The 55,174-nt window shown below is 72.6% G+C and carries 55 protein-coding genes and 1 pseudogene (2 of these 56 only partly in view); 30 read left to right on the forward strand and 26 right to left on the reverse strand.

Annotated elements, in window-relative coordinates:
• Positions 1-165, forward strand: partial view of a hypothetical protein gene (locus tag ACFV4P_RS21865; protein WP_380473445.1) — the 3' portion only. It extends 66 nt beyond the left edge of the window; 165 of the gene's 231 nt are visible here — the last part of the coding sequence; its start codon lies off the left edge, out of view; it ends in the stop codon at positions 163-165.
• A 278-nt stretch (positions 166-443) separates the two neighbouring features.
• Positions 444-1,190, forward strand: a complete 747-nt coding sequence (locus ACFV4P_RS21870; RefSeq protein WP_380473447.1) for a hypothetical protein — start codon at positions 444-446, stop codon at positions 1,188-1,190.
• Between the two features lie 102 nt (positions 1,191-1,292).
• Here ACFV4P_RS21870 and ACFV4P_RS21875 read toward each other — a convergent pair whose 3' ends face one another.
• The 4 genes from ACFV4P_RS21875 to ACFV4P_RS21890 all read right to left on the reverse strand — a co-directional run bounded on the left by ACFV4P_RS21875 (position 1,293) and on the right by ACFV4P_RS21890 (position 4,463).
• A complete protein-coding gene (locus tag ACFV4P_RS21875) occupies positions 1,293-1,820 on the reverse strand; it encodes a VanZ family protein (protein ID WP_380473449.1) in 528 nt (175 codons plus the stop codon).
• Between the two features lie 114 nt (positions 1,821-1,934).
• Positions 1,935-2,252, reverse strand: coding sequence for a hypothetical protein (locus tag ACFV4P_RS21880; protein ID WP_380473451.1), 318 nt, complete (start codon positions 2,250-2,252; stop codon positions 1,935-1,937).
• Complete coding sequence (locus ACFV4P_RS21885; protein WP_380473453.1) at positions 2,249-3,739, reverse strand: ATP-binding protein; 1,491 nt, start codon at positions 3,737-3,739, stop codon at positions 2,249-2,251. Before ACFV4P_RS21885 ends, ACFV4P_RS21880 begins: the two co-directional genes overlap by 4 nt.
• Positions 3,740-3,785: 46 nt before the next feature.
• Positions 3,786-4,463 (reverse strand): response regulator transcription factor, encoded by a 678-nt coding sequence (locus ACFV4P_RS21890; protein WP_143200035.1) that lies wholly within the window; start codon positions 4,461-4,463, stop codon positions 3,786-3,788.
• Between the two features lie 273 nt (positions 4,464-4,736).
• Here ACFV4P_RS21890 and ACFV4P_RS21895 point away from each other — a divergent pair, with 273 nt between their 5' ends.
• Together ACFV4P_RS21895 and ACFV4P_RS21900 are read left to right on the forward strand one after the other, a co-directional pair.
• Complete coding sequence (locus ACFV4P_RS21895) at positions 4,737-5,555, forward strand: SigE family RNA polymerase sigma factor (RefSeq protein WP_380473455.1); 819 nt, start codon at positions 4,737-4,739, stop codon at positions 5,553-5,555.
• A 191-nt stretch (positions 5,556-5,746) separates the two neighbouring features.
• Entirely contained in the window at positions 5,747-6,220 is a 474-nt protein-coding gene (locus ACFV4P_RS21900) for a DUF6328 family protein (protein ID WP_380473457.1), read from the forward strand.
• A gap of 9 nt (positions 6,221-6,229) precedes the next feature.
• Here ACFV4P_RS21900 and pth read toward each other — a convergent pair whose 3' ends face one another.
• The 9 genes from pth to ACFV4P_RS21945 all read right to left on the reverse strand — a co-directional run bounded on the left by pth (position 6,230) and on the right by ACFV4P_RS21945 (position 15,179).
• Complete coding sequence (pth, locus tag ACFV4P_RS21905) at positions 6,230-6,805, reverse strand: aminoacyl-tRNA hydrolase (RefSeq protein ID WP_380473459.1); 576 nt, start codon at positions 6,803-6,805, stop codon at positions 6,230-6,232.
• 20 nt (positions 6,806-6,825) lie between these two features.
• Positions 6,826-7,461: an ATP-binding protein gene (locus tag ACFV4P_RS21910; protein WP_380473461.1), complete on the reverse strand. Its 636-nt coding sequence runs from the start codon at positions 7,459-7,461 to the stop codon at positions 6,826-6,828.
• Positions 7,462-7,653: 192 nt separating this feature from the next.
• Entirely contained in the window at positions 7,654-8,556 is a 903-nt protein-coding gene (locus tag ACFV4P_RS21915; RefSeq protein ID WP_380473463.1) for an aldehyde dehydrogenase family protein, read from the reverse strand.
• Positions 8,549-10,051: an aldehyde dehydrogenase family protein gene (locus ACFV4P_RS21920; protein WP_380473465.1), complete on the reverse strand. Its 1,503-nt coding sequence runs from the start codon at positions 10,049-10,051 to the stop codon at positions 8,549-8,551. Before ACFV4P_RS21920 ends, ACFV4P_RS21915 begins: the two co-directional genes overlap by 8 nt.
• Positions 10,052-10,056: 5 nt before the next feature.
• Complete coding sequence (gene deoC / locus ACFV4P_RS21925; RefSeq protein ID WP_380473467.1) at positions 10,057-11,043, reverse strand: deoxyribose-phosphate aldolase; 987 nt, start codon at positions 11,041-11,043, stop codon at positions 10,057-10,059.
• Between the two features lie 112 nt (positions 11,044-11,155).
• Positions 11,156-12,865: a methionine--tRNA ligase gene (gene metG, locus ACFV4P_RS21930; RefSeq protein ID WP_380473469.1), complete on the reverse strand. Its 1,710-nt coding sequence runs from the start codon at positions 12,863-12,865 to the stop codon at positions 11,156-11,158.
• Positions 12,866-13,048: 183 nt separating this feature from the next.
• Complete coding sequence (locus ACFV4P_RS21935; RefSeq protein WP_380473471.1) at positions 13,049-14,290, reverse strand: mannosyltransferase family protein; 1,242 nt, start codon at positions 14,288-14,290, stop codon at positions 13,049-13,051.
• Positions 14,291-14,313: 23 nt separating this feature from the next.
• On the reverse strand, positions 14,314-14,685 hold the full coding sequence (locus ACFV4P_RS21940; protein ID WP_380473472.1) for a hypothetical protein: 372 nt from the start codon (positions 14,683-14,685) through the stop codon (positions 14,314-14,316).
• Positions 14,682-15,179 carry a SigE family RNA polymerase sigma factor gene (locus ACFV4P_RS21945; protein WP_073808126.1) on the reverse strand — a complete coding sequence of 166 codons (498 nt, stop codon included), beginning with the start codon at positions 15,177-15,179 and terminating at the stop codon, positions 14,682-14,684. Before ACFV4P_RS21945 ends, ACFV4P_RS21940 begins: the two co-directional genes overlap by 4 nt.
• A gap of 204 nt (positions 15,180-15,383) precedes the next feature.
• On the opposite strand from ACFV4P_RS21945, the gene ACFV4P_RS21950 reads away from it, so the two are divergent.
• The 4 genes and pseudogenes from ACFV4P_RS21950 to ACFV4P_RS21965 all read left to right on the forward strand — a co-directional run.
• Positions 15,384-16,049: a PH domain-containing protein gene (locus ACFV4P_RS21950; protein ID WP_380473474.1), complete on the forward strand. Its 666-nt coding sequence runs from the start codon at positions 15,384-15,386 to the stop codon at positions 16,047-16,049.
• A gap of 156 nt (positions 16,050-16,205) precedes the next feature.
• On the forward strand, positions 16,206-17,159 hold the full coding sequence (locus tag ACFV4P_RS21955; protein WP_380473476.1) for a hypothetical protein: 954 nt from the start codon (positions 16,206-16,208) through the stop codon (positions 17,157-17,159).
• On the forward strand, positions 17,156-17,350 hold the full coding sequence (locus tag ACFV4P_RS21960; RefSeq protein ID WP_380473478.1) for a hypothetical protein: 195 nt from the start codon (positions 17,156-17,158) through the stop codon (positions 17,348-17,350). Before ACFV4P_RS21955 ends, ACFV4P_RS21960 begins: the two co-directional genes overlap by 4 nt.
• Before the next feature lie 81 nt (positions 17,351-17,431).
• Positions 17,432-17,704, forward strand: a pseudogene (locus tag ACFV4P_RS21965) (transposase); the annotation flags it as partial.
• A gap of 242 nt (positions 17,705-17,946) precedes the next feature.
• Here the strand turns inward: ACFV4P_RS21965 and ACFV4P_RS21970 are convergent.
• The 3 genes from ACFV4P_RS21970 to ACFV4P_RS21980 form a co-directional block, all read right to left on the reverse strand.
• Complete coding sequence (locus ACFV4P_RS21970; protein WP_380473480.1) at positions 17,947-19,644, reverse strand: phospho-sugar mutase; 1,698 nt, start codon at positions 19,642-19,644, stop codon at positions 17,947-17,949.
• Positions 19,645-19,791: 147 nt separating this feature from the next.
• Positions 19,792-20,622, reverse strand: a complete 831-nt coding sequence (locus tag ACFV4P_RS21975; protein WP_380473482.1) for a purine-nucleoside phosphorylase — start codon at positions 20,620-20,622, stop codon at positions 19,792-19,794.
• Positions 20,623-20,811: 189 nt separating this feature from the next.
• Entirely contained in the window at positions 20,812-21,249 is a 438-nt protein-coding gene (locus tag ACFV4P_RS21980; protein ID WP_380473484.1) for a gamma-glutamylcyclotransferase, read from the reverse strand.
• Between the two features lie 132 nt (positions 21,250-21,381).
• Here ACFV4P_RS21980 and ACFV4P_RS21985 point away from each other — a divergent pair, with 132 nt between their 5' ends.
• The 3 genes from ACFV4P_RS21985 (at position 21,382) to ACFV4P_RS21995 (ending at position 25,417) form a co-directional block, all read left to right on the forward strand.
• On the forward strand, positions 21,382-22,836 hold the full coding sequence (locus ACFV4P_RS21985; RefSeq protein WP_380473486.1) for an NAD(P)H-quinone dehydrogenase: 1,455 nt from the start codon (positions 21,382-21,384) through the stop codon (positions 22,834-22,836).
• A gap of 186 nt (positions 22,837-23,022) precedes the next feature.
• Complete coding sequence (locus ACFV4P_RS21990; RefSeq protein ID WP_380473599.1) at positions 23,023-23,937, forward strand: DeoR/GlpR family DNA-binding transcription regulator; 915 nt, start codon at positions 23,023-23,025, stop codon at positions 23,935-23,937.
• A gap of 67 nt (positions 23,938-24,004) precedes the next feature.
• Complete coding sequence (locus tag ACFV4P_RS21995; protein ID WP_380473488.1) at positions 24,005-25,417, forward strand: condensation domain-containing protein; 1,413 nt, start codon at positions 24,005-24,007, stop codon at positions 25,415-25,417.
• 16 nt (positions 25,418-25,433) lie between these two features.
• On the opposite strand, the gene ACFV4P_RS22000 is transcribed toward ACFV4P_RS21995, so the two are convergent.
• Positions 25,434-27,209 (reverse strand): acetyl/propionyl/methylcrotonyl-CoA carboxylase subunit alpha, encoded by a 1,776-nt coding sequence (locus ACFV4P_RS22000; protein ID WP_380473489.1) that lies wholly within the window; start codon positions 27,207-27,209, stop codon positions 25,434-25,436.
• A gap of 219 nt (positions 27,210-27,428) precedes the next feature.
• Positions 27,429-28,181, reverse strand: a complete 753-nt coding sequence (locus ACFV4P_RS22005; RefSeq protein WP_380473491.1) for a hypothetical protein — start codon at positions 28,179-28,181, stop codon at positions 27,429-27,431.
• A gap of 245 nt (positions 28,182-28,426) precedes the next feature.
• On the opposite strand from ACFV4P_RS22005, the gene ACFV4P_RS22010 reads away from it, so the two are divergent.
• Positions 28,427-29,188, forward strand: coding sequence for a dienelactone hydrolase family protein (locus ACFV4P_RS22010; RefSeq protein WP_380473493.1), 762 nt, complete (start codon positions 28,427-28,429; stop codon positions 29,186-29,188).
• Between the two features lie 8 nt (positions 29,189-29,196).
• Here the strand turns inward: ACFV4P_RS22010 and ACFV4P_RS22015 are convergent, their stop codons facing one another.
• Entirely contained in the window at positions 29,197-29,808 is a 612-nt protein-coding gene (locus ACFV4P_RS22015; RefSeq protein WP_073808143.1) for a nucleoside triphosphate pyrophosphatase, read from the reverse strand.
• A 74-nt stretch (positions 29,809-29,882) separates the two neighbouring features.
• On the reverse strand, positions 29,883-30,008 hold the full coding sequence (mmpB, locus tag ACFV4P_RS22020; protein ID WP_380473495.1) for a morphogenic membrane protein MmpB: 126 nt from the start codon (positions 30,006-30,008) through the stop codon (positions 29,883-29,885).
• Between the two features lie 241 nt (positions 30,009-30,249).
• Between mmpB and ACFV4P_RS22025 the strand changes: the two genes are divergently transcribed.
• Entirely contained in the window at positions 30,250-30,669 is a 420-nt protein-coding gene (locus tag ACFV4P_RS22025) for a DoxX family protein (protein ID WP_380473497.1), read from the forward strand.
• A gap of 76 nt (positions 30,670-30,745) precedes the next feature.
• On the opposite strand, the gene ACFV4P_RS22030 is transcribed toward ACFV4P_RS22025, so the two are convergent.
• From ACFV4P_RS22030 to ACFV4P_RS22040, 3 genes are all read right to left on the reverse strand, one after another.
• Entirely contained in the window at positions 30,746-32,506 is a 1,761-nt protein-coding gene (locus ACFV4P_RS22030; protein WP_380473499.1) for a diguanylate cyclase domain-containing protein, read from the reverse strand.
• A gap of 215 nt (positions 32,507-32,721) precedes the next feature.
• Positions 32,722-33,813 (reverse strand): adenylate/guanylate cyclase domain-containing protein, encoded by a 1,092-nt coding sequence (locus tag ACFV4P_RS22035; protein WP_380473501.1) that lies wholly within the window; start codon positions 33,811-33,813, stop codon positions 32,722-32,724.
• Positions 33,814-33,997: 184 nt separating this feature from the next.
• A complete protein-coding gene (locus tag ACFV4P_RS22040; RefSeq protein ID WP_380473503.1) occupies positions 33,998-34,894 on the reverse strand; it encodes a biotin--[acetyl-CoA-carboxylase] ligase in 897 nt (298 codons plus the stop codon).
• A 203-nt stretch (positions 34,895-35,097) separates the two neighbouring features.
• Between ACFV4P_RS22040 and ACFV4P_RS22045 the strand changes: the two genes are divergently transcribed.
• Entirely contained in the window at positions 35,098-36,687 is a 1,590-nt protein-coding gene (locus ACFV4P_RS22045; protein WP_380473505.1) for an acyl-CoA carboxylase subunit beta, read from the forward strand.
• An 18-nt stretch (positions 36,688-36,705) separates the two neighbouring features.
• Entirely contained in the window at positions 36,706-36,906 is a 201-nt protein-coding gene (locus ACFV4P_RS22050) for an acyl-CoA carboxylase subunit epsilon (protein ID WP_380473507.1), read from the forward strand.
• Between the two features lie 5 nt (positions 36,907-36,911).
• Here the strand turns inward: ACFV4P_RS22050 and fdhD are convergent, their stop codons facing one another.
• On the reverse strand, positions 36,912-37,742 hold the full coding sequence (gene fdhD, locus ACFV4P_RS22055; protein ID WP_380473509.1) for a formate dehydrogenase accessory sulfurtransferase FdhD: 831 nt from the start codon (positions 37,740-37,742) through the stop codon (positions 36,912-36,914).
• Between the two features lie 130 nt (positions 37,743-37,872).
• On the opposite strand from fdhD, the gene hutH reads away from it, so the two are divergent.
• From hutH to hutI, 9 genes are all read left to right on the forward strand, one after another.
• Positions 37,873-39,441 carry a histidine ammonia-lyase gene (gene hutH / locus ACFV4P_RS22060; RefSeq protein ID WP_380473511.1) on the forward strand — a complete coding sequence of 523 codons (1,569 nt, stop codon included), beginning with the start codon at positions 37,873-37,875 and terminating at the stop codon, positions 39,439-39,441.
• A 160-nt stretch (positions 39,442-39,601) separates the two neighbouring features.
• Positions 39,602-40,474 (forward strand): MurR/RpiR family transcriptional regulator, encoded by an 873-nt coding sequence (locus ACFV4P_RS22065; RefSeq protein ID WP_380473513.1) that lies wholly within the window; start codon positions 39,602-39,604, stop codon positions 40,472-40,474.
• 105 nt (positions 40,475-40,579) lie between these two features.
• Entirely contained in the window at positions 40,580-40,921 is a 342-nt protein-coding gene (locus tag ACFV4P_RS22070; RefSeq protein WP_380473515.1) for a hypothetical protein, read from the forward strand.
• Between the two features lie 63 nt (positions 40,922-40,984).
• Complete coding sequence (locus tag ACFV4P_RS22075; RefSeq protein WP_380473517.1) at positions 40,985-41,554, forward strand: hypothetical protein; 570 nt, start codon at positions 40,985-40,987, stop codon at positions 41,552-41,554.
• 98 nt (positions 41,555-41,652) lie between these two features.
• Entirely contained in the window at positions 41,653-41,997 is a 345-nt protein-coding gene (locus tag ACFV4P_RS22080) for an SHOCT domain-containing protein (RefSeq protein WP_380473519.1), read from the forward strand.
• 107 nt (positions 41,998-42,104) lie between these two features.
• A complete protein-coding gene (gene hutU / locus ACFV4P_RS22085; RefSeq protein ID WP_380473521.1) occupies positions 42,105-43,772 on the forward strand; it encodes a urocanate hydratase in 1,668 nt (555 codons plus the stop codon).
• Positions 43,773-43,789: 17 nt separating this feature from the next.
• Entirely contained in the window at positions 43,790-44,977 is a 1,188-nt protein-coding gene (locus tag ACFV4P_RS22090) for an allantoate amidohydrolase (protein ID WP_380473601.1), read from the forward strand.
• Positions 44,962-46,314: a formimidoylglutamate deiminase gene (locus tag ACFV4P_RS22095; protein ID WP_380473523.1), complete on the forward strand. Its 1,353-nt coding sequence runs from the start codon at positions 44,962-44,964 to the stop codon at positions 46,312-46,314. The genes ACFV4P_RS22090 and ACFV4P_RS22095 overlap by 16 nt, the downstream gene beginning before the upstream one ends.
• Positions 46,315-46,384: 70 nt before the next feature.
• Complete coding sequence (gene hutI / locus ACFV4P_RS22100; RefSeq protein WP_380473525.1) at positions 46,385-47,551, forward strand: imidazolonepropionase; 1,167 nt, start codon at positions 46,385-46,387, stop codon at positions 47,549-47,551.
• A 25-nt stretch (positions 47,552-47,576) separates the two neighbouring features.
• Here the strand turns inward: hutI and ACFV4P_RS22105 are convergent, their stop codons facing one another.
• Complete coding sequence (locus tag ACFV4P_RS22105; protein WP_380473527.1) at positions 47,577-49,085, reverse strand: peptide MFS transporter; 1,509 nt, start codon at positions 49,083-49,085, stop codon at positions 47,577-47,579.
• 317 nt (positions 49,086-49,402) lie between these two features.
• On the opposite strand from ACFV4P_RS22105, the gene ACFV4P_RS22110 reads away from it, so the two are divergent.
• The gene (locus tag ACFV4P_RS22110; RefSeq protein WP_014136090.1) at positions 49,403-50,077 is read left to right on the forward strand and encodes a response regulator transcription factor; all 675 of its coding nucleotides are present in this window, start codon (positions 49,403-49,405) and stop codon (positions 50,075-50,077) included.
• Between the two features lie 13 nt (positions 50,078-50,090).
• Positions 50,091-51,329 carry an ATP-binding protein gene (locus ACFV4P_RS22115; protein WP_380473529.1) on the forward strand — a complete coding sequence of 413 codons (1,239 nt, stop codon included), beginning with the start codon at positions 50,091-50,093 and terminating at the stop codon, positions 51,327-51,329.
• 13 nt (positions 51,330-51,342) lie between these two features.
• Here the strand turns inward: ACFV4P_RS22115 and ACFV4P_RS22120 are convergent, their stop codons facing one another.
• Positions 51,343-51,864: a GtrA family protein gene (locus tag ACFV4P_RS22120; protein ID WP_380473531.1), complete on the reverse strand. Its 522-nt coding sequence runs from the start codon at positions 51,862-51,864 to the stop codon at positions 51,343-51,345.
• Between the two features lie 164 nt (positions 51,865-52,028).
• Between ACFV4P_RS22120 and ACFV4P_RS22125 the strand changes: the two genes are divergently transcribed.
• The 4 genes in view from ACFV4P_RS22125 to ACFV4P_RS22140 are tightly spaced (at most 38 nt apart) and all read left to right on the forward strand, a layout consistent with a single transcriptional unit that may run on beyond the window.
• Positions 52,029-53,186 carry a 5-(carboxyamino)imidazole ribonucleotide synthase gene (locus tag ACFV4P_RS22125; protein WP_380473533.1) on the forward strand — a complete coding sequence of 386 codons (1,158 nt, stop codon included), beginning with the start codon at positions 52,029-52,031 and terminating at the stop codon, positions 53,184-53,186.
• Positions 53,183-53,710 carry a 5-(carboxyamino)imidazole ribonucleotide mutase gene (purE, locus tag ACFV4P_RS22130; protein ID WP_073808168.1) on the forward strand — a complete coding sequence of 176 codons (528 nt, stop codon included), beginning with the start codon at positions 53,183-53,185 and terminating at the stop codon, positions 53,708-53,710. The genes ACFV4P_RS22125 and purE overlap by 4 nt, the downstream gene beginning before the upstream one ends.
• A gap of 22 nt (positions 53,711-53,732) precedes the next feature.
• Positions 53,733-54,926, forward strand: a complete 1,194-nt coding sequence (locus ACFV4P_RS22135) for a dipeptidase (protein ID WP_380473535.1) — start codon at positions 53,733-53,735, stop codon at positions 54,924-54,926.
• A 38-nt stretch (positions 54,927-54,964) separates the two neighbouring features.
• Positions 54,965-55,174, forward strand: partial view of a MerR family transcriptional regulator gene (locus ACFV4P_RS22140; protein WP_380473603.1) — the beginning only. Its footprint extends 624 nt past the window's final position; 210 of the gene's 834 nt are visible here — the first part of the coding sequence; it begins with the start codon at positions 54,965-54,967; the stop codon falls past the right edge of the window.

Below are 55,174 nucleotides of genomic sequence, written 5' to 3' on the forward strand. Positions count from 1 at the left end.
GGCCGGCCGTACCTGCTGTCGATGTCGGCCACCAGGCCGGCCCGCGTCGAGGTGAGGTTCGGCGACTTCGACCGCCCGTTCCAGGTCGTCGTGCCGCCGCCCTCCGAAGTCGTCGACGGCGGCCCGCTGTTCGGAGGGCCCAAGCCGCTGATGAAGGGGCGGTGACAGGGGCGAAGGCGAGGCGTGCTCGTGGAATTGACTGGTGGTCAGGGTTGGTAAAATGAAACAATCATGTGATTGATTGTTCGGGGGAGCAGGGGGATTTCTCGTACCCGCGCACCGGCGGCTCTCGGGGGAGGGGAGCCGTGCCGCAGCGTGACGACGACCGAGGGTCGTGCCCGAAACTGATGCCCCGATAATGACATGGTCATTTCGAATATATTCTCCGCAGGCCGCGCATTCGCGCGACCGACGGTGAGCACATGGATAGGTACAGGGACTTGATGAACAACGGACGGCGGGCGGCCGCTGCGGCCGCACTGTCGGTGCTGCTGGGCTCCGGCATGGTGGCCTGCGGGCCGAAGGACGACGCGAAGGACAAGGCGGCCGGGTCCGCCCCCGCTGCCCCCGCCTCGGCCTCCACCTCTTCGTCGCCGACGCCGGAGCCGAAGGAGCTGCTGAAGCAGTCCCGCGAGGCCGCGACCAAGGTCAAGTCGGTCCGGGTCACCTTCACGGTGGACGTCGACGGCAAGCCGATGACCGGCGAGGCGTTCGAGGACCGGGACGGCAACTGCATCGGGTGGATACACCCCGGCGACCAGGACCGGATCGAGTTCGTCCGCAAGGGCGGCACGACCTGGCTGACGCCGGACGGCGAGTTCGGCAAGAGCGTGCAGAAGCTCGGCGGCAAGACGATGAAGATCGCGGCCGACAACACGACGGCCAAGCAGCTCACCGGCTTCTGCGAGACCGGCCTCCAGATCCTGGCCACCGGCGGCCTGTCCAACGCCGGCGCGGAGGTGACCGCCACCCCGGGCGGCGCCAAGGACGTCAAGGGCGTGAAGGGCCAGGCGTTCAAGACGGCCGACGGCACCGAGTTCGTCGTCGCCTCCGAGGGCCCGGCCTACCTGCTGTCGACCACGAGCAGCACGCCGACCAAGGTCGACATGACCTACAGCGACTTCGACCGCCCGGTGGAGCCGGTGCCGCCGACGTCGGGGGTCATCGACGGCGCCCCGATCCTCAAGTGATCCCGGAGTAGCGGCGCACAGCAGTGGAACGGCGGCGGTGCGGGGGAAGGTGACCCGCGCCGCCGTACGCGTGCCGCTGGGCGCGCGGGACGGCGACAGCGCCTACCGGAAGGGCTGGACCCGGCCGCTGCCCAGGATGGGCGCCGGAGCCGGCCGCGCGGGCGCCTGGGTCCGCTCCTTGGGGTTCTCCTGGCGCGGCGGCGTCACGGCACGCGGCGCCCCGGCCGGCCGGCGGGTCGCGAGGGCGCGCAGCGGGGGCATCAGCAGCAGGTGGGTGGCGGTCGCGCCGACGGTGCCGAGCAGGATGTCGTCCACGTTGAGGACGTTGCCCGGCGCCCAGCCCTCCAGGAACTCCAGGGCGGTGGCGAGCAGCGCGACCGCGCCGGTGGTGCGCAGGAAGGACAGCCACCACGCCCGGCGCGGAGTGCCGACGGCGAGCGGGAGCAGGATGCCGACGGGGGCCAGCGGGAGCAGGCCCGCGGCGAGCCGGCGGGCGGCGGTGAGACCGCCGACGGCCAGGTCCTGGTGCACGGTGGCGAACGGGGTGAGGTTGGGCGGCCCGGTCCAGGGGGCGCTGACCGGGCGGAGCGCCAGCCAGCCGAGGGCCAGCAGGTGGAGGGTCAGCAGCACCCGGGCTGTCGTCCGTTGCCGGTACGGCGCCGTCGGGTCGTCGGTTCGCGCAGTGATGTGCACATTCCGAGGGACGCGCGCCGTACCGGGGGCGGTTCCGCCGGGCGGGTGGGATCAGGGGCAGTGGCTCGCCGACGGCGCGCCGAACACCCCGGGCGCCGAGGCCGCCTCGGACGGCGCGGCCGACGGCGACGGACTCGGCGAGGCCGGGACCTTGGCCTTCCCGGACGCCGTCGGCGCGGCCGGCGGAGTGGGGGCGACCGACGCGGTGGCCGGGGCCACCGGCATCAGCACCGGCGTCGGGCAGGCGGTACGGCTGGCGGGCGCACCGGCGTCGACCGGCACCGCGGTGGGGCGGATGCCGCAGCCGGTGAGCAGGGCCGTCGAGCCGGCCAGCAGGGCGACGGCGCGGAGGCGGCGGCGGGAGGTCATCGTGCTTCTTCCGGGCCGGGGGCGGGCGGTTGGACGAGCGGCAGGGTGAGGGTGAACACGGCGCCGCCCTCCGGGTGGTTGGCGGCGGCGATGGTGCCGCCGTGGATCAGGGCGTTGGCCTCGGCGATGGACAGGCCCAGGCCGCTGCCCTCGGACCGGGCCCGGCCCTTGTCGGCCTTGTAGAAGCGGTCGAAGACGTGCGGCAGCACGTCCTCCGGGATGCCCGGGCCGCCGTCGGAGACCTGCACCACCACGGTGCCGGCGTCGTCGTCCTGGCGGACCTTGACCTTCACCGGGGAGCCGCCGTGCTTCAGCGCGTTGCCGATCAGGTTGGCGAACACCACGTCCAGTCGGCGCGGGTCGACGACGGCCAGGATGCCGCGCGGGGCGTCCAGTTCGACCGCGTCGTACCAGGCCCGGCCGTCGATGCAGGACATGATCAGGTCGGCCATGTCGACCTCGTCGGCGACCAGCCTGGCGGTGCCCGCGTCGAACCGGGTCACCTCCATCAGGTTCTCCACCAGGTCGGACAGCCGCCGGGTCTCCGAGACCACGATCCGCACCGCCGGCTCGATCATCGGGTCGAGCGAGTCGGCCTCGTCCTCCAGGATGTCGGTCACGGCGGTCATCGCGGTCAGCGGGGTGCGCAGCTCGTGCGACATGTCGGCGACGAACCGCCGGGACTGCGCCTCGCGCGCGCTCAACTCCGCGACCTGCTCCGACAGCGACTCCGCGGTGCGGTTGAACGTCCGTGCCAGATCGGCGAGTTCGTCATTGCCCTCGACGTCCAGCCGGGTGTCGAGCTTGCCCTCGCCGAGCCGCCGCGCGGCGTCGCCGAGCCGGCGCACCGGCTTCAGCACCGTCGCCGAGGCGCCCTGCGCGAGCAGCGCCGAGCCGACCAGCGCCAGCAGCGTCGCGATCGCCAGCGACCAGCCGAGGGTGTTCAGGTCGGCGCGCTCGTTCTGCAACGACTTGAACATGTACGCCGTCGGCCCGTCCGGCGCCACCTTCGTCCCGCCGACCACGTACGGCCCGGCCAGGTTCACCCGCTGCCAGTACAGGTGGTACGCGTACGGGTTGCCCGGGCCGGTCTCGCGCGGCTTGTTGACCGCCGCGACCAGCGCCGGCGGCACCTGCTTGACGGTGAACGCGATCGGATCGGAGGACGCGACGCAGTCCGGCAGCGACTCGTCGACCACCACCACGTCGTACGCCAGACCCGAACTCGCCACCTGCACCGCCAGCGCCGACAGGTCCTGGCAGGTCGGATGCAGCGGCAGCTGCGACACGGTGCGGGTCAGCGCACCCCGGAAGTCGTTCAGCGAGGCGTTCTGGGCGCGCTTCAGCACCGCGTCCCGGTTCAACCAGTAGGCGATCCCGGACGCGGACACGGCGGTGACCAGAGCGACCGCGGCGAACACCGCGATCAGCCGGACCCGCAACGAACTGAGCCGACGCCAGGACACCGAACGGGCACGGCGCGGCACGGACTGATGCTCGGTCAAAAAAGGCTCACCAGACAGAAGGAGGACGTCACGCGGGCGGGTCCAGACGGTAGCCGACGCCGCGGACGGTACGGATCAGGGTCGGCGCGGACGGCACGTCCTCGACCTTCGCCCGCAGCCGCTGCACGCACGCGTCCACCAGGCGGGAGTCGCCCAGGTAGTCGTGCTCCCACACCAGCCGCAGCAGCTGCTGGCGGGACAGCGCCTGCCCCGGGCGGCGGCTCAGCTCCAGCAGCAGCCGCAACTCGGTCGGGGTCAGCTGGAGGTCCTGGCCGTCCTTGGTCACGGTCATCGCCGAACGGTCGATCACCAGACCGCCGTACGCCGCCGAGTCCGAACTCTCCCGCTCGCCGCGCCGCAGCACGGCCCGGATCCGGGCGTCCAGCACCCGCGGCTGCACCGGCTTCACCACGTAGTCGTCGGCCCCGGACTCCAGGCCGACCACGACGTCGATGTCGTCCGAGCGCGCTGTCAACAGGATGATCGGCAGCTGGTCGGTGCGCCGGATCCGCCGGCACACCTCGAAACCGTCGATACCGGGCAGCATCACGTCGAGCACGATCAGATCCGGACGCTGCTCCTTGAACAGGCGCAGACCGTCCTCGCCGGACGCGGCGGAGGCGACCCGGTGACCCTGGCGGGTGAGGGCGAGTTCGAGGCCGGTGCGGATGGCGTCGTCGTCCTCGATCAGAAGCAGGTAAGACACGGAGGTCATTGTGTCCCACCCCGACGCGGGAAGCACCCACCCGGGTGATCCTCGTGCACGGGGGAACCGGACCGGGCCGCTCCGGCGTCAGCCATCTCGGAGCCGACGACTGCTTCCGAACGGGCGCGCTTGTGACAGCCCTGTGACAGTCGCCGGACACCCCCATGACGAGCGACCGGCAGGATTTTCCATGTCGCCGCGAGGAAGACCCGGGCCCCGGCCCGGGTGCGGCGACAAGCAAGGAACCGCTCGTACCGACCATGGGGGTGCCCGATGACCGCAACGCTGACGACCCGAAACGCCGGGCCGCGTGCAGCCGTGCTGGGCACCAACCGGCCGCGCCACGAGGAGGAGAACGCCGGCGCCGTACTCGTACGGGGGTGCGCACACAGCGCCGGAACCCGCCGCCCGGTTGTGGGGACCAGGGGCGGCGACACCACCCGCGGCCGGGCCACCGGCCCGGCCGGGGGGCGGATGCTGCGGCTCGCGCCGCAGACGTTCCGGGGGGAACAGGCCGACCAGGGAAGCGCGCAGGGGGAGCACCCGGCCGCGGAGAAGGACGAGGCACGCGACATCGCCGAGTTCACCGCGTACGTGCGCGAGCGCCGCGCCTCCCTGTACGCCACCGCCTACCACCTGACCGGCGACCGCTTCGAGGCCGAGGACCTGCTGCAGTCCGCACTGTTCTCCACCTACCGCGCGTGGGGCCGGATCACCGACAAGGCCGCGGTCGGCGGCTACCTCCGCCGCACCATGACCAACCTGCACATCTCTGCCTGGCGCCGCCGCAAGGTCAACGAGTACCCGACCGAGGAACTCCCCGAGCACGCCGGCGACACCGACGCCATGGGCGGCACCGAACTGCGCACCGTCCTCTGGCAGGCGCTGGCCAAGCTGCCCGAGAACCAGCGCACCATGCTGGTCCTGCGCTACTACGAGGGCCGCACCGACCCGGAGATCGCCGACATCCTCGGCATCTCGGTCGGCACCGTGAAGAGCTCCATCTGGCGCGCGCTGCGCCGGATGCGCGACGACGAGCAGCTCAACCGCTCCGGCGACACCGTGCACGCCTTCGGCGAGCTGGTCGCCTGAGCCGACTGGAATCCCGTCGGGGGGACGGGTGGTGGGGAAAAGGTGCCGGACGTCGGCGGACCGCTCAGGGGGAGCGCCCGCCGGGGGCCGTCCGGCACCGCAGACGAAGGCGGGACCCCGGTGCGGGGGAGACACGGCACCGGGGCCCCGCCTCCGCCGTTTCCCACCCCGCCGCCCGCGACAATGACCGGATGAACGACCCCCACGAGGAATCCTCGCAGGCCCGCGCCGACCGGCGGCTGGTGGAGATGCTCCAGGAACTGCGGGTGCTGCAGACCGGCGTGCAGATCGTCTTCGCGTTCCTGCTCGGCGTCGCCTTCACCCCGCGCTTCACCACCCTCGGCCACGTGCGGCAGGACCTGTACGTCGTGGTGCTGCTGCTGTCGGTGGTCGCCGCCGGCGTGTTCGCCACCCCCGTCGCCCTGCACCGCGGCCTCTACCACCACCCCGACCGGGCCCGGATCGTGAAGGCCTCCCGCCGGATCGCCCAACTCGGCCTGATCCTGCTGGCGATGGCCCTCACCGGCGCCGTCCTGCTGGTCCTCTCCGTGGTCCTCGGGTTCCCCGCCGCGGTGCCGATCGCCGCCGTGATCGCGCTGCTGTTCACCGTCCTCTGGTTCGTCCTCCCGTGGGCCGTCCGCCGCCGCCTCCCGGACCAGGACTGACCGGCGCGGTCAGTGCGGGTCGGCGGTGTGCAGCACGTCCTGGGCACGGTTCAGGCCACGCAGGACGAACGCCTCCACGGCGTCCGCGCAGCGGTCCAGCAGCTCGGGCATCAGGTCCTGCTCGTCGGACGAGAAGCGGTCCACCACCCACTGATCGACCCGGGTGCCCTTCGGCGGCCGGCCCACGCCCACCCGCAGCCGCGCGTAGTCGGCGGTGCCCAGCGCCTTGTGCACCGAGCGGGCGCCGTTGTGGCCGCCCGGGCCGCCGCCGCGCTTCAGCCGGGCCGCGCCGAACCGGAAGTCCAGGTCGTCCTGGACCACCAACAGCCGTTCCAGCGGCACCTGTTGGCGGCGCAACAGGGCCGCGACCGGGCGGCCCGACAGGTTGATCGACCACTGCGGCTCGGCCAGCAGCACGGTGCGGCCGTCCAGTGCGAACGAGGCGGTGCGGGTGGTCAGCCCGCGCCAGCGGGCGCCGTGGCGCTCGGCCAGCCGGTCCGCCACCAGGAAGCCCGCGTTGTGCCGCGTCCCCGCGTACCGGCGGGTCGGATTGCCCAGCCCCGCCACCAGCCAGCGCTCGTCCACGGTCGAATCCCCGTCGTCCCTCAGACCAGCTCGGCGGGCAGTTGGCGGGCCACCGCGGCGATCCGGCGGCCGGCTTCGACGCCCGAGCAGGCGTAGGAGCCGAGTTCGACCTGGCGGGCGACGATGCCGCGTTCGGAGCGCATCAGGCGCCAGCCGCGGCGGAGCAGGTAGGGGATGGACTTGCGGCCCTCGCGGACGTCGCGGCGGAAGCGCCGCCAGGCCGTGGTGGAGGGCTTGTTGCGCAGGCAGAGGGCGTCGCCGAGCAGGCCCTCGGACTGGCAGCGGCGGACGAGTTCGGCGGCGAAGATGCCCTCGGCGACGAAGGCCGCCGCGCCGTCCAGGACGAGGGTGTGGCTGCCGGAGCGGCCGTTGGCGGGGATCGAGTACACCGGAACCTCGGCCTGCCCGTCGAAGGCCAGCGCCCGGATCGCCGCGAGGGCCTGCTCGCCGTGCCAGGCGTCCGGGGAGTCCCAGTCCGGGCCGCCGCCGTCCGGGAGTTGGGGCAGCGTCGGGTCGTCGCCGTCCTTGTAGAAGTCGTCGAGTTGCAGCACCGGCAGGCCGCTGCGCTCGGCCAGCGAGGACTTCCCCGACCCCGAGGGGCCCGACAGCAGGATGACGCGGGATATCGGTCGGCGGTTCAGCGGGGAGTCACTCACGAGATACCAGTCTGACGCATCCGACGGGCTGGTCGTAACCCGCCGGTCGGCCCGGATTCGGGCGGGAGGGCATGAGGACGGGCCCGCACCAGGGGGGGGAGAAGTGCGGGCCCGTCGCGGCCGCCCGGGCCCCCGGGGGGGTAGGGGCGCTGAGGGCGGCCGGTCTGTGTGGAGTTGGCCGGTCGGGCCGGGCTAGATGCCCATCGGGTGCCAGACCGTCTTGGTCTCCAGGAAGGAGAGCAGTCGCCCGGTGCCGGGGGAGGCCGTCCAGTCCGCGGCGGACGGGTCGGCGGCCGGTCGGACCACTCGCTTCAATGTATCCGCCGCCGCCGCCTCCAGGGCGGCCGCCGCGCCGGGGCCCTCCGGGTCGATCGCGCCCGCCAGGTCGAGGGCGTTGACGTCCTGGTGGGAGGCCAGCGTGGGGGCGATGTCCGCGGTCCGGCCGGAGATCAGGTTGACCACGCCGCCCGGCACGTCGGAGGTGGCGAGCACCTCGCCCAGCGACAGGGCCGGCAGCGGAGCCTGCTCGGCGGCCGCCACCACCACGGTGTTGCCGGTGGCGATCGCCGGGGCGATCACCGACACCAGGCCGAGCAGCGAGAAGCCGTGGCCCGCCCGCGGCGCGACCACGCCGACCACGCCGGTCGGCTCCGGGGTGGACAGGTTGAAGAACGGACCGGCCACCGGGTTGGCGCCGCCCGCGATCTGCGCGACCTTGTCGGTCCAGCCCGCGTACCAGACCCAGCGGTCGATCGCCGCGTCCACCAGCGCCGCCGCCTTCTTGGCGCCCAGGCCCTCGGCGGCCGCCACCTCGGCGGTGAACTGCTCGCGGCGGCCCTGCAGCATCTCCGCCACCCGGTACAGCACCTGGCCGCGGTTGTACGCGGTGGTGCCCGACCAGCCCTTCACGGCCGCGCGGGCCGCGACCACGGCGTCCCGGGCGTCCTTGCGGGTGCCCAGCGGGGCGTTGGCCAGCCACTGGTCCTTCGTGTCGGTCACCTCGTACACCCGCCCGCTCTCCGAGCGCGGGAACTTCCCGCCGACGTACAGCTTGTAGGTCTTGAAGACCTCGATCCGCATGGCAGTCTCAGACATCGAGGGCCTCGACATTCAGGTAGGGCTCCAGACCGTGGCGGCCGCCCTCGCGGCCGTAACCGGACTCCTTGTACCCGCCGAACGGCGAGGTCGGGTCGAACTTGTTGAAGGTGTTCGCCCACACCACGCCCGCACGGAGGCGGTTCGCCGTCCACAGGATGCGCGAGCCCTTCTCCGTCCAGATGCCCGCGGACAGGCCGAACGGGGTGTTGTTGGCCTTCTCCACCGCCTCGGCGGGGGTACGGAAGGTCAGCACCGACAGCACCGGCCCGAAGATCTCCTCGCGGGCGATCCGGTGCGACTGCGAGACGCCGGTGAACAGCGTCGGACGGAACCAGTAGCCCGCGCCCGGCAGTTCGCACTCCGGCGCCCAGCGCTCGGCGCCCTCCTGCTCGCCCGCGGCGGCCAGCTCGGTGATCCGGGCCAGCTGCGCGGCCGAGTTGATCGCGCCGATGTCGGTGTTCTTGTCCAGCGGGTCGCCGACCCGCAGCGTGCCCATCCGGCGCTTCAGCGCGTCCAGCAGCTCGTCCTGGATCGACTCCTGCACCAGCAGGCGGCTGCCCGCGCAGCACACGTGGCCCTGGTTGAAGAAGATGCCGTTGACGATGCCCTCGACGGCCTGGTCGAGCGGCGCGTCGTCGAAGACGATGTTCGCGGCCTTGCCGCCGAGCTCCAGCGAGAGCTTCTTGCGGGTGCCGGCGATCTGCTTGGCGATCGCCCGGCCGACCGGGGTCGAGCCGGTGAACGCCACCTTGTTGACGTCCGGGTGCGCGGTCAGCGCGGCGCCGGTGCGGCCGTCGCCGGTGACGATGTTCACCACGCCGTCCGGCAGGCCCGCCTGGCGGCAGATGTCGGCGAACCGCAGAGCCGTCAGCGGGGTGGTCTCGGCGGGCTTCAGCACCACCGTGTTGCCGGTGGCCAGCGCCGGGGCGACCTTCCACGCCAGCATCAGCAGCGGGAAGTTCCACGGGATCACCTGCGCGGCGACGCCCAGCGGACGCGGGTTCGGCCCGAAGCCGGCGTAGTCCAGCTTGTCGGCCCAGCCCGCGTAGTAGAAGAAGTGCGCGGCGACCAGCGGGAGGTCGACGTCGCGGGTCTCCCGGATCGGCTTGCCGTTGTCGATCGACTCCAGGACGGCCAGCTCACGGCTGCGCTCCTGGACGATCCGGGCGATCCGGAACAGGTACTTGGCGCGCTCGCTGCCCGGCAGCGACGACCAGTCGGCGAACGCCTTCCGGGCGGCCTTCACCGCACGGTCCACGTCCTCCTCGGTGCCCTGCGCGAACTCCGCGAGCACCTGCTCGGTCGCCGGGTTGACGGTCTTCAGCGCCTCCGAGCCGGAGGAGTCGACGAACCGGCCGCCGATGAAGTGGCCGTAGGACGTCGCGATCTCGCCCGCGGCGGCCGGGGACTCCGGCGCGGGGGCGTACTCGAACAGGCCGGAGGCCTTCGCGGGCTGTACGGGCTGTGCGGTCTTCTTTTCGGTCTTCGCCATCGTGGTCAGTCCACCGTCACGTAGTCGGGACCGGAGTACCGGCCGGTGCGGAGCTTCTGGCGCTGCATCAGCAGGTCGTTCAGCAGGCTGGACGCGCCGAAGCGGAACCAGTGCGGGCTCAGCCAGTCGTCGCCCAGCGTCTCGTTCACCATCACCAGGTACTTCATCGCGTCCTTGGTGGTGCGGATGCCGCCGGCCGGCTTCACGCCGACCTGGGTGCCGGTGGCCGCGCGGAAGTCCCGCACCGCCTCCAGCATCAGCAGCGTCACCGGGGGAGTGGCGTTCACCGCGACCTTGCCGGTGGACGTCTTGATGAAGTCCGCGCCCGCGATCATCGCGAGCCAGGACGCGCGGCGGACGTTGTCGTACGTCTGCAGCTCGCCGGTCTCGAAGATCACCTTCAGGTGGGCGGAGCTGCCGTCGGCGCGCCTGCACGCCTCCTTGACGGCGCGGATCTCCTCGAAGACCTCCAGGTACCGGCCGGAGAGGAACGCGCCCCGGTCGATCACCATGTCGATCTCGTCGGCGCCCGCGGCGACCGCCTCGGCGGTGTCCGCCAGCTTCACCGGCATCCCGGCGCGACCGGACGGGAACGCGGTGGCGACGGACGCCACCTGGATGTCACTGCCGCGCAGTGCGTCCTTGGCGGTGGCGACCATGTCCGGGTACACGCAGATCGCCGCGACGCGCGGGGCGGTGCGGTCGGTCGGGTCGGGGTTCAGGCCCTTCGCGCACAGCGAGCGGACCTTGCCGACCGTGTCCGCGCCCTCCAGCGTGGTCAGGTCGATCATCGAGATCGCGAGATCGATGGCGAAGGCCTTCGCGGTGGTCTTGATCGACCGGGTGCCGAGAGTCGCTGCCCGCGACTCCAGGCCCACCTGGTCGACCCCGGGCAGGCCGTGCAGGAAACGGCGCAAGGTGGCCTCGGACGCCGCGACGTCCGCGAGGCCGCCGCCCGTGGCGCCGGGGGCGTTGGCTGCAAGAGTGGACATAGTCACCAGAGCAGCATATCTACGCGCGTAGTCGGTTGGATAGGCAGGGGGGAGGAAAACAGCGTGGCCCGGGGATCGGCATCGCCGAAACCCCGGGCCGCTGGCCGTGCCCCTACTGCGCGCCGCCGCCGAAGCGCTCGGTCCAGGTGGCGAGGTCCTCGTCGGTGATCTTGGCGAAGAGGACCGGCGGGACGGTGAACGCGGTGCCGGCCGGGACCTGGGCGAGGGCGCGGGCCTCGTCCGGGGTGATCCAGGTGCGGGTGTCGTCGGCCAGCGTGAAGGACTCGCGGATGGTGCGGGCCGCGGTCGGGATGAACGGCTCGGAGACCACCGAGTACAGGTGGATCAGGTTGATCGCGGTGCGCAGGGTGCGGGCCGCGGCCTCCGGGTCGGTCTTGATCTGCGTCCAGGGCGCGGTGACGTCGAGGTACGCGTTGCCCGCCGACCAGAGCGCGCGCAGCGCCTGCGCGGCCTTGCGGAAGTTGAGCGCGTCGAGCTGCGCCTCGTACTCGGCGAGCAGGTCGGCGATCTGCGCGCCCAGCGCGATCTCGGTCTCGCCGTTCTCGGCGCCGGCCGGGACCTCGTCGCCGAAGCGCTTGCGGCTGAAGGACAGCACGCGGTTGACGAAGTTGCCGAGGGTGTCGGCGAGGTCCTTGTTGACGGTGGACGCGAACAGGTCCCAGGTGAAGCTGGAGTCGTCGGACTCCGGGGCGTTCGCCATCAGGTAGTAGCGCCAGTAGTCGGCGGGGAGCAGTTCGAGCGCGACGTCGGTGAAGATGCCGAGCTTCTGGCTGGTGGAGAACTTGCCGCCGTAGTACGTCAGCCAGTTGAAGGCCTTGACGTAGTCGACCTTCTTCCAGGGCTGGCGCGAGCCGAGGATGGTGGCGGGGAACATCACCGTGTGGAACGGGACGTTGTCCTTGGCCATGAACTCGGTGTAGCGGACCGAGTCGTCGGCCTCGTACCACCAGGAGCGCCAGTCGCCGCCGGTCGCGTCGGCCCACTCCTTGGTGGCGCCGATGTACTCGATCGGGGCGTCGAACCAGACGTAGAAGACCTTGCCCGCGGCGGCCAGCTCCGGCCAGGTGTCGGCGGGGACGGGGACGCCCCACTCCAGGTCACGGGTGATGGCGCGGTCCTGGAGGCCCTCGGTGAGCCACTTGCGGGCGATCGAGGAGGCCAGCACCGGCCAGCTGTCGCCGTTCTCGGCGATCCAGGCCTCGACCTCGTCGGTCAGCTTGGACTGCAGCAGGAACAGGTGCTTGGTCTCCCGGACCTCCAGCTCGGAGCTGCCGCTGATCGCCGAGCGCGGGTTCAGCAGGTCGGTCGGGTCGAGGACGCGGGTGCAGTTCTCGCACTGGTCGCCGCGGGCCTTGTCGTAGCCGCAGTGCGGGCAGGTGCCGACGATGTAGCGGTCGGGCAGGAAGCGGCCGTCCGCGATCGAGTAGACCTGGCGGATCGCCCGCTCCTCGATGAAGCCGTTGGCGTGCAGCTCGCGGGCGATCTCCTGGGTGATCTCCCGGTTCTGCGGCGAGGACGAGCGGCCGAACCAGTCGAAGGACAGCTGGAAGCCGTCGTAGATGGCCTTCTGCTGGTCGTGCGCGCGGGCGCAGAACTCGGCGACCGGCAGCCCGGCCTCCTGGGCGGCCAGCTCGGCCGGGGTGCCGTGCTCGTCGGTGGCGCAGATGTACAGCACCTCGTGGCCGCGCTGGCGCAGGTAGCGGGAGTACACGTCCGCCGGGAGCATCGACCCGACCATGTTGCCCAGGTGCTTGATCCCGTTGATGTAGGGAAGCGCGCTGGTGATCAACTGCCGAGTCATCCTGGGGAACTCCGATGCTCTCCGGCGGGCACCTGGCGGTGCCCGCGGGCGGGTGTCAGGGCCGGTCCGCGACGCCCTCCGGGCAGTCGCCCGGCCGCCGCAATCGTACCGAACCGGCCCGGTGCCGCCGTACCGGTTATCGGCGGGCTGTCAAGCCCCGGGACGGGACCGCCTGACGCGGGATCAGATCGCGTAGGGCCAGGCGGTGACCATGTAGGCGCCGTACCAGCAGCCGAACAGGGCCGCGCCCGCCAGGACGGCGATCTGCGTGGAGCGGCGGGCCCGGGCGAGGGCGCCCGCGACGGGGAGCAGGAAGATCAGCGCGGGGGCCAGCAGGCGGGGCTTGCAGTGGTAGTAGTTGCTCTGCGCGAGCGTCAGCACGATCACCGTCCCGCCGTAGACCAGCAGCGGCGGCCAGGTGGTGCGGCGGACGGTCAGGACGGTGCCGAGCAGGTGGGCGACCACCAGGACGGCGATGGAGACCGGGACCCAGCCCTCGCCGGTCTGCAGGGTGTGGACCAGGAAGTCCCAGAGCGAGGCGCCCCAGTCCCAGTGGGTGTCCCAGCCGGCCCGCTGCACGGTGAACCAGGCGTCCGTCGAACCCAGCCGGTCGGCGACCCACCACAGGTAGAGGGGCGTGCTGGTGCAGGCCAGCGCGGTGGCGGCCAGCGGGCGGGCCGACACGCGGCGCTCGCGGACCATCTCGATCAGGGCGGCGACGCCCAGCGCGGCGATCACCGCGATGCCCGCCGGGCGGGTCAGGCCGGCCAGGAAGGCGAACACGCCGGCCGTGATCCAGGCGCGGCGGTGCGCGGCGAGCAGCGTCGCGGCGGCGGTGGCCAGCAGCAGCGACTCGCTGTACGACATGAAGAACACCAGCGACATCGGCTGCGCGGCGGCCAGCAGCACCAGCACGATCGTCGCCGTCCGCCGGGAGTAGAGCCGGGCGACCAGCTGGTGGATCAGCACCAGGGCCGCCAGCAGCGCCAGTTGGGCCGCGACGATGCCGGCCACCGACCAGCTCAGGCCGGTCACCGCGTGCACCAGGCGGACCAGCCACGGGAACAGCGGGAAGAAGGCCAGGTTGTTGCCGGTCAGCTCGCCCTGCGGGGTGTAGGTGTAGCTGTCCGGATAGCCGCCGGAGGCTATCTCCAGGAAGTGCCGCCCGTCCCAGGAGGTCAGCCGGTCGGTCAGCGTGGTGCCGGGCCGGGTGATCATCGCGGACAGCAGCACCAGGTGCAGCACCAGCGCACCGGCGTACACCGCGACGGCCGGGCCGGCGGCGTGCCACAGCCGGGACGGCAGATCCGGACGGGCGGAGTCGTCGTCGGCCGGGGTGCGCGGGGCCGGCAGGTCGGTGGCCGGGGAGTGGCCGGTCGGCGGGTGGTCGGTCGGCGGGTGGTCGGTCAGCGGGGTACTGGGCATCGGAGGTCCTGGTCGGTCGGGGCTCAGGGCCGAGCGGGAGTGTGGCTGGGCACGGGCGGATCGGTGATGGCGGCCGTCGTGGGCGGCGTCTGCGAGGCGGCCGGACCCGGGGTGGCCGAAGCGCCCGGACCGGGCGCACCGGACTGCCGGGTCGTCCCGGTGAGCGTCGGCGCGTCGGCCGGGCCGACCGGGCGCGGCCGACGGCCGGTGTCGAACGCGACGCCCACCGCGATCGCCAGGCAGGCGGTCACCGTCACCGTCGCGCCGACCCGGACCCGGCGGCGCCGTCGCCCGAGGGCGACGACCTGCCGGGCCGGTGGGGCCGCAGTGCGGGCGGAGGCGGCGTCGGCGGCCGTGCGCAGCGCGCCGGACAGCCGCGTGTCAAGGGAGCTCATGGGTGGTTCTCCTCGGCCTCGGAGGGTGTGTCGAGGTGGAGTGCGAGGGCGGCCCGGGCCCGGGACAGGTGGGCCTTGACGGTGCCCGGGGCCATGCCGGTCTCGGCGGCGATCCGGTCCAGCGGCAGGTCGCAGACGTAGAACAGCGCCGCGCACAGCCGCTGGCGCTCCGACAGCCGGCGCAGCGCCGCGGCCAGGTCGACGGACGCCGGGTCCGGCCCGTCCACGTCGCCGGGCTCGCCGTGCCGCCGCCACGCCCGGGCGGCCGTCCGGGCCCGCCGCCAACGGCTGATCGCCAGCCGGCCCGCCACCGTCCGCACCCACGCCTCGGGCGCGTGGTCGCGGTCCAGCGACCGGCGGTGGCCCCAGGCGCGGACGAAAGCCTCCTGGACCACGTCCTGCGCCTCGTGCAGATCGCCGGTGACGACGTACAGCTGGCCGGTGAGCCGGCGGACCGAGTGGCTGTAGAACTCGGTGAACTCCTCCTCGGTCATCGTCGGCTCCTCGCAGATTTTCGATTCTTACCTGTCGCTACGAACGGCGGGGCACTCCGGTTGACGTGCGTGACGCAGCTCACGTGTTCGACCCGTGCGGCCGTGCGGCGGGAACGCCCCAGGTCACGGGACGGATCATTCGTGACCGACCCGTGGCCCCGCCGCCATTGGGGACGGCCGTGCCCCTGGGGCAGAATCGACGCCATGACCGAATCCGACCGGACACCCGACCAGGGGTCCGCCGCCAACGGGCCCAAGTACGCCGACCGCGTCTACCGCTCCGTTCCCGGCGTCATCGCGGGCGTCATGCTGCTCGGAGTCGCCGGCTGGCTGATCATCGACGCGATCATCTCCGGCACCGGCGCCACCCCGTGGGTCGCGGCCGCCGCCGCGCCCGTCTTCGGCTTCCCGGTGGCGGCGTACACGCTGCGGCCCGTGGTGAAGTCCAACGACCAGCGGCTGCTGGTCCGCAACCCGCTGCGCACCGTCGTCGCGCCGTGGGCGACCGTGGAGGGGCTCAAGGCCGGGTACTCGGTCGAACTCCACGCAGGCGGACGCAAGTTCCAGGTCTGGGCGATCCCCGTCTCGCTGCGCCAGCGCAAGAAGGCCACCCGGCGCGCCACCAAGGCCGCTGCCGCCGGTGACCCGCACCTGCCGCCGTCCCGCAGCAAGCAGCAGCCGCGCCACGACCAGCTCGACCCCACCCGCGCCTGGTCCGACGCCGTCGTCACCGCCCTCCAGGACCAGGCCGACCGCCACCGCGCCGACCCCGGCGCGGCCGGCGAGATCCAGGCCACCTGGTGCTGGTGGGTCATCGCCCCGACGCTGGCGGGCCTGATCGCCCTGATCTCGGTCGTCGCCGCGACCTGAGCCGACGCGTCCGAAGGGCCCCGGGGACACCCCGGGGCCCTTTTCTTTGCGCGGTTTTTCGAGTTCGTCCTACTTTGCTGGCGAACTCCCTGGCATTCCGGTCCTGGGAGTCGCATCTCCCGCCGGTTGAACCGGACTTGACGATCTATCAGGACAATGGTGCACATTCTGAGGGAAGGCCTTGACCTTTTCTCCACGAAGGGTGCATCGTTCCCGACCGAATGCCTGTCCGTGGGGGGCGGGCTGCTGGAGGGGGAGCACGCACGTCATGTTCGATATGTCCGCCAGAAGCAGGCCGCCGATGAGGCGCTCGCCAAGGCAAAGCAGGCGCGTGAGGAGCTGATCAGCAAGATTGTTGACGTCGTCGGCGATCTGATCGGCTTTAACGATGCCCGCGACTGCTTCACCAAGGGCGACGTGATGGGCTGTATCAACACGGCCCTGAACTTCGTTCCGTGGGCCAAGGTCTTCAAGGCCGTCAAGGTCGGTATCAAGGCGTTCAAGCTATGGCGCGAGGGCGAGAAGGCGTACACCGCTATTCGCAGTGCCGAGCGCGTGGCCAAGGAGGCCGAGGAAGCCCTCAGCGTCGCCCGCAAAACCGAGAAGGAGGCAGCGGAAGCCGAGGCGCAAGCAGCTAAGAAGGCCGAGAGTGATGCCGCCAAAAAGGCCGAGGAGGATGCTTCCACGCCGACCGAGGTAGACACGGCCAAGGTAGACAATGCGGGAACGAGTAAAGCCACAAGTAGTGGTGGAAGCGAGGCTGCGGACGGTGGCAGCTCAGACCTTCCGAAGTACGGTCCCTATCATCGGCGTGCCAGCCCAACTCAAACGCAAGCGCATACCCAGGCCGTCGTGGACAGTGGAGAGCTGTGGGGCCACACTGGGCGGTATGACGTGGTGCCGACGGTGCACGCCCACGCCGGACCCCTACCAGACGGGTACGAGGGGTTCGAATTCTATACGGATGTCCCACCAAATCGTGGCAGCCATCCCAGTCGGCCCAACTGGGACCTCGGTAACCCTGGAGTCGAGCCTCGGGAAGGCGGAGAAGCTGCTGGTATACCTATCGTAATTACACGAGTTCTTCATGGGGGTATCGATATAGGGTGAGTGGAGAAATGGTCGAGAGTTTTAGTATCGAAATCGATCGCAAGACGGCGAAAGCGGTAATGGATGCGATCCAGATGCTTGGCGAGCATATTTCGGCAGGCGTTCCCGTGCCGCCGGTTGACGAAGAGTTCAATGGGATGGTCGGGGCATTTTATGAAACCCTGCGCAGGAAGGTTGCTTCTGTGAACTAGGGGTCTTCGAGGGCGAGTGGCTCCACCGTGAGATTCTTCGGTGGGGCCACTCGCGGGTTGGCGGATTTCATGTAAGGTCAGCCGGGGGTGGCGGTACGTCCACAGGGGTGATGGTGGGCGGCGACACCGAGATCGCGAGCTGTTGGCGGCGATCCTTTTCGTCGCGACCTCAGGGTGCACGTGGCCCAGCTGCCGCCGTGTTTCGGCTCGTCCGGGCCGACCTGCCATAGTTGCTTCACCGAATGGAGCAAGGCCAGGGCATGGGCCAAGTTCCACCGGTTTATCCGTTCCTGCCTGCGCCGGCATCGGATTCCAGCCTCCCCCGCTCGCCGAGGCATCGACTCCTCCCAATGTCTTCGCCAGGACCGCTGGATGCTCAAGCGCATCGTCGCCCGGCTCGGCGGCTTCCGTCGAGTTCACCGCCGCCACGAGAGCAGACCGACCATTTCGTTGCCCTCGCCTGAATTGCCGCAGCCCAAATTTGCTTCCGACTAGTCTCCAAAGGGGATTTCTTCTAAAGCCCGCTGGCTGGTTTCGTGCGGATCGTAGGGGATCGGATGTTGCATCCAGCCCCATTCGGCGTAATTGGCGGACGGTCAGGCGAGGCCGGCGGCTGCCGCCAGGTCGTGCTTGAGGGTGGTGAGGAGGGCGTGGGCCTGTTCGTGGGTGGCGGGGAGGGCGGCGTGGGCGGCGACCGGGAGGACCGCCTCGATGTAGCACTTGAGCTTGGGCTCGGTGCCGGAGGGGCGGACCACGATGCGGGCGGAGGTGACGGTGGGGCCGGTGAGGTAGTACCGGAGGCCGTCGGTGGGGGGGAGGTCGGGAGTGCCGGCGGTGAGGTCGTCGGCGTGGGTGACGGTGAGGCCGGCGAGCTCGACGGGGGGCTTGTCGCGGAGCGCGGCCATGGCGTCGGTGATGACGGTGAGGTCGTCGACGCGGACCGAGAGCTGGTCGGTGGCGTGCAGGCCGTGGGCGAGCGCGAGGTCGTCGAGGAGGTCGGTGAGGGTGCGGCCGTGGCGCTTGAGGTCGGCGGCGAGTTCGGCGATCTGGAGGGCGGCGGTGATGCCGTCCTTGTCGCGGACGCCGTCGGGGTCGACGCAGTAGCCGAGGGCCTCCTCGTAGCCGTAGCGGATGCCGTCGGCGCGGGAGATCCACTTGAAGCCGGTGAGGGTCTCCGCGTAGCCGAGGCCGGCGTCGGCGGCGATCTTGCCGAGCAGGGTGGAGGAGACGATCGTGGTGGCGAAGACGCCGGTCGCGCCCTTGGCGGCGAGGGCCGCGCCGAGCAGGACGCCGACCTCGTCGCCGCGGAGCATCCGCCAGTCGCCGTCGTGGGTGGGGACGGCGACGGCGCAGCGGTCGGCGTCCGGGTCGTTGGCGATGACCAGGTCGGGGCGGGCCGCGCGGGCGGTGGCGAAGGCGAGGTCCATCGCGCCGGGCTCTTCCGGGTTGGGGAAGGCGACGGTGGGGAAGTCCGGGTCGGGGTCGGCCTGTTCGGCGACCACGGTGGGCGCGGGGAAGCCGGCCCGTTCGAACGCGGCGAGCAGGACGTCGCGGCCGACGCCGTGCAGCGGGGTGTAGACGGTGGTGAGCTCGCGCGGTCCGGCGGGGTCCAGGACGGAGGCGGCGCGGGTCAGGTAGGCGTCCAGGACGTCCTCGCCGAGGACCTCCCAGCCTTCGGTGGCACGCGGTACGGAGGCCAGCGCGCCGAGCGCGTCGATCTCGGCGGCGATGTCGGCGTCGGCGGGCGGGACGATCTGCGAGCCGTCGCCGAGGTAGACCTTGTAGCCGTTGTCCTGCGGCGGGTTGTGACTGGCCGTCACGACCACGCCGGCGGCCGCGCCCAGGTGGCGGATGGCGTAGGCGAGGACGGGCGTGGGCATCGGCCGGGGCAGGATCGCGGCGCGCAGGCCGGCGCCGACCACGACGGCGGCGGTGTCGAGGGCGAAGTCGTACGACTTGTGGCGGGCGTCGTAGCCGATCACGACCAGGTCGCCGAGCGCCGGGTTGTTGCGGACGTACGCGGCGAGGCCGGCGGCGGCGCGGATCACCACGGCGCGGTTCATCCGCATCGGGCCGGCGCCGAGTTCGCCGCGCAGGCCGGCGGTGCCGAACTGGAGCCGCCCGTCGAACCGTTCGGCCAGCCGCGACCAGGCGATCCGCTCCTCGGACTCGGCCTCCGGGCCCTCGGCGGCGGCCAGCAGGGCGGCCAGCTCGTCGTGGGTCTGCGGGTCGGGGTCCTCGGCCAGCCAGGCGCGGGCCCGGTCGAGGAGGTCGGTGGTGGGTGCCTTCGGCATGCGTCCCGCTCCCTGTGCGTGGGTTGAAGGAGGTGAGTGCGGTGAACGGAGCGACGGCGGCCACCGAACCCGCCGATGGCCGCCGTCCTGCGCCGATTCTCTGTCAGAGCTACTGCGCTGCCCGGGAGTCGCCTCCCGGACGGGGTGTCAGATCTTCTCCAGGACCTTCGCCAGCAGCGCGCCCATCCGCTCGGCGGAGGCCTTGCCGGCCTCCAGCACCTCGGCGTGGTTGAGCGGCTCGCCGGTCATGCCCGCGGCCAGGTTGGTGACCAGCGAGATGCCGAGCACCTCGGCGCCGGCCTCGCGGGCCGCGATGGCCTCCAGGCTGGTGGACATGCCGACCAGCTCGCCGCCGATCACCCGGGCCATGTTGACCTCGGCCGGGGTCTCGTAGTGCGGGCCGCGGAACTGCACGTACACGGCCTCGTCCAGCGACGGGTCGACCTCGCGGCAGAGCGCGCGCAGGCGCTTGGAGTACAGGTCGGTGAGGTCGACGAAGTTGGCGCCGACGATCGGGGAGTCCGCGGTCAGGTTGATGTGGTCGCTGATCAGCACCGGCTGGCCGGGGACCCAGCCCTGGCGGAGGCCGCCGCAGCCGTTGGTGAGCACGATGGTGCGGCAGCCCGCGGCGGCGGCGGTGCGCACGCCGTGCACCACGGTGGCCACGCCGTGGCCCTCGTAGTAGTGGTTGCGGCCGAGGAAGACCAGCGCGCGGCGCTCGTCGTCGCCGGGCATCCGGATCGAGCGGATGGTGCCCGCGTGGCCGGCCACCGCCGGGGCGGGGAAGCCGGGCAGTTCGGTGACCGGGAACTCGGCGAGCGTCTCACCGAGTGCATCGGCGGCCGGCACCCAGCCGGAGCCCATCACCAGGGCGACGTCGTGGCGCTCGGCGCCGGTGAGTTCGCGCAGCCGGTCGGCGGCTTCCCGGGCGGCGGCGTAGGGGTCGGCGGAGACGACCGTCTGAGGAGATGCGTTCACACGGTCGAGGATAGGTCAAAGATGCCTACGCGCGTAGACAACTGGGCCGAGCCATGCCGGATCGTTACCCGGAATGTGAGGGAACGACGGCAATCGTCAGGATTCGTCCCCGGCGGGCCGGCCGGGCGACGGCCGAACTCCCGTCCGGCGCAAGGACGGAGGACCGGCCGGCCGGGGGTGGAGGCCCGGTCAGCAGGGGCGGTGGCGCAGGTCCAGGACGTAGTCGTCGGGGGCGCCGGCGCTCTCCGCGGCGTCGGCGATCAGGCCGAGGTAGCGGGCGGCGGGCAGACCGCCCTCGTAGTCGTTCAGCACGTACGTCCACACCGGGACTTCACCGTCCAGGGTCTGCGCGCGCAGCTTGACCTTGCGGTAGATGCCGAGCTGCACGCCCTCCCAGCGGTCGAGGCCGTCCTCGTCCATCGGGGCGACGTCGTAGAGCGTGACGAAGACCTGGTCCTTCTCGTCCTCCACCACGGTGGCCAGCGAGCCCTCCCAGCCCAGCTGCTCGCCGCCGAAGGTGAGCCGCCAGCCGGGCAGCCAGCCGGAGCCGCGCAGCGGGGAGTGCGGGGCGCGGCGGCTCATCTGCCGGGCGTCGAGGTTGGTGGCGTAGGCGGCATAGAGCGACATGACCGTCAGCCTACGGGAGCGGCCCGACGGAGGCTCCTGCCCGAGGCCCCCGGCCCTACACGCGCGCGCGGGCAGGGAGCAAGGGTCGGTAACAACGCCCCCGGCGTGGAATCCGTTCCGGCATGCGGGACAATGGAGCACGTGACTCGGATCGTGATCATCGGTGGCGGACCAGGCGGATACGAGGCGGCCCTCGTGGCCGCCCAGCTCGGCGCGGAGGTGACCGTCGTCGATCGCGACGGTCTGGGCGGATCGGCGGTGCTGACGGACTGCGTGCCGTCCAAGACGCTGATCGCCACCGCCGAGGTGATGACTACCTTCGACAGCTCGTACGAGGAACTCGGCATCCTGGTCGCGGACGGCACGCCGGACGCCGCCGACCCGGCCCGAGTGGTCGGAGTGGACCTCGGCAAGGTGAACCGACGGGTGAAGCGGCTGGCGATCGCCCAGTCGCACGACATCACCCAGGCCGTCACCCGGGCGGGCGTCACGGTGCTGCGCGGCCGCGGCCGGCTCGGCGCGGGCGGCCAGGGTCTGGACGGCTCCCGCGAGGTGCTGGTCGACCACACCGACGGCCGGGTCGAGTCGCTGCGGGCCGACGCGGTGCTGATCTCCACCGGCGTGCGCCCGCGCGAACTCCCCGACGCCCAGCCGGACGGCGAGCGGATCCTGACCTGGACGCAGGTGTACGACCTGGAGGAGCTGCCGCGCGAGCTGATCGTGGTCGGCTCCGGCGTCACCGGCGCCGAGTTCGCCGGCGCGTACCAGGCGCTCGGCTCGAACGTCACGCTGGTCTCCTCGCGCGACCGGGTGCTGCCCGGCGAGGACCCGGACGCCGCCGAGGTACTGGAGGACGTGTTCCGCCGCCGCGGCATGAACGTGATGAGCCGCAGCCGCGCCGAGAGCGCCAAGCGGGTCGGCGACCGGGTCGAGGTGGCGCTGGCCGACGGCAAGGTGATCACCGGCACGCACTGTCTGATGGCGGTCGGCTCCATCCCCAACACCACGGACCTGGGCCTGGAGGAGGCCGGCGTCGCGGTCAACGACTGGGGCCAGATCAAGGTGGACCGGGTCTCCCGCACCTCCGCCCCCGGCGTCTACGCGGCCGGCGACTGCACCGGCGTGTTCATGCTGGCCTCGGTGGCCGCCATGCAGGGCCGGATCGCGATGTACCACGCGCTCGGCGACGCGGTGCAGCCGCTGAACCTAAAGACCGTGGCGTCCAACGTGTTCACCGACCCGGAGATCGCCACCGTCGGCTACACCCACGCCGACGTGTCCTGCGGAAAGATGGACGCGGTCGAGATCAAGCTCCCGCTGCGCGGCAACCCGCGGGCCAAGATGCAGGGCATCCGGGACGGCTTCGTGAAGCTGTTCGCCCGCCCCGGCACCGGCATCGTGGTCGGCGGCGTGGTGGTCGCGCCGCGCGCCTCCGAACTGATCCACGCCCTCTCGCTCGCGGTGGACAACAACCTGACGGTCGAACAGGTGGCCAACACCTTCACCGTCTACCCGTCGCTGTCCGGCTCCACCGCCGAGGCCGCCCGCCAGCTGCACATTCGCAAGCGCGAGGGCGCGGGTTCCTGATCGCCGGGGGTGAGCCGGGCGCACGCCGTCCGGCTCACCCGCCCGGCGGAGCGCGCATTGTACGGTCGTGCGCCGCTCTTGGGTGAGCAAATCCAGTTACCAGGTGCAAACGCCTGAAAGCAGACGGTCACTCGGGTTACCGTCGGTTCTGTGTTTGCTGCAGAACGTCGCCAGTTGATTCTCGAGATGGTGCGCGCCAACGGAGCCGTGTCGCTCCGAGAGCTGGCCCGCGTCGTCCAGACCTCCGAAGTCACCGTCCGCCGGGACGTGCGGGCCCTGGAGGCCGAAGGGCTGCTCGACCGCCGGCACGGCGGCGCGGTGCTCCCCGGCGGCTTCAGCCGGGAGCCCGGCTATCCGCAGAAGACCCACCTCGCCGCCGCCGAGAAGAGCGCCATCGCCGATCTCGCCGCGAGCATGGTCGAGGAGGGCGACGCCATCGTCGTCGGCGCCGGGACGACCACCCAGGAGCTGGCCCGCCGGCTCGCCCGGGTGCCCGGGCTGACGGTGGTCACCAACTCGCTGCTGGTGGCCCAGGCGCTGGCGCACGCCAACCGGGTCGAGGTGGTGATGACGGGCGGCACCCTGCGCGGCTCCAACTACGGGCTGGTCGGCAGCGGCGCCGAGCAGTCGCTGGCCGGGCTGCGGGTCACCAAGGCCTTCATCTCCGGCAGCGGGCTGACCGCCGCGCGCGGCCTGTCCACCGCCAACATGCTGTCCGCCAGCGTCGACCGGGCGCTGGTGCAGTCCGCCAACGAGGTGATCGTCCTCGCCGACCACACCAAGCTCGGCGCGGACAGCATGTTCCAGACCGTCGCCACCGACGCGATCACCCGGCTGGTCACCGACGAGCACGCCGCGGCCGAGGAGCCGACGTCCCACGAACTCGACGCGCTCGCCGACGGCGGGGTGCAGGTCTCCGTCGCCCCGCTCGGCCTGCCCGTCGAGGCCCCGGCGGCGCACCCGCAGCCGTCCGCGGCCGCGCCGCGCCGCCCCGTCCCGCCCGCCGGAGCGGCCCCCGGCGCCCCGCTGCCCGGCCAGCGGCGGCCCGCCCCGCACGGTGCGCTGCCGGTCGTCCCGCGGCTCCCCGAACGGATCCGCTGACCGCTTCCGGCCGGGCGGCCGCCGCCCTCTGGCCGCCCCGCTCGGCCCGCTTGTACCGTCTGGCCCCATGAACGCATCGAGCGAACAGCCGGACAGCACAACGGAATTGACGGTGCGTGCGGCGCGCGGCGGGCGCGGCCCCGCGACCTGGGGACAGCGGGCCGTCCACGCCGCGCTGGTCGCGCTGGGCCCCGACGCGCCCCGGTACAACCTGCGGACGGCGGCGCCCGTCGAGCCGGGCCTGCCGCCGGAGACGGCGCTCCGCGCGTTCGCCGAACTGCTGCACCTGCACGACGCGTTGCGTACCCGGCTGGTCGAGGAGGACGGCGACCTGGTCCAGGACGTGGACGCGGGCGGGGTGCTGCCGGTCGCCGTGCTGCGCCGCGCGAGCGCCGAACTCGCCGCCGGGGCCGCGGCGGAGCTGCTCGCCCGGTTCGCCGCCCGCCCGTTCGACCTGCCGGGCGAGTGGCCGGTGCGGCTCGGTCTGGTGCTGGTGGACGGCCTGGTCCGGCAGGTGGTGCTGGTGCTGTCGCACACCGCCTCGGACGGCTGGGGGATGCGCCGCGCGGTCCGCGACCTGACGCTGCTGGCCGCCGGGCGGAGCGCCGACGACCTGCGCGCCGAACGGGCCTTCGCGCAGCCGCTGGAGGAGGCCGCCGAGCAGGACTCGCCGCGCGGCCGCCGCCGGGACGCCGCCGCCCGCCGGCACTGGCGGGACAGGCTGGGCTCCGGCCCGCGCGTCCAACTGCCGCGCCCGGACGGCGAACCGGACCCGGCGCGGCGCTTCCCGCTCGCGGTGCTGCGCTCGCCGGAGCTGGCCGCCGCGCTGCCGGTGGCCGCGGCCCGGCTGCGGACCGGCGACGCCACGGTGCTGCTGGCCGCCGCCGCCACCGAGCTGGGGCGGCTCGGCGGGCAGCGCGAGCTGCTGTTCCAGGTGGTGGTGGGCAACCGGTTCACCGGGCAGGCCGCGGAGGCCGTCACCACGCTCGCCCAGGAAGGGCTGTTCCATCTCCCCGAGCTGGCCGAGGAGTTCGCCGAGACCGTCCGCCGCTGCCAGGGCCCGGCGCTGGCCGCCTACCGCCACTCCGGCTACCACAAGCCGCGGTTGGACGCCGAGCTGGCGGCGCTGCGGGCCGGCGGCGCGGAGCTGGCCGACCACTCGGTGATCTGGAACGACACCCGGGACCCGCTGGCCGCTTCGATGCCCGACGGCATCGGCGAAGCCCCGCCGGTGGAACGGGAGTTGAGCTTCCCCGACACCTTCCCGGCCCGGCCCGGGGCGTCCGTCGCGGTGGACGTGGTGGCCGTCCCGGGCGCGATCGAGCTGCTGATGGTCGCCGACGGCGCGCTGCTGGACCGCGCGCGGATGGCTCGGTTCCTGTGCGGCGTCGAGCAGTTGGTGCTGGACGCCGCCGGGGCCGGACAGGCCTCCGTGGACGCCGACGGGCGGCGGGAATCCGTGGACTCCCGCCGCCCGTAGCAGTACTGGCGAGGACTCAGACGTCCTTGATCTCGCAGAGCGCGGCGCCGCTGGAGACCGACTGGCCGACCTCGGCCTTCAGGCCGACCACGGTGCCCGCCTTGTGGGCGTTCAGCGGCTGCTCCATCTTCATCGCCTCCAGGACCACGATCAGCTCGCCCTCGGCGACGACCTGGCCCTCCTCGACGGCGACCTTGACGATGGTGCCCTGCATCGGCGAGGCCAGGGTGTCGCCGGAGACCGCGGACGCGGCCTTCTTGGCGCCCACCCGGCGCTTCGCCTTGCCCGCCGACGCGCCCGCGGCCGGGGCCGAGGCGACGCCCAGCGAGGACGGCAGCGACACCTCGATGCGCTTGCCGCCGACCTCGACCACCACGGTCTCCCGGCCCTCGGGCTCCTCGCCGTCGCCGCCCGCACCGACGAACGCCGGGATGGTGTTGTCGAACTCGGTCTCGATCCAGCGGGTGAAGATCTGGAACGGGCCCTCGGAGCCGTGCACCTCGGGGGCGAACGCCGGGTCGGTGACCACGGCCTGGTGGAACGGGATGGCGGTGGCCATGCCCTCCACCTTGAACTCCTCCAGGGCACGCTTGGCGCGCTGCAGGGCCTGCTTGCGGTCGGTGCCGGTGACGATCAGCTTGGCGAGCAGCGAGTCCCAGGCGGGGCCGATCACCGAGCCGGACTCCACGCCGGCGTCCAGCCGGACACCCGGGCCGGACGGCGGGGCGAACAGCGTCACGGTGCCGGGCGCGGGCAGGAAGTTGCGGCCCGGGTCCTCGCCGTTGATCCGGAACTCGAACGAGTGACCGCGGATCTCCGGGTCGTCGTAGCCGAGCTCCTCGCCGTCGGCGATCCGGAACATCTCGCGGACCAGGTCGAGGCCGGTGACCTCTTCGGAGACCGGGTGCTCGACCTGCAGACGGGTGTTGACCTCCAGGAAGGAGATCAGGCCGTCCTGGGAGACCAGGAACTCACAGGTGCCGGCGCCGACGTAGCCCGCCTCGCGCAGGATCGCCTTGGACGCCCGGTACAGCTCGGCGTTCTGCTCGGCGGTCAGGAACGGCGCGGGGGCCTCCTCGACCAGCTTCTGGTGGCGGCGCTGCAGCGAGCAGTCACGGGTGGAGACGACCACCACGTTGCCGTGCCGGTCGGCCAGGCACTGGGTCTCCACGTGCCGCGGCTTGTCCAGGTACTGCTCGACGAAGCACTCGCCGCGGCCGAACGCGGCCACCGCCTCGCGCACCGCGGACTCGTACAGCTCCGGGATCTCCTCCAGCGTGCGGGCGACCTTCAGGCCGCGGCCGCCGCCGCCGAACGCCGCCTTGATGGCGACCGGCAGGCCGTGCTCGGACGCGAACGCGACCACCTCGTCGGCCCCGGACACCGGGTCGGCGGTGCCCGCGACCAGCGGGGCGCCCGCGCGCTGCGCCACGTGTCGGGCGGTGACCTTGTCGCCCAGGTCGCGGATCGCCTGCGGCGGCGGGCCGATCCAGGTCAGGCCGGCGTCGAGCACGGCCTGCGCGAAGTCGGCGTTCTCGGACAGGAAGCCGTAGCCGGGGTGGATCGCGTCCGCACCCGAGTCGGCGGCCGCCTTCAGGACCTTCGCGATGTCCAGGTAGCTGCTCGCGGGGGTGTCGCCGCCCAGCGCGTACGCCTCGTCGGCGGCCCGCACGTGCAGCGCGTCCCGGTCCGGCTCGGCGTACACGGCGACACTCGCGATACCGGCATCCCGGCACGCCCGGGCAACGCGGACAGCGATTTCGCCGCGATTGGCGATGAGCACCTTGCGCACTGTGGCTCCCTTCTCGAACCTCGTCGAGTCTATGGATTGGAGGGTGCTACCGGCGAGTAGTCCCTGGTGGTGAGCGTGCTCACACGCTCGGTGTTCCGACTTCCGTACGGGTGGCGGCGGTTGGCGACGCGCCGCAGGCCGCGGGCGCGCGGCGAGCCGCGCCGGGGTGCCCGGTGAGCCGGGCGGGCGGGGTGGCCTTCGCCACACCGGGGCATCGGGTCAAGCGTCCGCCGGCTGCGGCCGGGTGGTCGCTTCGGCGGTCACGTCCGCCTCGAACTCGACGACGTCCGGGCCGTACGCCCGGGCGTTGACCACCCGCAGCACCACCGCGAACGCCCCTTCCGGGCCGTGCCGGCGGGCCAGCGACCGGTGATGGGCGGCCAGGTACCGCACCGCCGCGTGGTTGGAGACCGCCGTCTGACCGGCGATCAGGAACACCGGCCGGCTGCCCGGCCGCAGGTGCACCCGGGCCAGCAGCGCGTACGCCGTCCCGCCCGGCTGCTCGGCGGACGTCCGGAACGCGAACTCGCGGTCCCCGACCAGCAGCGTGCGCACCGGGTGCCCGGCGGCGTCCGGCGGGGCGACGAACGCCGCGCCGGGCAGCCAGGACGCCAGGTGGGCGGCCGTCCGCTCGTTGCCGTCCGGGCCGCCGACGCAGAACTCGGTCTTGTCGCCGAGGCCTTGGCGCACCTCGTCGTGCGAGGTCAGCACCGTCCGGGCGCCGCACTCGCGGACCAGCGCGGCCAGTTCCATCAGCGCGTACACGTCGTCACGGGCCACGCTCTTCGGATCGGTCGTGCCCGCGTGCCGGTTGGAGACCAGCAGCGCCTCGCCGTCGGCCGGCAGTCCGAAGAACGCCCGCTCCCGCTCCAGGCGCCGCCGCCGGCGCAGCGTCTGCGCCAGCCAGCCCAGCCCGGCGCTGATCGCCGAAGCGACCAGGCCCAGCACGACGTTCAGCACACCATCGGTCATCTTCCGCTTCCCGTCGCCCCTTTCCGGTCCGGCTCGCCAGCCTAATGGCGGCCACCGGCCCGGGAGGTGGAACTGTGCGACAGATGTGCGGCCCCTGTTCTGTCCGATTCCGCACCTTGCGAACCGGAATCGCGTCACCCTTTTCGAGGGCCGGCATAACGGAATGGTTCAGACCATTGACCCGGATCGCGGCCGTCCATAGCGTCGCAGCCACCACCACAATCCGCAGAATTCACGGGGGAATCGTGAAGCGATCCATGCTGCCCGGCGCGCTCGCCGCCACCGCCCTGGTCCTCACCGCCTGCTCCAGCAGCGGGAGTTCGACCAAGGCGGCGCCCGCGGAGACACCCGCGCCGACGACCGGCGCCACGATCTACGGGTGCCTCACCCAAGAGCAGTCCAAGGGCGCGTTCACCCTCGACGCGGGCACGGCCGGCGGCAGCAGCCTGAAGGCCTACTACCGCGACTCGGACGCCGGCGGGGCGAAGACGGCGGTGATCTTCTCGCACCAGCTGAGCGGATCGCTGTGCGAATGGGCGCCGTACTTCGCCGACTTCACCAAGTCCGGGTACGCGGTGCTGGCCTTCACCTCCGAGAACGACGTCACCGAGGGCATCAAGGCCGCCGCCGGAAAGCTCAAGGAGAAGGGCGTCACCGGGCTCGCGCTGATCGGCGCCTCCAAGGGCGGCACCGCCTCGCTGGTCGCCGCCAACCAGCAGAACCCGCTGCCGGTCAAGGCCGTGGTCTCGCTCAGCGCGCCCGACGTGTTCCCGCTGTACAACGCGGCGGTCGCGGTCAAGTCGGTGAAGATCCCGACCTACTTCGCCGCGGAGGAGATGGACGCGCCGTTCAACGCCAACGCCAAGTCGCTGTACGAGGCCTCGGCGGCCGAGGACAAGCAGCTGAAGATCTACCCCGGCGTCAACCACGGCTCCCTGCTGCTCAAGGACGGCGCGCTGCCCGACGTCAAGGCCTACCTGGCCAAGCACGCCCCCGCGGCGGGCTGACCCGGGGATCAGGCCCAGAGGTCGGTGATGCGGACGTCGAGCTCGGCGAGCAGGCGGCGCAGCAGCGGCAGGGACAGGCCGATGACGTTGCCGGGGTCGCCGTCGATCCCCTCCACGAACGGTGCGGAGCGGCCGTCCAGGGTGAACGCCCCGGCCACGTGCAGCGGTTCGCCGGAGGCGACGTAGGCGGCGACCTCGGCGTCGTCCGGGGTGCCGAAGCGGACGGTGGTGGAGGCGGTGGCCTTCGCCTGCCGGCCGGTGGCGGTGTCGATCACGCAGTGGCCGGTGCGCAGCACGCCCGCGCGGCCGCGCATCGACTGCCAGCGCCGCACCGCCTCGTCGGCGTCGGCGGGCTTGCCGAGCGCCTCGCCGTCCAGCTCCAGCACGGAGTCGCAGCCGATCACCAGCGGCGGCTCGCCGGGCTCGCCGGACAGCTCGGCGGCGATCTTCTCGGCCTTCGCCACGGCCAGCACCAGCGCCAGTTCGCCGGGCGTCGGCGCGGACAGCGCGTCCTCGTCGACCCCGCTCACCCGGACCAGCGGGTCCAGGCCCGCCTGCCGCAGCAGGCCCAGCCGGGCGGGGGAGGCGGACGCGAGAACGAGCGGGCGACGAGCGGTCATGCCCTCAGCCTAGTGCCGCGGCAGGCGGCCTTCGCGCGACGGGGCGAAGGCCGCCTGCCGCGGTACTGGCCGGGCTACGCCAGCACCAGCGCCGTCGCGATCACGGTCAGCACCGCCATCACCACCGCGGTGCGACGCAGCCTGCGCTGCACCTCGCGGGCCTCGGGCGACGGCTCGTCACGGGGGTCTGACCAGAGCATTCGATCAGCCTGCAACGCGGACCGGGTGCGGCGCCTGAGTATCCGTACTCAGTCCCGGCGCGGGTGATAGTTCCGGTGCCTGCTTGACGCCGCGCCCCCGGGCCCCTCCAATGGACCCACTGACTTGTCCGGTTCATGATCGGTGCCGTGCGGGGCGCCGATCTCCCCCACGAACCGACGACACGTCAACGGTCGGGGCACGTACGGCAGACCACCCCACTGGTTCCGGCTGAGGAGATCCATGTCCGACCTCGTCACCACCGCAAGGGCCGCCACCGACGCGGCCCGCCCGCACCTCGTCGCGCTCTACCGGGTCATCACCGGCCTGCTCTTCGCCTGCCACGGCGCCGCCTCGCTGTTCGGGGTCCTCGGCGGGGCGCACGGCGGCGGCACCGTCCCGGCCGGCAGCTGGCCCGGCTGGTACGCCGCCGTGATCCAGCTCGTCTGCGGCCTGCTCGTCCTGCTCGGCATCGGCACCCGGACCGCCGCACTGGCCGCCTCCGGCTCGATGGCCTACGCCTACTTCAGCGTCCACCAGCAGACCGGGCTGTTCCCGCTGCAGAACGGCGGCGAGCCCGCCGTGCTGTTCTGCTGGGCGTTCCTGCTCATCGCCGCCGTGGGCCCCGGCAGCTTCGCACTCGGCAGCCGCCTCGCCCGCTGAGCGGGCGGGCGCGACACGCGGGCGCGACACGCAGGCGGGTGCGAGGACAGGGGCGCACCCGCCCGCTTGCCCGGCGTCAGGACGGCGGCGGGGAGCACGGCCCCGACAGGGCCACCGCCACCAGTGCCCGCAGCGCCGACGCGACCTGGCCGAGCGGCAGCGTGGAGTCGTCGGCGAACAGCTCCACCAGCCAGCCGCCCGCCGGGTTGGCGCCGCCCGCCGCGACCATCGCCCGGTACCCGGACACCACCATCACCGCCTCCTCCGCGGCGTCGTTGCCCGCCGCGCCGGCCCGCAGTGCGAACGCCCCGCCGGTCACCGCCCGGCCGGTCAACGGATAGTGCCGCAGGTCGAACACCGCGTCCGGGGCCTCGATCTGCGCCCGCTGGGTCTGCGCCCGTGCCGACGCCGGGCCGCCCGTCATCCGGTACACCGCGTGCCGCGAGGTGCGCATCAGCGGCGAACCCGGCGGCACGTACGACACCCACCAGCCCACCGCGTTCAGCAGCCGCGACGCGGTCTCCGCGACCACCGACAGCCGCCCCAAGGTGTCCGCCGGGTGCGCCACCACGCCCTGCACCCCGCCCTGGTCCAGCGCCGCCAGCACCGCCGCCAGCAACTGCCCCGGATCGGCGCTGTGCGCCGAACCCCGGAACCGCCGCCGGTCGCCGTTCGGCCGGCCGCCCGGCGCCCGCCGGCTGTCCGCGAGCTGCACCACCGGATCCGGCGCGAACCCCGGACCGTGGCCCCGCCCCGCCACCACCGGGTGCGCCGCCCGGGCCGCCTTCGCCCGGTACTGCGCGGCGTCCGCCAGCCGGAACAGCCGGTCCGCCGTGGTCACCGGGCCGATCGAGTCCCCGGTCGACGCGATCCCGCAGGCGACGCCCTCGCCGTCCGTCAACTCCAGTGCGCGGGTGCACAGTTCCTCCGCCACCGCGACCACCTCGTCCGCGGACCGGCCCTCCACGAGCAGGCAGAACTCGTCGCCGCCGAGCCGCGCCGCGAGACTGCCCGGCAGCTTCGCCGCGGCCAGCGACAGCTGGTGCGCGAACCGCTCCAGCAGCCGGTCGCCCATCTCGTGGCCCAGCTGGTCGTTGACCCGCTTCAACCCGTTCACGTCGCACACCACCAGCGAGACCACCACGCCGTCCCGGGTGTGCGCCTTCAACGCCTCCTCCAGCCGGGCGTCCACCGCGCGACGGTTCGCCAGGCCGGTCAGCGCGTCGGTGAACGCCAGCCTGCGCAGGTCGGCGACCCGCTCGGTCTGGGCGAGGCCGGCCGAGATCTGCGCCGCCAGCAGCGTCGCGTACTCGGCGTCGGCGTCCGTGAACACCGGCATGCCGATGCCGCGCGCCAGATACAGCTCGCCCCACGCCTGGCCGTGCAGCACGATCGGGGCGACCAGGCAGCAGCCGCGGCCGCGCCGCCGCAGGCCTGCGGCGCGCGAGCGGCAGAACGCGCCGGAGGCCGGGAGCGGATGACCGGCGTGCGGGCCGAGATCCTCCGCCGTCTGCACCCACGCCCGGGGGAGACGGCCGGTGGTCCAGTGCTCCTCCAGGTACGTGACGATCTCCGGGAAGTCCGCGACCGGGTACGACTCGTCCTCCGGAAGCTCCTCCTCGCCCGGCGCGAGGTCTCCGTGGTTCACCAGCACCCGCAGGCGGCCCGACTCGCGGTCCCACACCGAGACCGCCGCCATCGTCGCCCCCAGTGCGGACGTCGCCCGCGAGGCTGCCGCGCGAACCGCTTCCAGCGGGGTCAGCGCCCCGGCCATCGCCTGCGCGAGCTCCACCACCGCCTGCAACCGCGAGTCCGGCGCCGCCGCCTGGTCAGTCATCGTCGCCACATTCCCTCCCGCGGGCCGTTTCATCCAGCCTAGGGTGATGTGGGCGATTTGTGACGGCACCACCAGGGGCGCGGGAAACTGCGCGAAGGGGAACGCACCCGACGGAAAGATCGCGACGCGGGACAACGACCTGCACTTGATCGCGACCTTACGGACGTGACTTGCGCTTGTCGCGCAGTTCCCCGCGCCCCTGTCTTCGTGCTCGCTCAGGTGTTGGCGGTGGGGGTGCGGGTGAGGAGCCAGGGTTCGACCAGGCCGAGGCCGCGGACCGGGCGGCGCCACATGGGCTGGAGGTGGAAGCGGTGGCCGGGTGCAGGGGGCCCCTCGGGAAGCGTCGCGGTGCCGTTGTGTTCGAGGGCCGTCGCGAGTTCGCCGTCGACCAGGACGGCGTCCTTGGGGGCGATGGAGGTGAGGCGGGAGGCGAGGTTGACGGTGGTGCCGAAGACGTCGCCCATGCGGGAGGTGACGGTGCCGAAGGCCATGCCGACGCGGAGGGCGGGCATGTTGTCCTCCTTGGCGAGCGTCTCGACCAGGGAGAGGGCGATCTCGGCGACGGTGGCCGGGTCCTCGGAGACGAAGAGGATCTCGTCGCCGAGCGTCTTGACGACGCGTCCGCCCTGGCCGGCGATCAGGTCGGAGCAGGTGTTCTCGAAGCCCTCGACGAGTTCGCCGAGTTCCTCCTCCTCCAGGCGGCGGGAGAGCCGGGTGAAGCCGACCAGGTCGGCGAAGGCGACGGCGAGGCGGCCGGAGGTGGTCTCGGTGTCCTCGGCGGCCTGGACCACGCGGCCGGTGACGGCGGCGAGTTGGCGGCGCCAGACGTAGACGAGGAACTGTTCGAGCTCGGGGAGGAGCAGTTCGACCAGCGGGTAGGCGACGTCGGAGCGGGTCAGGCCGGGTTCGACGGGTTGGGTGAGGTTGTCGAGGAAGGTGTCCATCTGCCAGCCGGCGAGTCGCGCGGTGGTCTGGCCGGTGGAGCGGGCGACCTGGATCGCCATGGGTTCGCTGAGCAGCCCGGACTCGATCAGGCCGGCCAGGCGGCGCAGCGCGATCACGTCGTTGTCGTTGAGGGCGCGGGACTGGCCGATGTCGGGGAAGCCCATGGCGCGCCAGAAGCGGGTGGCGAGGTCCATCGGGACCTCGGCGGCGCGCGCGGCCTGGTACGGGGTGTACTTGCGCGGCGCGTCGAGGATGAGCCGCTCAAGGTCGGTGGCGACGGTGGTCTCGTCCGTCGCTTCGAGCGCGTCGGCGGGAGTGCCGTCGTTGCCGGAGCCCGTCGTGGCGCCGCCGTTGTCTGTCACCGGTCCGTCCCCGTGCGTTCGAGCACTTGTGTCTTGCCGTCCTCGGGGTTCGGGTACGCGACCACCGCAGGGGGTAGTGGCGAGCCTCACACCGCTGCCAGGTGGAATGTTCGCACGGAATCGCGTAATCCGGGGCATCCGCCCGACAGCCGGTCCGAGGGTTCCGGTGGGTGAGACCGGCCGGTCAGTTCTGCGGGCGGACGTGCACCACGTCGCCGGCGGCGACGGCGTGCCGGGTGCCGTCGGGGGTGCGGACCACCAGCCGGCCGTCGCCGTCGACGGCCACCGCTTCGCCCAGCAGTTCGCGGTCGCCGGGGAGTTGGACCTTGACGGGCCGGTTCAGGGTGGTGCAGCGGGCGGTGTACGCGGGCAGCAGGCCGCTGGCGTGCGGGTCGCCGGCGGCGGCCGTCCACTCGCCGTACAGTTCGGCGAACTCGCGCAGCAGGGCGCGCAGCAGGGTGGCCCGGTCGGTGGTCTCGGCGCCGGCCAGGGCGAGCGAGGTGGCGGTGGGGACGGGCAGTTCGGCCTGCCGGAGGGAGACGTTGAGGCCGAGGCCGGCGATCACGGCGCCGCCGGAGAGTTCGGTGAGGATGCCGCCGAGCTTGCGCTCCTGGCCGTCGACCTCGGCCTGGAGGTCGTTGGGCCACTTCAGGCCGGTGCGGACGCCGGCGATCCGGTCGAGGGTGGCGGAGACGGCGGTGCCGATCAGGATCGGCAGCCAGCCGTAGCGTTCCATCGGCACGCCCTGCGGGCGCAGCAGCACGGACAGGAAGAGCCCGGAGCGGGGCGGCGCGTTCCAGCGGCGGTCGAGCCGGCCGCGGGCGGCGTTCTGCGACTCGGCGACCAGGACGGCGCCCTCGGGTGCGCCGTCCTTGGCGCGGGCGGCCAGGTCGGAGTTGGTGGAGCCGGTCCCGCTCACCACATCGAGTGAGGTCCACAGGGCGCCGGGGCGCAGCAGGTCGAGCCGCAGGGCCGCCTCGTCGAGCGGCGGCCGGTCCAGGTCGGTCCAGGGGGACGGGCCGCCGTGGCCGAAGCCGCGCAGTCCGGAGCGGCGGGGGCGAGGGCTCTCGGGTGTGCTCACCCGGCCCACCCTATGGCGAAGGGCACCGGCCGCACGCCGCATCATCGTCCCGCAAATCGGGCAGTGGCACGATGTGTCGATGGCCATAGCCGCGGACGCCTCCGCGCTGGCTACGCTACGCAACGGTAGACCGCAGCGCCGCCCTGCCCGCAACCCTCCAACGCCCCGGGCCGGCGGCCGAGGACGCAGGGAGAGCCACCGCAATGGCCGAGGCACCGCACGACCCGCACACCACCGCCGGAAAGCTCGCCGACCTGCGCCGGCGGATCGACGAGGCGGTGCACTCCGGTTCCGCCGCCGCGGTCGAGAAGCAGCACGCCAAGGGCAAGCTGACCGCCCGTGAGCGGATCCTCGAACTGCTGGACGAGGACTCGTTCGTGGAGTTCGACGAGTTCGCCCGGCACCGCTCGACCAACTTCGGCCAGGAGAAGAACCGGCCGTACGGCGACGGCGTGGTCACCGGCTACGGCACCGTGGACGGCCGCCAGATCGCGGTGTTCGCTCAGGACTTCACGGTGTTCGGCGGTTCGCTGGGCGAGGTGTTCGGCGAGAAGATCGTCAAGGTGATGGACTTCGCGCTGAAGACCGGCTGCCCGATGATCGGCATCAACGACTCCGGCGGCGCGCGGATCCAGGAGGGCGTGGTCTCGCTCGGCCTGTACGGCGAGATCTTCCGCCGCAACGTGCACGCCTCGGGCGTGATCCCGCAGATCTCGCTGATCATGGGCCCGTGCGCGGGCGGCGCGGTGTACTCGCCGGCGGTCACCGACTTCGTGGTGATGGCCGACAAGACCTCGCACATGTTCATCACCGGCCCCGACGTGATCAAGACCGTCACCGGCGAGACCGTGGACATGGAGGAGCTGGGCGGCGCCCGCACCCACAACACGAAGTCCGGCAACGCGCACTACCTGGCCGCCGACGAGAAGGAGGCCATCGAGTACGTCAAGAGCCTGCTGTCGTACCTGCCGTCGAACAACCTCTCCGACCCGCCGGTCTACCCCGAGCAGGCGGACCTGTCGATCACCGACGAGGACCTCGAACTCGACGGCATCGTGCCGGACTCGGCGAACCAGCCGTACGACATCCGCCGGGTGATCGAGCACGTGCTGGACGACGGGGACTTCCTGGAGGTCCAGCCGCTGTACGCGGGCAACATCGTGATCGGCTTCGGCCGGGTCGAGGGCCACCCGGTGGGCGTGGTCGGCAACCAGCCGATGGACCTGGCGGGCTGCCTGGACATCGCGGCCAGCGAGAAGGCCGCCCGCTTCGTGCGCACCTGCGACGCGTTCAACATCCCGGTGCTGACCTTCGTCGACGTGCCCGGCTTCCTGCCCGGCACCGGCCAGGAGTGGGACGGCATCATCCGCCGCGGCGCGAAGCTGATCTTCGCCTACGCGGAGGCCACCGTCCCGCTGATCACCGTGATCACCCGCAAGGCGTTCGGCGGCGCGTACGACGTGATGGGCTCCAAGCACCTGGGCGCGGACATCAACCTGGCCTGGCCGACCGCGCAGATCGCGGTGATGGGCGCGCAGGGCGCGGTCAACATCCTGCACCGCCGGGAGATCGCCGCCGCCGAGGCCGAGGGCCGCGGCGAGGAGCGCCGGGCCGAGCTGCTCGCCTCGTACGAGGAGACCCTGCTCAACCCGTACCTGGCCGCCGAGCGCGGCTACGTCGACGCGGTCATCGCGCCCAGCGAGACCCGCCGGCACATCGTCCGCGGGCTGCGGGCGCTGCGCGGCAAGCGGGAGGCGCTGCCGCCGAAGAAGCACGGCAACATCCCGCTGTAGCAGAAGGGTTCACCCCGCATGACTCCGATTCAGGTGCTGCACGGGCAGCCGACCCCCGAGGAGCTGGCCACCGTCCTGGCGGTGGTCCAAGCCCGGGCCGCCGCCGGGGCCGCGTCGGCCTCCGCGAGCGGCCCGGCCACCGCGTGGACCAGCCGCACTCCCCGTCCCGTCCCCGCGCCCGGGCCGCACGCCTGGCGCACCAGCCTCTGGCCGCGCTGAGGATTTCACCCGTGCGGGTCGGCGACGATCCGGTCCGCACGGGTGTAGACGTTCGCGGTGCGTTCGCGCAGGAAGCCGACCAGGGTCAGGCCGAGCTCCTCGGCCAGGTCGACGGCGAGCGAGGACGGCGCGGAGACCGCCGCCAGCAGCGGCAGGCCGGCCAGGGCGGCCTTCTGGGTGAGTTCGAAGGACGCCCGGCCGGAGACCAGCAGGACGTGCCCGCGCAGCGGCAGCAGGCCCTCGCGCAGCGCCCAGCCGACCACCTTGTCGACCGCGTTGTGCCGGCCGACGTCCTCGCGGGCGCACAGCAGGGCGCCGTCGGCGGTGAACAGCGCGGCCGCGTGCAGGCCGCCGGTGCTCTCGAAGGCGCGCTGGGCGGCGCGCAGCCGCTCCGGCAGGGCGTACAGCACCTCCGGGTCGAGCGTCAGCGGGTCGGCGGAGACGTCCCAGCGGCTGCGGGTGCGCACCGCGTCCACGGTGTCGCGTCCGCACAGGCCGCAGGCGCTGGTGGTGAGCAGGTTGCGGTGCGCGGACAGCGCGGGGCGGGCGCCGCGGACGGTCGCGTCGACCACGTTGTAGGTGTTGGCGCCGTCCTCGTCGGCGCCCGCGCAGTAGCGCAGCGCGGCGAGCTCCTCGGTGGCGCCGACCAGGCCCTCGCCGACCAGGAAGCCCGCCACCAGGTCGAAGTCGTGCCCCGGGGTGCGCATGGTGACGGTCAGCGCCTCGCCGCCGATCCGGATCTCCAACGGCTCCTCCGCCGCCAGACTGTCCGGCCGAGCCCCCCGCTCCGCCCCCCGCAGCCGCACCACCCGCCGCCGTACCGTTGCCCGCGCCATCCGTGTCGCACCTCCGCGGGCCAGTCAACCAGAGCTCGGCGGCGCGCAGCCCGGGCCAGGCGCCCGGGACGCCGGACCGGTCGGCCGACAGTGCTTGTCAGATCTTCATTCACCTGGTGAGAATGTGCATATGGATATGCACAGGGTCGTCGTCCAGGTCGGCAAGGCCGACGTCAGCGCCGAGGATGTCCTCGCGGTCGCCCGGGGCGGGGCCAGGGTGGAGATCGGGCCGGACGCGCTCGCCGAGATGGCTGCCGCCCGGGCCCGGATCGACGCCCTCGCCGCCGAACCCCGGCCGGTGTACGGGGTCTCCACCGGCTTCGGCGCGCTGGCGGTGCGCCACATCAGCCCCGAACTGCGGGCCCAGCTCCAGCGTTCGCTGGTGCGTTCGCACGCCGCCGGCATGGGCCCGGTGGTGGAGACCGAGGTGGTCCGGGCACTGGTGTTCCTGCGGATGAAGACACTCGCCTCCGGCCGCACCGGCGTCCGCCCGCTGGTCGCCGAGACCATGGCCGCCCTGCTGAACGCCGGAATCACCCCCGTGGTGCGGGAGTTCGGCTCGCTCGGCTGCTCCGGCGACCTCGCCCCGCTGTCGCACTGTGCGCTCGTGCTGATGGGCGAGGGCACCGCGTTCGGCCCCGACGGCGTCGAGAAGGACGCCGCCGAGCTGCTCGCCGCCGCCGGCATCGCACCCGTCGAACTGCTGGAGAAGGAGGGCCTGGCCCTCATCAACGGCACCGACGGCATGCTCGGCATGCTGGTGATGGCCCTCGCCGACCTGCGCCGGCTCTACACCACCGCCGACATCACCGCCGCGATGACGCTGGAGGCGCTGCTCGGCACCGACAAGGTGCTCGCCCCCGAGCTGCACGCCCCGATCCGCCCGCACCCCGGGCAGGCCGCCGCCGCCGCCAACATGCTGGCCGTCCTGCGCGGCTCCGGCCTCACCGGCCACCACCAGGACGACGCGCCGCGGGTCCAGGACGCCTACTCGATCCGCTGCGCCCCGCAGGTGGCCGGCGCCGGCCGCGACACCCTGGCGCACGCCGCCCTGGTCGCCGACCGGGAGCTGGCCGCGTCCGTGGACAACCCGGTGGTGCTGCCCGACGGCCGGGTCGAGTCCAACGGCAACTTCCACGGCGCGCCCGTCGCCTACGTGCTGGACTTCCTGGCGATCGCCGCCGCCGACCTGGCCTCGATCTCCGAGCGCCGCACCGACCGGCTGCTCGACAAGGCCCGCTCGCACGGCCTGCCCGCGTTCCTCGCGGACGACCCGGGCGTCGACTCCGGTCTGATGATCGCCCAGTACACCCAGGCCGCACTGGTCAGCGAGAACAAGCGGCTCGCGGTGCCCGCCTCGGTGGACTCCATCCCGTCCTCGGCGATGCAGGAGGACCACGTCTCGATGGGCTGGTCCGCGGCCCGCAAGCTGCGCCAGTCGGTGGCCAACCTCGGCCGCGTGCTGGCCGTCGAACTCGTCGCCTCCGCACGGGCGTTGGAGATCCGGGAGCAGGCCGCCGAGGAGACCGGCGTGCTCGCCCCGGCGACCGCCGCCGCCGTCGCCGCCGCCCGTGCCGCCGGGGTCGGCGGGCCCGGCCGCGACCGCTACCTCTCCCCGGACCTGGAGGCCGCCGCCGCGCTGGTCGCCTCCGGCGCCCTGGTCGAGGCGGTTCAGCAGGTCACCGGCCCGCTGGCCTGACGATGTGACGATGTGTCGCAGGACGGGCGCGCCGGACTACTGTCCGAACGCGCCCGTCCCGGCTGGCGGAATGCCGTTGCCCACCAGTCGGGACTGCGCCACAGTCGTCCCACCGCCGAAGCCACCGGCGACCGCCCAACCGAGCGTGGAGGTACCCGAGATGACCGCCCTGGACGAGACCGGAACGACCGCCGGACCCTCCGCCCGGCTGCTCCAGCTCTTCGAGGGCCACCGGCTGACGCCCACCCAGCGGCGGATCGCCCACTCGCTGGTCCGGCACGCCACCGAGGCGCCGTTCCTCTCCAGCGTCGAGGTCGCCGAACTCGCCGGCGTCAGCCAGCCGTCCGTCACCCGCTTCGCCGTCGCCCTCGGCTACGACGGCTACCCGGCGCTGCGCAAGCAGCTGCGGGAACTCGGCGTCGGCGAGGCCGCCGCGCCCGAGAGCCACCACGACGTGGTCCGCAACCAGCACCAGCAGGCCGTCCTCGCCGAGATCGAACACCTGCGGCACCTCGCCGAACTGCTTGCCGACCCCGCGCCGATCGTCCGCGCCGCCCGGATCCTCGCCGCGTCCCGCCCACTGCCCGTGCTCGGCCTGCGCGCCGCGTCCGCCCAGGCCCGCGGCTTCTCCTACTTCGCCGCCAAGGTCCACCCCGACATCCGGCTGCTCGACGAGGGCGGCTCGATGCTCGCCGACCGCCTCGAACAGGCCGTCGCCGCCGGCGCCACCGCCCTGCTCTGCTTCGCGCTGCCCCGCTACCCGCGCGAACTCATGGACGCCCTCGCCGTCGCCCGCGACTGCGGACTGACCGTCCTCACCGTCGCCGACTCCACCTTCGCCCCGGTCGCCAAGCTCTCCGACGTGATGCTCCCCGCCGCCGTCGGCACCGGCCTGGTCTTCGACACCGCCTGCGCCCCGATGGTCCTCGGCCGGGTGCTGCTGCAGGCGATGTGCGACGAGATCCCCGACGCCGAAGCCCGCCTGGAAGCCATCGAGCAGTCCGCGACGGCCCGTCAACTGTTCCTGGACTGACACCCGTTGTTCCCCCAATGACACCTCTCCGCCGGGTTGACGACCGGCCGTGGGCGGGCATCTTCCTGGGTAGGGACGACGACAGCCTTGGACGGGGGAAGTCCAATGCCACCACCGATCCATCAGATGCGCCTCACCGGCCGGCTCGGCTCCGGCGCCGACGAATGGTCCTGCCCGCTCTGCGGCCGCCGCATCGCGCTGCGCCGCCCGCCGCACCCCGAACTGATCGTGCTCGACCCGGGCGACGAGAACGTCGTGCACATCGGCGTCCTGGAACCCGGTGACCCCGCCGCCGAGGAGGCCGCCGCCCGCTACGGCGTCGGCCCCGTCCAACACATCCCGCGCCCGCCCGCCCGGCCCGGAGAACCGACCCCGCAGCCCGACGCGGAGGACCGCCGCTGGCTCGCCGAGATCGGCATCGACTGGGACGGCGACGCAGCCGCCTGACGGCCGGCCGCCGCCCGGCCGCACGCTAGGGTGACGGGAGTTTCTCCCGGGGGGGGATTGATCATGCGCGTGTGGTCGGGCCGCTGCCTCGCGGCCGTCGGAGGGCTGGCGGTGGCCGCCGCGCTGTGGGGTGTGCGGGAGCGGCGCGAAGGCGGCCGGTCGGCGGTGGCCGACGCCTTCTCCCATCCGTCGCTGCTGTGCCTGGCGGCCGCGGGGCTGTTCCTGGTGGCGGTGGGGCTGGTGCGTGGGCGCGGGTCGGTGCCGGTGCTGTTCGTCGGGACGATCGCGGCGCTGGTCCTCGCCGCCGGACTGGCAGGCGGACCCGACCACCGCGTGACGAAGCGCGAGGCGGCGCCCGACGGCGCGGACCGGGCACTGCGGGTGCTCCGCAAGGGCGAGTTGGGCATGGAGGCGGAGAGCCAGGGCTGGTTCGTCCAGGTGGAGAACGGCTCCGGCTGGTCGGCCCGGCGGTGGACGGTGTTCTCCGAGGTCGGGAAGTGGGAGGGCGAGGGCGTGCTCACGTCCGCGACCTGGGACGGCCCCGACCGGATCGTCGTCACCACCGACGCCGACGTTCAGGTCTACGACGTCTCCGGCGGAGCCCCCGTGCTGCTCTCCACCACCCCGGCCTGACACCGCCCCCGCCCGACACCGCCGAGCACCGCCGTCGCAGGGCGAGGAGCAGACTGGAAGCGGCGCACCGTGCGGGTGCGCGGTGGCGGGTGATCGGGATGTATTGGCATCACGGGTACCACGGCGGCTGGTCGTGGGTGCTGCCCGGAATCACGTTCATGCTGTTCGTGCTGCTGGCGATCGTCGTGCTGGCCGCGCTCTGGCGGATGTTCTCGGCCGAGCGGAGGGGCGGGACGTCGGCGGGCGGGCCGCGGTGGGGGAACCCGCCGCAGGGCCGTGTCCCGGAGGCGGAGCGGCTGTTGGCCGAGCGGCTGGCCCGGGGCGAGATCGACGTCGACGAGTACCGGCACCGGCTGGCGGCGCTGCGCGGCGAGCACGGCGGCGGCAGTCCGCCGGGTGGATCGAGTGGATCGAGTGGGCCGGGGGATCCGGGGAAGAGCTGACGAAGGGGCGCCGACGCGGGTGCCCGAAACTCTGGTCAGCCCGATGCTGTTTGGATATATTCACTCTGCTTGATCGTGAATGAATCCATCCGCAAGGAGGCTGGTCCATGGCAGAGCAGGCGAGCGGCCCGCGTGAGGTGCGCGCGGCACGGGGCACCGGGCTGAGCACGCAGGGCTGGCAGCAGGAGGCCGCCCTGCGGATGCTGATGAACAACCTCGACCCGGAGGTCGCCGAGCACCCGTCCAAGCTGGTGGTCTACGGCGGCACCGGCAAGGCCGCCCGTGACTGGCGTTCCTTCGACGCCATGGTGAGGACCCTCCAGGGCCTCAAGCAGGACGAGACCATGCTCGTGCAGTCCGGCCGGCCGGTCGGCGTGATGCAGACCCACGAGTGGGCGCCCCGCGTGCTGATCGCCAACTCCAACCTGGTCGGCGACTGGGCGAACTGGGAGGAGTTCCGCCGCCTGGAGTCGCTCGGCCTCACCATGTACGGCCAGATGACCGCCGGTTCGTGGATCTACATCGGCACCCAGGGCATCCTCCAGGGCACCTACGAGACCTTCGCGGCCGTCGCCAACAAGCGCTTCAACGGGACGCTGGAAGGCACCATCACCCTCACCGCCGGCCTCGGCGGCATGGGCGGCGCCCAGCCGCTGGCCGTCACCATGAACGGCGGCGTGGCGATCTGCATCGACTGCGACCCGTCCCGGATCGCCCGCCGGATCGAGCACCGCTACCTCGACGTCGAGGCCACGAGCCTCGACCACGCGCTGCAACTCGCCACCGAGGCCCGCGACAAGCGGCAGCCGCTCTCCATCGGCCTGCTCGGCAACGCCGCCGACCTGCTCCCGCAGCTGCTCGCGATGGACGCCCCGATCGACATCGTCACCGACCAGACCAGCGCCCACGACCCGCTGGCCTACCTGCCGACCGGCGTCGCCTTCGACGACATGGCGACCTACGCGGCCGAGAAGCCCGCCGAGTTCACCCAGCGCGCCCGCGAGTCGATGGCCCGCCACGTGGAGGCCATGGTCGGCTTCCAGGACCGCGGCGCGGAGGTCTTCGACTACGGCAACTCGATCCGCGGCGAAGCCCAACTCGCCGGATACGACCGGGCGTTCGCCTTCCCCGGCTTCGTCCCCGCGTACATCCGGCCGCTGTTCTGCGAAGGCAAGGGCCCGTTCCGCTGGGCCGCGCTGTCCGGCGACCCGAAGGACATCCACAAGACCGACAAGGCCGTCCTCGACCTGTTCCCGGAGAACGAGTCGCTGCACCGCTGGATCAGGATGGCCCAGGAGAAGGTGCACTTCCAGGGCCTGCCCGCCCGGATCTGCTGGCTCGGCTACGGCGAGCGCGACAAGGCCGGCGAGCGGTTCAACGACATGGTGGCGTCCGGCGAGCTGTCCGCGCCGATCGTGATCGGCCGCGACCACCTGGACTGCGGCTCCGTCGCCTCCCCCTACCGGGAGACCGAGGCGATGCTCGACGGCTCCGACGCGATCGCCGACTGGCCGCTGCTCAACGCCATGGTCAACGTCGCCTCCGGCGCGTCCTGGGTGTCCATCCACCACGGCGGCGGCGTCGGCATCGGCCGCTCCATCCACGCCGGGCAGGTCACCGTCGCCGACGGCACCCCGCTGGCCGGCGAGAAAATCCGCCGCGTCCTCACCAACGACCCCGGCATGGGCGTCATCCGGCACGTGGACGCCGGCTACGACCGGGCCTCCGAGGTCGCCGCCGAGCGGGACGTGCGCGTGCCGATGGCCGAGCTGTGACCGAGGGCTTCGACGCGATGTGGGCGGAGCTGCTCCCCGTGGGCCGCTCCGCCTCCACCGGCGGCTACCGGCGGCACGCCTGGAACTCCGCCGACGCCGAGTGCCGGGCCTGGTTCGAGGAGCAGGCCCGGGCCCGCGGGCTGGCCTTCGAGACCGACCGCAACGGCAACCAGTGGGCCTGGCTCGGTGACCCGGCCGCCGGCGACGCGGTCGTCACCGGCTCGCACCTGGACTCGGTGCCCGACGGCGGCGCCTACGACGGCCCGCTCGGCGTGGTCTCCTCCTTCGCCGCCCTCGACGAACTCCGGTCGCGCGGAGCCGAGTTCACCCGCCCGCTGGCGATCGTCAACTTCGGGGACGAGGAGGGCGCCCGGTTCGGCGTCGCCTGCGTCGGCTCCCGGCTGGCCACCGGCGTGCTCGACCGGGACGCCGCGTACGCGCTGCGCGACGCCGACGGCGTACGGCTGCCCGACGCCATGGAACGCGCCGGGCACGACCCGGCGCTGATCGGGGCCGACCCCGAACTCCTCGGCCGGATCGGCGCGTTCGTCGAACTCCACGTCGAGCAGGGGCGTCACCTCGACGAGGGGCAGCCGGTCGGCGTGGCCGGCGCGATCTGGCCGCACGGCCGTTGGCGGTTCGACTTCCACGGCGAGGCCAACCACGCCGGCACCACCCGGCTCGTCGACCGCCGCGACCCGATGCTCACCTACGCCACCACGGTGCTCGCCGCCCGCAAGAAGGCCCGCCTCGCCGGGGCGCTCGCCACCTTCGGCAAGGTCGCCGTCGAACCCAACGGCACCAACGCGATCGCCTCGCTGGTCCGCGGCTGGCTCGACTCGCGGGCCGCCGACGAACGGACGCTGCGTGAACTGGTCGACGCCATCGAGCAGTCGGCGGTCGAACGGGGCGAACGCGACGGCGTGCGGGTGGAGCTGGTCCGCGAGTCGTACACGCCGGTGGTCGACTTCGACGGCCCGCTGCGCGACCGCCTCGCGGGACTGCTCGGCGCACCCGTCCTGCCCACCGGCGCGGGACACGACGCCGGAATCCTGGCGTCCGCCGTCCCGACCGCCATGCTGTTCGTGCGGAACCCCAGCGGCGTCTCGCACTCCCCGGCCGAGCACGCCGAGCAGGCCGACTGCCACGCCGGAGTCACCGCCCTCGCCGACGTACTGGAGGACCTCGCATGTCGCCCGTCGTGACGTACTGGGCCGAACACGCCTGGCTGCCGGGCGCCGACGGCCCCGCCGTCCGGCGCGACGTCCTGATCGCCGTCGGCCCCGGCGGCCGGATCGCCAAGGTCACCCCCGACAGCGGGCCCTGCCCCGCCGGGGCCGTCCGGCTCGCCGGGCTGGCCCTGCCCGGGCAGGCCAACGCGCACTCGCACGCCTTCCACCGGGCGCTGCGCGGCACCGTCCAGGTCGGCTCCGGGACGTTCTGGACCTGGCGCGACACCATGTACAAGGTCGCCTCCGCCCTCGACCCCGACAGCTACCTGGCGCTCGCCACCGCCGTGTACGCCGAGATGGCGCTGGCCGGCATCACCGCCGTCGGCGAGTTCCACTACCTGCACCACGCGCCCGGCGGCGTCCGGTACGCCAACCCGAACGTGATGGGCGAGGCGCTGATCGAGGCGGCGTCCCGGGCCGGGATCCGGATCACGCTGCTGGACACCTGCTACCTGTCCTCCGGGTTCGGCGCGGAGCCCACCCGGCAGCAGCTGCGCTTCTCCGACGGGGACGCCGAGGCCTGGGCCGAGCGGGCCTCCGCGCTGCCGGGGGCCGAGCACGCCCGGATCGGCGCCGCGGTGCACTCCGTGCGGGCCGTCCCCGCCGAGCAGTTGGGCGCCGTCGCGCACTGGGCCGCGATGCGGAAGGCCCCGCTGCACGTCCACCTCTCCGAACAGACCGCCGAGAACGACGCCTGCCTCGCCGCGCACGGCGTCACCCCGACCCGCCTCCTCGCCGACCACGGCGTGCTCGGGCCGCGCACCTCGGTCGTCCACGCGACACACCTCACCGACGAGGACGTGCGGCTGCTGTCCGACAGCACGACCGCGGTCTGCATGTGCCCGACGACCGAACGGGACCTCGCCGACGGCATCGGACCCGCCAGGCGGCTGGCCGCCGCGGGCTGCCCGATCACCCTCGGCAGCGACAGCCACGCCGTGATCGACCCGTTCGAGGAGGCCCGGGCGCTGGAACTCGACGAGCGGCTGCGGACCCGCACCCGGGGGCACTGGACGGCGAACGCGCTGCTCCGGGCGGGCACCGAGGACGGGCACGCGTCGCTGGGCTGGGACGGGGCGGGACGCATCGAGGCCGGGTTCCTGGCCGACTTCTGCGTGATCGCGCTCGACAGCGTGCGGACCGCCGGGCCGCCGCCGGAGCTGGGAGCGGAGATCGCGGTGTTCGCGGCGAGCGCGGCCGACGTGCGGCACGTCGTGGTGGGCGGGCGGCACGTCGTCGAGGACGGGGTGCACCGGCTCGTGCCGGACGTCGCGCGGGCGACGGCCGACGCGGTGGGCGCACTGCGGTAAGGCGTTCCCCGCGCCCCGGCCGGGGCGCGGGGGTTCAGTGGACTACGACCGGTCAAGGACAGAGACGTTCATGAGCCTGCTCATCAGCAATGTTGGATCGCTGGTCACCAACGACCCCGCGCTCGGGGAAGGCCCGCTCGGGCTGCTGTCCGACGCCGCCGTGGTCGTCGAGGGCGACCGGGTGGCGTGGGTGGGCCGGGCCGGGGACGCCCCCGCCGCCGACGAGACCGTCGACGCCGCTGGCCGGGCGCTGCTGCCCGGGTTCGTGGACAGCCACTCGCACCTGGTGTTCGCCGGCGACCGCACCGCCGAGTTCAACGCGCGGATGTCGGGACGGGCGTACTCGGCCGGCGGCATCCGGACCACCGTGGCGGCGACCCGGGCGGCCTCCGACGCCGAGCTGAACGCGAACCTCACGCGCTACCTGGCGGAGATGCTGCGGCAGGGGACCACGACGGTCGAGGTGAAGTCCGGCTACGGGCTGAGCACCGCCGACGAGGCGCGGTCGCTGCGGATCGCGGCCGGGCACACCGAGGAGACCACCTACCTCGGGGCGCACGTGGTCGGCCCCGAGTTCGCGGAGGACCCGGCGGGCTACGTGGACCTGGTCACCGGGGAGATGCTGGAGGCGTGCGCCCCGTTCGCGAAGTGGGTGGACGTCTTCTGCGAGCGCGGGGCGTTCGACGGCGACCAGGCGCGGGCGGTGCTGACCGCCGGAATGGCGAAGGGCCTGGCGCCCCGGGTGCACGCCAACCAGCTGAGCTTCGGCCCGGGCGTGCAACTCGCCGTGGAACTCGGCGCCGCGTCCGCCGACCACTGCACGCACCTGACCGACCAGGACGTGGCGGCGCTGGCCGACGGCGACACGGTGGCCACCCTGCTGCCCGGCGCCGAGTTCTCCACCCGGGCGCCCTACCCGGACGCCCGGCGACTGCTGGACGCCGGGGCGCGGGTCGCGCTGTCCACGGACTGCAACCCCGGCTCCAGCTTCACCAGCTCGATGCCGTTCTGCCTCGCCGTCGCGGTGCGCGAGATGGGCATGACCCCCGACGAGGCCGTGCACGCCGCCACCGCGGGCGGGGCGCAGGCGCTGCGCCGCACCGACGTCGGACGGATCACCCCGGGGGCCCGGGCGGACCTCCAGCTGCTGGACGCGCCCTCGCACGTCCACCTGGCCTACCGCCCGGGCGTCCCGCTGACCGCCGCCGTCTGGCAGGGCGGGGTCCGGAAGGTCTAGGGGTTCGAGGGCAGCCCCCAGCCGGCTAGTGCACGTCGCCCATCAGCCTGCCGACCCGGCCGCGGACGGAGAACAGGCCGAAGCCGGCGGCGACGGCGAGAAGGCCCTGGACGGCGAAGTACCAGGTGGAGCCGACCACCTGGTCGCCCAGCAGCAGCTGGGCGATCGCGGCCACGCAGTCGCCCGCGGTGACGGCGAGGAACCAGATGCCCATCATCTGGCTGGCGTACTTGGCGGGCGCCAGCTTGGTGGTGACGGACAGGCCGACCGGGGAGAGGGTCAGCTCGCCGACGGTCTGGATCAGGTAGACCACGGCCAGCCACATCGGGGTGACGCTGGTGTCGCCGCTCGCGGCGGCCATCGCCAGCATCATCACCAGGAACGACGCGCCGATCATCAGCAGGCCGAAGGCGAACTTGGCGGTGGTGGAGGGGTTGCGGTTGCGGCGGGCGGCGACGTTCCACAGCCAGGCGAAGACCGGGGCCAGCGCCATGATGTACAGCGGGTTCAGCGACTGGAACCAGCTGGACGGGAACGAGAAGCCGAACACGTTCTTGTCGGTGTGCTGCTCGGCGAACAGGGTGAGCGTCGAAGCGGACTGGTCGTAGATCATCCAGAAGATCGCGGCGGCGACGAAGAACCACACGTAGCCGTTGATCCGGGAGCGTTCCGCGCCGGTCAGCTCCTTGTCCCGGCGGATCCGGGCGAACACCACGACGGGGATGGCGATGCCGGCCAGCGACAGCGGCCAGATCAGCCAGCCGGAGGAGAAGTGCCCGGTGCCCACCAGGGTGCCGTAGAAGAGCGCGGCGGCGGCCAGCCAGATCCCGGCCCGGCGCAGCAGCGTGCGGCGCTCGGCGGCGCCGAGCGGGGCGCAGACCACGCTGGAGCGCGGGCTGAGGTGCCGGCTGCCCAGCATGTACTGGATCAGGCCGAGGGCCATGCCGACGCCGGCCAGCGCGAAGCCCAGGTGCCAGTTGACCTTCTGGCCCACGGTGCCGATCACCAGCGGCGCGAGGAACGAGCCGAGGTTGATGCCCATGTAGAAGATCGTGAAGCCGCCGTCCCGGCGCGGGTCGTTGGGCCCGTCGTAGAGGTGGCCGACCATGGTCGAGATGTTGGACTTGATCAGTCCGGAGCCGATCGCGATCGGCACCAGACCGAGGAAGAACATGGGCTTGCCGGGCACCGCGAGCATGAAGTGCCCGAGGATGACGGTCAGGCCGCCGAGGAGGACGGTGCGCCGGGCGCCGAGGACGCGGTCGGCGAGCCAGCCGCCGGGCAGCGCCAGCAGGTAGACCATCGCGGTGTAGACCGAGACCACCGCGGCCGCCGTGGCGATGTTCAGCTCCAGGCCGCCGTCGGCCGCCTTGGCGGTCATGTAGACGAACAGCAGGGCCTTCATGCCGTAGAAGCTGAAGCGCTCCCAGGTCTCCGTCATGAAGAGGGTCGCGAGGCCGCGGGGATGGCCGAAGAAGGTCCGGCCGGTGGAGGGGGAGGACCCTACCTCGGACTCCAGGGTGCTCGAAGCCATGCTGATTCCTTGCCTGTCTTGCTCGGGTTCTCCACCACTGTAAGTCGCGAGTTCGACCGACTGCGGAGCGTGAATGGTATTCGGAAGGTAAAGCTGGGTGTCGCTGCACCGTGCCTTTCGATGCCTGAACGGGAGAATTGCCTGCGATGGCAAGGCTCGTGCGAAGAATGTCCATGTAAGCGCAGTTGCTACCAAAGATGCCCGGGAATGCAACTCGATCACGGCCTGTGACAGTGTTCACAGTGCCCGGCCCGGGCGCGGCGAAAGCTCGGAATACCCCCTGATCGGGCGTCCCCGAGCGGTCTACCATCGCCCCTATGACCTGTGTGCTGCTGGCCGAGGACGACCCGGCAATCTCCGAACCGCTGGCCCGCGCCCTGCGCCGCGAGGGCTACGAGGTGCTCGTCCGCGAGGACGGACCGGCCGCCCTGGGCGCCGGCCTCAGCGAGGACGTCGACCTGATCGTGCTGGACCTCGGGCTCCCCGAGATGGACGGCCTGGAGGTGTGCCGGCGGCTGCGCGCCGACGGCAAGAGCTTCCCGGTCCTGGTGCTCACCGCCCGCGCCGACGAGGTGGACACCGTCGTCGGCCTGGACGCCGGCGCCGACGACTACGTCACCAAGCCGTTCCGGCTGGCCGAGCTGCTCGCCCGGGTCCGCGCCCTGCTGCGGCGCGGCAACGTCGACCAGCTGACCACCGGCGCGCACGGCGTGAAGATCGACATCGAGTCGCACCGCGCCTGGCTCGGCGAGGAGGAACTCACCCTCTCCGCCAAGGAGTTCGAGCTGCTGCGGGTGCTGGTCCGGGACGCCGGCCGGGTGGTCACCCGCGAGGAGATCATGCGCCAGGTCTGGGACACCACCTGGTGGACCTCCACCAAGACCCTGGACATGCACATCTCCTGGCTGCGGAAGAAGCTCGGCGACGACGCCGCCAACCCGCGCTACATCGCCACCGTGCGCGGCGTGGGCTTCCGCTTCGAGAAGAACTGAAGGTCCACCCGGCGTGAAGCGCAGGATGATCAACTCACTGCTGGGCGTCGTCCTGGTGGTGGTCGCGGTGTTCTGCGTGCCGCTGGCCCTGATCGAGAAGCAGTCGATCACGAACGCGGCCAACGACCGGGTGGACGCGGTGGCGGTCCGGGTGCTCGGACTGGTGGAGAGCCGGCTCGCCGCGGGCGAGCCGGTCAGCGGCGAGAAGTTCGCCGCCGTGGTGACGGAGAACTTCTACGTCACCGTCGACATCCCCGGGCAGCCGCAGATCGTCCTCGGCCGCCCGGTCGACGGGCCCGCGCTGACCGCCACCGAATCCGGGGCCAGCGGCGAGACCGTGACCGTCGCCCAGTCCCGCACCGCGCTCGACCACGAGATCGGCAACATGCTGCTGCTGCTCGGCGTGGTCGCACTGCTGGCCGTGCAGGCCGCCGTGGCGCTCGCCGTCTGGCAGGCCAAGCGGCTGGCCCGCCCGCTCACCGACCTCGCCGAGACCGCCGAACGGCTCGGCTCCGGCGACCCCCGCCCGCAGGGACGCCGCTACGGGGTGCCCGAACTCGACCGGATCGCCGAGGTGCTGGACACCAGCGCGGAACGCATCGCGCGGATGCTCACCGCCGAACGCCGGCTCGCCGCCGACGCCTCGCACCAGCTGCGCACCCCGCTCACCGCGCTCTCCATGCGGCTGGAGGAGATCACCGCGCTCGCCGAGGACCCGAACACCGTCCGCGAGGAGGCCGCCATCGGCCTCCAGCAGGTCGAACGGCTCACCGACGTCGTGCAGCGGCTGCTCACCAACCAGCGCGACCCCAACAGCCCCACCGCGGTCAGCTTCTGTCTGGACGACGTCCTCAAGCAGCAGGTCGAGGAGTGGGCCCCGACGCTCCGCGACAGCCGACGCCAACTGGTCGTCGAGGGCCTGCGCGACGTCCGGGTGATCGGCACCCCCGGCACCGTCTCCCAGGTGCTGGCCACGCTGATCGAGAACTCGCTGATGCACGGCGCCGGCACCATCACCCTGCGGGCCCGCCGCTCCGGCAGCTCGGTGGTCGCCGAGGTCCAGGACGAGGGGCCGGGCGTCCCCCGGGAACTCGGCAACCGGGTCTTCGAGCGGGCCGTCAGCGGCCGCAACTCCACCGGCATCGGCCTCGCCGTCGCCCGCGACCTCGCGGAAGCCGACGGCGGCCGCCTCGAACTGCTGTCGCTGCGGCCGCCGGTGTTCGCACTGTTCCTCGCCCACGCGGGCGACTGACGTGCGGGAAAGGTCAGTTGCTCACCGAGCGGCTGTCCTCGGCGGCCAGCAGCAGCTCGGCCTCCTGCACCACCTCGGGGTCCTCCAGCTCCGGCATCGCCTTGAACACCCAGGTGCGGTAGGAGACGAAGCGGAACACGGTGGCGATCGCCAGGCCGAGGAACTTGCCGCCCAGCTTCTCGAACGGGGTGTCCAGGCCCAGCACGTACTGGGTGAAGCCCAGGGTGCCGGTCTCGATCAGCATGCCGATGCCGCTGAACAGCAGGAACAGCGTGATCTCGCGCTTGCGGGAGGCGGCGTCGCGGTCCTTGTACAGCCAGTACCGGTAGCCCAGGTAGTTGGTGGCGATGGCGACCAGGGTGGCTGCGATGTTGGAGCGCAGCGAGGCCAGGCCGAAGCCGTTGGTGAGGATCCAGAACAGGGCGAAATTGACGACCACACCGGAGGCGCCGATCACGGCGAAGCCGACGGCTTCCATGGACAGGCCGCGCAGTCGCCGGGTCAACGAGGGGCGCGATTCTGTGGCGTTCGTCATGCGGGCTGCTCCGTATGCTTCACATGATCGGATTAAGTGGTGTCGTGTGATACCGGCGCACCAGGCTACCCGCACATTCTGTGTGCTCCGTGCCACGCCCGGTGCATACGCCCCCCGCGCACGCCGGTGTCGGGCCTTTGACCGGCCCCGATATCCTGGAGCGCGTGACTGTAGCGGGCAATGCGAACTTTCCAGTGGTCGGAGTCATCGGCGGTGGGCAGCTCGCCCGCATGATGCACCAGGCGGGCATTCCGCTGGGCATCCGCTTCAAACTCCTCGCCGACACTCCCCAGGAGTCGGCCGCGCAGGTGGTCGGCACCACCGAGTACGGCGACTACCGCGACCTCGACGTGCTGCGGGCCTTCGCCGCCGACTGCGACGTCATCACCTTCGACCACGAGCACGTGCCCACCGAGCACCTGCGCGCCCTCCAGGCCGAGGGCGTCGCCGTCCGGCCCGGCCCCGAGGCGCTCGTCAACGCCCAGGACAAGGGCGTCATGCGGGCCAAGCTCGACTCCATCGGCGTCCCCTGCCCCCGGCACCGGATCGTCGCCGACCCGGCCGACGTCACGGCCTTCGCGCGCGAAGGCGACGGCTACCCCGTCGTCCTGAAGACCGTCCGCGGCGGCTACGACGGCAAGGGCGTCTGGGTCGTCGAGGACGAGGCCGAGGCCGCCGCCCCCTTCCTCGCCGGCGTGGACGTCCTCGCCGAGGAGAAGGTCGACTTCGTCCGCGAGCTGGCCGCCAACGTGGTCCGTTCGCCCAGCGGCCAGGCCGTCGCCTACCCGGTCGTGGAATCCGTCCAGGAGAACGGCATCTGCGCCGAGGTCACCGCCCCCGCGCCCGACCTCGACCCGGCCCTCTCCGACGAGGCCCAGCAGCTCGCCCTGCGCATCGCCGGCGACCTCGACATCACCGGCCACCTCGCCGTGGAGCTCTTCCAGACCCGCGACGGCCGCATCCTGGTCAACGAACTCGCCATGCGCCCGCACAACTCCGGCCACTGGACCCAGGACGGCGCGGTCACCTCCCAGTTCGAGAACCACCTCCGGGCCGTCCTCGACCTCCCCCTCGGCGACCCCCGCCCGCGCGCCAAGTGGACCGTCATGGTCAACGTCCTCGGCGGCGACTACCCGGACATGTACCACCCCTTCCTGCACTGCATGGCCCGCGACCCCGGCCTCAAGATCCACATGTACGGAAAGGACGTGAAGCCCGGCCGCAAGGTCGGCCACGTCAACGTCTTCGGGGACGACCTCGAAGACGTCCGCGAGCGCGCCCGCCACGCGGCCGCCTACCTGCGAGGAACGATCACCGAATGACGCAGTCCCCTCTTGTCGGCATCGTGATGGGCTCGGACTCCGACTGGCCCGTGATGGAGGCCGCCGCGCAGGCGCTCGACGAGTTCGAGATTCCGTACGAGGTCGATGTGGTGTCCGCGCACCGGATGCCGCGGGAAATGGTCGCGTACGGGGAGCAGGCGCACGGGCGCGGGTTGAAGGCGATCATCGCCGGGGCCGGCGGGGCGGCGCACCTGCCCGGGATGCTGGCGTCGGTGACGCCGCTGCCGGTGATCGGGGTGCCGGTGCCGCTGCGGTACCTGGACGGGATGGACAGCCTGCTGTCGATCGTGCAGATGCCGGCCGGGGTGCCGGTGGCGACCGTCTCGGTGGCCGGGGCGCGCAACGCGGGTCTGCTCGCGGTGCGGATGCTGGCCGCGTTCGACGCCGAACTCGCCGAGAAGATGGTCGAGTTCCAGGCCGAGCTGAACAACCAGGCGACCGAGAAGGGCCGCAAGCTGCGGGCCAAGGTGGCGGGAAGCGAATCGTTCGGCTTCGGGAAGTAGGCGCACGTAGTAGAACGGGAGGATGACTCCCGAACTGATCGAGCGTGCCAGGGCCGTCCTCCGCACCGCCCCCGTGGTGGACGGCCACAACGACCTGCCGTGGGCGATGCGTGCCATCGCCGGGTACGACCTGGACGCCGTCGACCTGGCGGCCGATCAGAGCCACCGGCTGCACACCGACTTCGACCGCCTGCGGGCGGGCGGGGTCGGTGCGCAGTTCTGGTCGGTGTTCGTGCCGGCCGACCTGTCCGGCGACAGCGCGGTCAGCGCCACCCTGGAGCAGATCGACTTCGTCCGGGCGATGACCGAGCGCCACCCCGAGCACCTGCGGCTCGCGCTGACCGCCGACGACGTGGAGAGCGCCCGCGCCGAGGGCCGGATCGCCTCGCTGATGGGCGCCGAGGGCGGGCACTCCGTCAACTCCTCGCTGGCCACCCTGCGGGCGCTGTACGCGCTCGGCGTGCGGTACCTGACGCTCACCCACAACTCCAATGTGCCGTGGGCCGATGCGGCCACCGACAAGCCCGTGCACAACGGCCTCACCGCGTTCGGCGAGGAGGTGGTCCGGGAGATGAACCGGCTCGGCATGCTGGTCGACCTCTCGCACGTCTCCGCCGACACCATGCGCGACGCGCTGCGGGTCGCCGAGGCGCCCGTGCTGTTCTCGCACTCCTCCTCGCGCGCCGTCTGCGACCACCCGCGCAACATTCCCGACGACGTGCTGGCCGCGCTGCCCGGCAACGGCGGCGTCGCGATGGTCACCTTCGTGCCGATGTTCGTGCGGGCCGACGCCATCGAGTGGACGTACGCCGCCGACGCCAACATGACCGCGCACGGCTTCAGCCCGTTCGACAGCTCCCCGGAGGGGCAGGCCGTGCAGCGCGCCTTCGCGGAGGCCCGCCCGCGCCCGGTCCCCACCGTCTCCGACGTCGCCGACCACCTCGACCACATGCGCGAGGTCGCCGGCATCGACCACCTCGGCATCGGCGGCGACTTCGACGGCACCCCGTTCACCCCGGCCGGCCTGGACGACGTGTCCGGCTACCCGGCGCTGATCGCCGAACTCCTCGGCCGCGGCTGGTCCGAGCCCGACCTCTCCAAGCTGACCTGGCACAACGCCGTCCGGGTGCTGCGCGACGCCGAGACGGCGGCCCGCCGGCTGCAGGCCGAACGCGGGCCGTCGATCGCCACCCGGGAGCAGCTGGACGGCGCGTGAACGACCTGGTTGACCCTGCCCCTGGGGCAGGCCCCACGCTGACCGGCGTGGAGGAAGAACGGCTGCTCACCACCGGCGAGTTCGCCCGCCGGGGCCTGCTGTCGCCGAAGGCGCTGCGGCTGTACGACCGGCAGGGCCTGCTGCCGCCGGACCTGGTCGACCCGGCCACCGGCTACCGGTACTACCGGGCGGGCCGGCTGGCCACCGCGCGGCTGATCGCCCGGCTGCGCGGCCTGGACATGCCGCTC

This window comes from Kitasatospora sp. NPDC059795 (assembly GCF_042732175.1).
Taxonomy (GTDB): Bacteria; Actinomycetota; Actinomycetes; order Streptomycetales; family Streptomycetaceae; genus Kitasatospora.

What these genes read in the sequence shown, in the direction of transcription:
- ACFV4P_RS21920 (WP_380473465.1), bottom strand. Translation starts at nt 10,051, where the DNA reads ATGGCGAAGACCGAAAAGAAGACCGCACAGCCCGTACAGCCCGCGAAG.
- mmpB (WP_380473495.1), bottom strand. Translation starts at nt 30,008, where the DNA reads ATGCTCTGGTCAGACCCCCGTGACGAGCCGTCGCCCGAGGCCCGCGAG.
- ACFV4P_RS22015 (WP_073808143.1), bottom strand. Translation starts at nt 29,808, where the DNA reads ATGACCGCTCGTCGCCCGCTCGTTCTCGCGTCCGCCTCCCCCGCCCGG.
- ACFV4P_RS21935 (WP_380473471.1), bottom strand. Translation starts at nt 14,290, where the DNA reads ATGCCCAGTACCCCGCTGACCGACCACCCGCCGACCGACCACCCGCCG.
- ACFV4P_RS21940 (WP_380473472.1), bottom strand. Translation starts at nt 14,685, where the DNA reads ATGAGCTCCCTTGACACGCGGCTGTCCGGCGCGCTGCGCACGGCCGCC.
- ACFV4P_RS21945 (WP_073808126.1), bottom strand. Translation starts at nt 15,179, where the DNA reads ATGACCGAGGAGGAGTTCACCGAGTTCTACAGCCACTCGGTCCGCCGG.
- hutH (WP_380473511.1), top strand. Translation starts at nt 37,873, where the DNA reads ATGGATATGCACAGGGTCGTCGTCCAGGTCGGCAAGGCCGACGTCAGC.
- ACFV4P_RS21895 (WP_380473455.1), top strand. Translation starts at nt 4,737, where the DNA reads ATGACCGCAACGCTGACGACCCGAAACGCCGGGCCGCGTGCAGCCGTG.
- ACFV4P_RS22095 (WP_380473523.1), top strand. Translation starts at nt 44,962, where the DNA reads ATGTCGCCCGTCGTGACGTACTGGGCCGAACACGCCTGGCTGCCGGGC.
- metG (WP_380473469.1), bottom strand. Translation starts at nt 12,865, where the DNA reads ATGACTCGGCAGTTGATCACCAGCGCGCTTCCCTACATCAACGGGATC.
- ACFV4P_RS21950 (WP_380473474.1), top strand. Translation starts at nt 15,384, where the DNA reads ATGACCGAATCCGACCGGACACCCGACCAGGGGTCCGCCGCCAACGGG.
- hutU (WP_380473521.1), top strand. Translation starts at nt 42,105, where the DNA reads ATGGCAGAGCAGGCGAGCGGCCCGCGTGAGGTGCGCGCGGCACGGGGC.
- ACFV4P_RS22045 (WP_380473505.1), top strand. Translation starts at nt 35,098, where the DNA reads ATGGCCGAGGCACCGCACGACCCGCACACCACCGCCGGAAAGCTCGCC.
- ACFV4P_RS21980 (WP_380473484.1), bottom strand. Translation starts at nt 21,249, where the DNA reads ATGTCGCTCTATGCCGCCTACGCCACCAACCTCGACGCCCGGCAGATG.
- ACFV4P_RS22075 (WP_380473517.1), top strand. Translation starts at nt 40,985, where the DNA reads ATGCGCGTGTGGTCGGGCCGCTGCCTCGCGGCCGTCGGAGGGCTGGCG.
- ACFV4P_RS22025 (WP_380473497.1), top strand. Translation starts at nt 30,250, where the DNA reads ATGTCCGACCTCGTCACCACCGCAAGGGCCGCCACCGACGCGGCCCGC.
- ACFV4P_RS21955 (WP_380473476.1), top strand. Translation starts at nt 16,206, where the DNA reads ATGGTGCACATTCTGAGGGAAGGCCTTGACCTTTTCTCCACGAAGGGT.
- ACFV4P_RS22105 (WP_380473527.1), bottom strand. Translation starts at nt 49,085, where the DNA reads ATGGCTTCGAGCACCCTGGAGTCCGAGGTAGGGTCCTCCCCCTCCACC.
- ACFV4P_RS21985 (WP_380473486.1), top strand. Translation starts at nt 21,382, where the DNA reads ATGGAGCACGTGACTCGGATCGTGATCATCGGTGGCGGACCAGGCGGA.
- ACFV4P_RS22050 (WP_380473507.1), top strand. Translation starts at nt 36,706, where the DNA reads ATGACTCCGATTCAGGTGCTGCACGGGCAGCCGACCCCCGAGGAGCTG.
- ACFV4P_RS21990 (WP_380473599.1), top strand. Translation starts at nt 23,023, where the DNA reads ATGGTGCGCGCCAACGGAGCCGTGTCGCTCCGAGAGCTGGCCCGCGTC.
- ACFV4P_RS21915 (WP_380473463.1), bottom strand. Translation starts at nt 8,556, where the DNA reads ATGTCTGAGACTGCCATGCGGATCGAGGTCTTCAAGACCTACAAGCTG.
- ACFV4P_RS21900 (WP_380473457.1), top strand. Translation starts at nt 5,747, where the DNA reads ATGAACGACCCCCACGAGGAATCCTCGCAGGCCCGCGCCGACCGGCGG.
- ACFV4P_RS22090 (WP_380473601.1), top strand. Translation starts at nt 43,790, where the DNA reads ATGTGGGCGGAGCTGCTCCCCGTGGGCCGCTCCGCCTCCACCGGCGGC.
- deoC (WP_380473467.1), bottom strand. Translation starts at nt 11,043, where the DNA reads ATGTCCACTCTTGCAGCCAACGCCCCCGGCGCCACGGGCGGCGGCCTC.
- ACFV4P_RS22110 (WP_014136090.1), top strand. Translation starts at nt 49,403, where the DNA reads ATGACCTGTGTGCTGCTGGCCGAGGACGACCCGGCAATCTCCGAACCG.
- hutI (WP_380473525.1), top strand. Translation starts at nt 46,385, where the DNA reads ATGAGCCTGCTCATCAGCAATGTTGGATCGCTGGTCACCAACGACCCC.
- ACFV4P_RS22030 (WP_380473499.1), bottom strand. Translation starts at nt 32,506, where the DNA reads ATGACTGACCAGGCGGCGGCGCCGGACTCGCGGTTGCAGGCGGTGGTG.
- ACFV4P_RS22005 (WP_380473491.1), bottom strand. Translation starts at nt 28,181, where the DNA reads ATGACCGATGGTGTGCTGAACGTCGTGCTGGGCCTGGTCGCTTCGGCG.
- purE (WP_073808168.1), top strand. Translation starts at nt 53,183, where the DNA reads ATGACGCAGTCCCCTCTTGTCGGCATCGTGATGGGCTCGGACTCCGAC.
- ACFV4P_RS21995 (WP_380473488.1), top strand. Translation starts at nt 24,005, where the DNA reads ATGAACGCATCGAGCGAACAGCCGGACAGCACAACGGAATTGACGGTG.
- ACFV4P_RS22065 (WP_380473513.1), top strand. Translation starts at nt 39,602, where the DNA reads ATGACCGCCCTGGACGAGACCGGAACGACCGCCGGACCCTCCGCCCGG.
- ACFV4P_RS22120 (WP_380473531.1), bottom strand. Translation starts at nt 51,864, where the DNA reads ATGACGAACGCCACAGAATCGCGCCCCTCGTTGACCCGGCGACTGCGC.
- ACFV4P_RS22135 (WP_380473535.1), top strand. Translation starts at nt 53,733, where the DNA reads ATGACTCCCGAACTGATCGAGCGTGCCAGGGCCGTCCTCCGCACCGCC.
- ACFV4P_RS21870 (WP_380473447.1), top strand. Translation starts at nt 444, where the DNA reads ATGAACAACGGACGGCGGGCGGCCGCTGCGGCCGCACTGTCGGTGCTG.
- ACFV4P_RS22070 (WP_380473515.1), top strand. Translation starts at nt 40,580, where the DNA reads ATGCCACCACCGATCCATCAGATGCGCCTCACCGGCCGGCTCGGCTCC.
- fdhD (WP_380473509.1), bottom strand. Translation starts at nt 37,742, where the DNA reads ATGGCGCGGGCAACGGTACGGCGGCGGGTGGTGCGGCTGCGGGGGGCG.
- ACFV4P_RS21970 (WP_380473480.1), bottom strand. Translation starts at nt 19,644, where the DNA reads ATGCCGAAGGCACCCACCACCGACCTCCTCGACCGGGCCCGCGCCTGG.
- ACFV4P_RS21880 (WP_380473451.1), bottom strand. Translation starts at nt 2,252, where the DNA reads ATGACCTCCCGCCGCCGCCTCCGCGCCGTCGCCCTGCTGGCCGGCTCG.
- ACFV4P_RS22080 (WP_380473519.1), top strand. Translation starts at nt 41,653, where the DNA reads ATGTATTGGCATCACGGGTACCACGGCGGCTGGTCGTGGGTGCTGCCC.